This window comes from Psychromonas sp. MB-3u-54 (assembly GCF_002836415.1).
Taxonomy (GTDB): domain Bacteria; phylum Pseudomonadota; class Gammaproteobacteria; order Enterobacterales; family Psychromonadaceae; genus Psychromonas.
The window spans coordinates 1-57,671 of the sequence record NZ_PJBP01000174.1 but is presented as its reverse complement, the minus strand read 5'-3'; the positions used below and the strand labels follow the sequence as shown (position 1 = coordinate 57,671).

Here is a 57,671-nt window from a genome sequence, read left to right as displayed (position 1 = left end):
TTAAAATAGCTAAAAGGCCAAATAGCACTCTGTGGTCCAAAGTAGATCTTTTTCCTAAACTAACAATTTCCAAACTATAGGTAAAATGCAGTAAAATACGGCTCTGTTCCAGTTAATGGTTGCTAGCTTTTTTGTCACATTCGCACTTTGTAAAGATTGAGATTACAGTGATTTTTTATTTTTACAATGCACTGTAATTTAAGACATTACATTGGCGACAAAAAATGAACTAGAAAACATCCTAACACACTGATAATTAATGAATAAGTAATAATTAAACGGTAGATGAAATGAAAGGAAATATTTTAATAATAGGCGCTCCAAGAAGTGGTACAACTTTATTATCTGGTTTGGTTACTGGTAATGAGAAATGTGTGCCAAATATACCTGAATGCACCTACATAACCCAAATAGTAAAGCATTATCATGATATTGTGAATTACTCCGATAAAGAACGATTCAGTATTTATGCAAAGGATCAAGAAACCTTGTTAGGTGTGTATAAAAAGCATGTGGATAATATGCTTGAAGTTGTTTTAAGCCAATTTAGAAATGTTAATTATGACGCCTTAGTCCTAAAAGATCCTGAATTATCTCTATATGTGGATCTTGTTTCAACTTTTTTTCACAAGAGTAAAATAATTTATATTGTAAGAGACCCGAGGGCAATCATTGCTTCAATGCTAAAAGTTTTTGCAAAAAAAAATAGTGGCTTATTTGGTGCAAATGGGTACTGCTCGGATGAAACTTTATTGCAAGTCGCAAGCGATATATATAATTACTTTTATGTCATACATGAGTCTAGAGCTTACAAGGACGGCATGATTCATATCGTGGGATATGAGGATATTGTTGAAGGCGATCTTGATGTGTTTGTTAATCTGGAAAAATATTTAGGTTACAAACTGAGTCGTAAAGCCTTTGAAAGAAATGCATTTGAATTCGATGAAAATGATTCTACTTTTTCAAAAAATTATGGTCAAGATATTGTGAAATGTACTAGTGACTATAGAGATTCACTTTGTCCAAAACATATAAAGGTAATAGAAGAAATGTTCAGTGGGCTTAACTTGATTTATAATTGGTGGGGTTAAGTGTGGTAAATGTTTTTTAAATTAATGATGTTTTATATCGAGTCTATTTTTTAAAGCATAAGTCTAGCACTGTAATTAAGTTGAATATATGTTTGCAGTGTAGCTCTTTTGCTAGAATCTATTTTAGAGAATTGTAAAACATTTAAAGTTGTATGGGATAAATTAAAGTTCCCAATGAAATTCTATACACCAGGTAAGATTTCTTATGAAAAAGTTAGTTAGACAGTTATTAAAATCTATTTATCCGCTATTGCCAGAATTTTTACGAGACACTATAACTTCAAATAAAATTTACTTACTTCAACTCATGACTTATAAGTTGAAAGTTAAAAAAGTTAAATTGGTTGCTGAGCCTGAGTTATTAGGCGCAAATTGTAAGTTTCTCATTCATAAGATAGACAGATATGAAAAAGTAAATTCACCTATCTTGTATGTTGATAAGCAAGAGTGTAAACGATCATCTATTGAGGGGAAGTTGCCAGATACTAAAGTCATTTATTTGGAAAATGTTAGTGTGCTAGGTGCGACAGATGCGATCATTTCTGATGATAAGATGTACCATCAAGAGTTAAGTTTTATGGGGGCTATACACGATCTAAAACAACCGGATATATTCACCATAAGTAATTGTAATAGTTATGATTATCAAGTAAAGGCTTATGGCAAAGATACTATTGCTAAAGGTGTTGTAGTTAGCCTACTGAAAGAGCATTCAATTAATTATTATCACTGGATTACAGAGGTTATGCCTAAGTTAATCGAAATAATGACATGCCTTAATGAAGAAGAACATAATATAACGATCCTCATTGATGAAAATATACCCTCTCAAAGCATTAGTATAATTGATAAGCTCTTAGCTGGAATAAATTCGATCGAATATAATATAGTTAAGGTAAAAAAAGGTGAGTTAGTTTTCTGTCAAAGCTTAATTTATTGTACTCCTTTATGGATATCTCTTGATAATACTAGATACTTACCAAACCCTAAAAAAGAGTTTTTTGTATCGGTCGAGTCCTTAAAAAAAGTTAAGAGCAAAATAACTCAGGCTACAAAAAACAAGACGGACTTAACAAATAGAAAAATTTATTTACAAAGAGAAAATAATCGTCTTAGAAAAATAACAAATATACTCGAAGTTGAACGGTTATTGTATAAATACGGTTTTGATTTTGTTGATCCTGGCTCTCTTGACTTTGAAGAGCAATACAATTTATTTTCACAAGCAGATATTATTATTGGCGCTTCTGGTGCCGCCTTTACTAATTTATTATTTATGAAGAGTAATAGCAAGGCTATATCGCTATACCCCTCTGCACAAAGCACCAATTATTATGTATTTCAACCTTTAGCAGATGTTTCGAATGTGGAATTAATTCATTTTCTTACAATACCAAATGATAATTCAAACTCTGTGCATGGGGATGCACTAGTAAATATCCCAGGCTTAGAAAGCTTGCTGGATAAAAAACTTAAAACTTAAAACTTTGACTCTAAAATACCGAGTAAAATGAGGGTGTCGAGAAATATATGAAAAAATCGAACAAAATAAGCTATCAAAACCTCTAGTGTGAAGAGCGAGTCTTTATTCATTGTTGCTCGTAAGTACAGTAGATTAAGTTTATTTTAAATCCTTTATCAGGGCTATTATGGCAAGTATTTATTAGATTAAGTCAGAGAGGAAAAAATAATGGACATTAAGCTTATTAAATTTCAAAGCCATGGTGATGATCGTGGTTCGTTAGTTGCCTTAGAAGATAATAAAAATATCCCGTTTACCATTAAACGTATTTATTATCTGTTCAATACAAAAGACAAAGTCAGACGCGGCTTTCACGCGCATAAAAAGTTGAAACAATTGGCTGTTGTTTTGAAAGGATCATGCCGATTTATGCTAGATGATGGAAAAGAAAAAATAGAATTATTATTAGATAATCCTGAGCAAGGTTTATATATAGAATCCTTTGTGTGGCGAGAAATGTACGATTTTTCAGAAGATTGTGTTTTGTTAGTACTTGCTGACTCTTTTTATGATGAAGCTGATTATATTCGTGATTATCAAGAGTTTACAAAGTTGGCTAATCATGATTCATAATTTATCAGGTATATATTAAAAAAATATAAAGAATTTATGGAGTTGAAGAATGCCAATCAGTGAATATGCAATTGTTTCAGAAAAAGCAATCATCGGAAATAACGTTTCTATAGGCCAATTTACAACAATATATGACAATGTAACTATTGAAGACGATACAGTTATTGAGGGATATTGTGAGTTAGGAGTTGCAAATGATTTATCCCAAAGTGAGCACTTAGTGATTGGTAAAAACTCACTGATTCGTTCACATAGTATTTTTTACGAAGGCTCAACTTTTGGACGAAATTTAGTTACAGGCCATCGAGTAACCGTTCGTGAAAAGACAATCGCAGGGGATAATTTTCAGATCGGTACTTTATCAGATATCCAAGGGCATTGTACTATAGGTGACTATGTCAGGACACACAGTAATGTGCATATAGGTCAGCATTCAAAAATTGGTAACTTTGTATGGATTTTTCCTTATGTTGTATTAACAAACGATCCGCACCCTCCAAGTGAAGTAATGCAAGGCGTTGTTGTTGAAGATTTTGTGGTCATTGCTACGATGTCGGTTATTTTACCTGGAGCAGTAATATCTGAAGGATGTTTAATTGGGGCTCATTCTTCAATATCAGGGAAGACAACCAAAGATACAATATATTCAGGCTCTCCAGCTAAGAAAGTAGGACCCACTTCGAAACTGAAATTAAAAGATGGTACGAGAAAACCGGCATATCCATGGAGAAAACACTTTCATCGAGGCTACCCAGAGTCGGTAGTTGATAGTTGGTGTAGAGAGGAGTATTAAAATGAGTACCCTACAAATTGAAGAAATAAAGATAGGAATGAGCGAATCATATTCCCAGACAATTACTGATGCAGATGTGAAAAACTTTGCAGGGATATCTGGCGATAAAAATCCTGTTCATATGGATAAAGAGTATGCAGAAAACTCTAGGTATAAAAAAAGAATCGCACATGGCTTATTGAGTTCTAGTTTTTTTTCTGCACTTTTTGGAACTAAGTTACCTGGTGAGGGCTGTGTCTATGCGGCCCAAAATCTTCAATTTAAGCGTCCAGTTTATTTAGACGATACTGTTCAGGCAACCATAACAGTAATCGATATAGATCTTGAAAAAAGACGGGTTTTCTTTGACACAACATGTTTTGTCAAAAATAAGAAAGTTATTACCGGTACTGCCGAATTATATATGCCGAAAGAGAAATAAAATGATCCCATTTCTAGATTTAAAAATAATTAATGCGCAATACAAGACTGAATTAAAAGAAGCTTGCTCACGTGTTATTGATTCTGGTTGGTATGTATTGGGTAATGAAGTTGCTGAATTTGAAAAAGAGTTCGCCACTTATTGTGAAACTGAATATTGCTTAGGTGTGGCAAATGGTTTAGATGCGTTAGTGCTTATTCTCCGTGCTTATATTGAATTAGGTATTATGCAAGCAGGGGATGAAGTGATAGTGCCTTCGAATACGTATATTGCTTCAATTTTAGCTATTTCTGAAAATGGCTTGATGCCAGTTTTAGTTGAGCCGGATATTGACAGTTTTAACTTAGATCCAAAGCTAATCGAACAAGCCATTACCAAAAAGACCAAGGCGATTTTAACCGTTCACCTATATGGTCAAGTTACGGCAATGGATGAAATTAATACCATTGCTAAGATGCATGATTTAAAAGTGATTGAAGACTGTGCACAAGCTCATGGAGCTTTATATAGTAATAAAGAGCACAAAGCTAAAAAAGTAGGGAGTTTAGCTGATGCCGCTGGTTTTAGCTTTTACCCGGGTAAAAACCTAGGCGCATTAGGTGATGGCGGAGCTGTCACAACTAATGATAGTGAATTAGCCAATACGATTTCAGCACTACGTAACTATGGTTCACATGAAAAGTATAAGAATCTTTACAAGGGGATGAATAGTCGCTTAGATGAAATTCAGGCCGCAATGTTACGTGTTAAGTTACGTTATTTAGATGATGAAATTGTAGCAAGACAAACGGTTGCAAAGGCGTATTTACAGGGGATTAATAACCCTCTCATTGAGTTGCCTATCGTTGAAAATGTAACTGCACATGTGTGGCACCTGTTTGTCATTAAAACAAAGCAACGTGAGAAGTTAGCAAATTATCTAACAGAAAATGGCGTACAGTCATTAATCCATTACCCAATACCACCTCACCAGCAAGATGCTTATGACGAATGGAAAAATGTATCTTTTCCCATTTCAGAGAAAATACATGAACAAGTGTTAAGTATTCCGATTAGCCCTGTACTAACGCCTGATGAGGTTGATACAGTTATCAGGCTAGTTAACGGTTATATCTAAATTGCAATGGAACAATAATTCTGGTCACTTAGATCCAAGTAATCTCTTTGTAGAATCGAGGATATATCAGATATTACTTTTGCATGAGGCGATAAAATAAGGTTTATATTATCTTTATTATCATAATAGGTATCAAATTTTAGGTGTTTTTCCATTAGCTAAATTAAAAAATGTTGAACCGCTTCTTTAAAGTAATAATCCAATCACTGTAAAGCGACGAATCATAATTATGAGTTTAATATGCATGAAAGGACGTTATTGGAATAATTATTATGAATAAAATAAAAAAAATTTCAATATTAACTTTAACTTATAATAATTCACATTTATTAGGTAAGGCAATATCGAGTGTAAATAGACAAATAATTAGTTCTAAATATAAAGTGGAATATTTGGTAGTTGATGATGCCTCATCAAATTTAAATATCGAAAATGTTAAATCTAAATTAGAGGACTGCCCATTTAAATACAGGTTAATTGTAAACCCTCAAAATTTAGGTACCGTCAAATCATTTAATCGAGCTATATTGGAATCCGTTGGCGAGATCATTATTCCACTTTCAGCTGATGATGAATTTTATGATGAATATGTTGTGAGTAATATTATTGATGAATTCGAAAAAAGCCAAGCATTAATTCTTACAGGTATTAGGGTTCCGGTCAAAGACGATAAAGAATTAAATGATCTTCCATTAATAAAAGATAGACTTTTTTTTCAAGCTAGAACTTCTTTACTAAATAGAATTGTATTGAAAGGTAATATTATATCTGGATCATCAACCTATTATCACAAGCAGGCATTTGAGAAGCTTGGTCTTTTTGAAGAGCATTATAAATTATTAGAAGATTTCCCATTTTACGTTAAAGCACTTGCAAATAATGTAGATATTCATTTTTTTAATAGAAAAGTAATTAGATATAGTACGGGGGGGATAAGTGATAGTGCAACTATGAGCCCTATTTTAAAAGATGATTTCATAAAGTCATATCGTTATATAATCTCTTTGGATTTTCTTGGTTACTGGCAAAGCCGCTTTATTTTTTATTCAAAGATCCTTAATCGCAATGATAAACGTAAAGTTTCAAATTTGTTACGATACCCGGAACAATATCTTTATTCGTTTTTTTTGAAAGTTAAAAAATATTCAAACCACATAGATAACTAAAAAATCGCTAACTTATTCGTGTCGTGTTTCATTTAGTGAAGTATATCTGAAATTTTTATATTGATGTTAAAGATGTTTGGTTAATAGGTTAATAGGTTAATAGGTTAATAGGAGTTGGCTTTGAAGTACGATGTTATAGTTGCAGCTTTTAATGGTGAAAATTTTATTGAAGAACAAATAGATAGCATTCTTAATCAAACTATCAAGCCTGAAAATATATTTATACGGGATGACAGTTCTACCGATAAAACATTAGAAGTGCTCGCTAAGTACCAACAGCATGAAAGTGTTCACGTTATTAAGAAAGGTTGCAATCTAGGGTACATTAAAAATTTTGAAAAATTAATAAGCTACATTGAGTCGAAATATGTTTTTTTTTCTGATCAAGATGATGTTTGGTCCCCTAATAAAGCTGAAGTGATGTTAGGCGAATTACAAATCAGTGGTGATGGGCTTGTCGCTTTTAGCAATGCTTGTGTAACTGATAATAGCTTAAAGCCAATAGGCATATTATGGGACTTTGTTAAATACTCTCCAGATCAGAATTCATTACTGCGAGTATTGAAAAGTAACTTTGTAACTGGCGCAACAATGCTAGTAAATACAGCATTTTTAAACGAGCTAACTCCTTTTCCTGAGGAAATTCCTCATGATTACTGGATTGCTACAAATGCAGTTATTAGAGGTAGGCTTATCCCTGTAGATCAATTGCTTATATATTACAGGCAACACAATGCTAATGTAATTGGTATTAAAAACAAAGGTTATTATACTCGGCTAATTGACTTTATGAAGCCTTCTTCTTCTAAAAGAAGGATCGTTTTTTTTAATGAAAAATTATCACTGATAAAATTGATCAGTAAAGATTTTGATTTAAATGATCATCTGCTTGTGAGGTATTGTAATTTTATTAAAATAAAATCTTCAATTTATAGGGTTGATAAAGCGCTTCCTTTTCCTAAGCTATCGCAATTTTTTCTGTATTTTAAGATATCCTCTTTGAAAAATATTTTTCTTGATGTATATGATTATGCTTTTATGGGATTCATTAGGTAGAGCTTACTTGTTGCAATTTAGGGCTTATTATTTCAAACTTATGATTTTATTTTGTTAATGCCCTCTATGCTTCATTCTTCTGTAAATTAGGGTGTTTATGAAAAATAATGTAGCAGTATTATTGTCTTATTATAATGGTGGGAACTACATTGAAGAACAACTTACTTCTTTAAATGAACAAGTTGGTGTAAGTTGTGATGTATATATTCGAGATGATGGTTCTTCAAATAACAATGATATTGATAAATTAACTGATTTATGTGATAAATATCATAATGTTAAGATTATTAAAGGTAAGAACGTTGGCGTTGTTGGGAGTTTTTATAGCCTTCTCAAAATTGTCGATCATTATGAGTACTATTTCTTTTGTGATCAGGATGATTATTGGTATGAGAATAAAATTACTAATGCAGTGGCACGGTTAAAAAATCATTCTGATGCTGCTTTGTATTGTAGTTCGTATGATTTAGTTGATGATAAGCTTGATTCGTTGGGCAGTGCTAGTCCTAAACCTACTGCATCTTTTTACAATGCTATCTTTAAAAATTTTTGTACAGGTTGCACATGTGCGATCAATAACAAATTAAGACATGAACTACTCAATGATTATTACAACGAAGACATTCCAATGCATGATTGGTGGTTCTTATTAGTTGCGTATATAAAGGGAAGTGTAATTTATGATGAGCTCCCATCTATTAAGTATAGACAGCATGCATTAAATGTCGTCGGAGGTACGGATAGCGTTGCGTATAAAGCTAAAAGGTTTGTTACACACTTAACTAAGAATAACGACGTTAGATCCCGTATGATGCGTGATTTAGTTAAGAGTAGTCATGGAGTTACATCTGAGTATGTTAATGAAATAAAAAAAATTTTGAATTCACAAAACTCGTTCGCGTTAAGATTGAAAATTATTAAAGCTCACAAGTTTTCTTACACCTCTAAGCTCGATTTGTTATCTATATACTTGATAATTTTGCTGGGCAAATATTAAATTTTATTTATAACGTTTATAAATAAAAAGATTTAGTACAGGCGAATTGTAATAGTGCAATCAAATACATTAATTAAGTGACCAACATGGTTATAGTTTACTCCAATTATATGAAAGTTCTGGTACAGAAAAGCAATGTATTGAGGCTCTTTTTGAATGTGAATGGCGAAATGGATTTATCTGTTCAAATGTGTTTCGAATAATCATTGTTCCCTAAATCAAGGACGATTTACTAGTATAATCGTTGCCACCATCTAACAACAGTAATAGCCAATACAATATTTGAACTACCACTAACATTTTTTGAGCGTTCACCTAATTTAGTGGCTCTGTTCCAGAACATTGCTGCGAGCTTTTTATCTACACCTAACTCTTTGTAAATATTGAAATTACAGTGTTTGTTGTGTTTTTATAGCAGATTTTGATTTAAGAGATAACAATGGTGACAATAACTAACTGACAGAGAACAATTTTAGCATAGTTTATTAAGGTTTAAGGGCATGACACATATTTACATATCGATTGTTTCTCATGGTAATGATGACGATATTATTAACAATTCTAATTTAAAAGAAATAAATGCACTTGAGAATGTCACCGTCATTATTAGAGATAACCTATCAAGCCAGAAACTTAAAGAGTATTGTCTCTCTAATCACTTCGTATATAGTGCTTCTGGTGTGGTGCTAGGTTTTGGGGCTAACAATAACATCAACTTTAAAGTTGCTTCTAATTTGGGAATGAACAACACGGATTGGTTTGTTTTATTTAACCCTGACCTTGATATATCTGCAGCAATGATTCAAAAACTGTCTGATTCTCTCAGTAATTCTTCAAGTCAGCTTTTTGCTATTAATCTTTATTTTGACGATAAGTTTTCTAAAATGGAGCATTCATTAAGAAGATTCCCTACTTTTCTTTCATTTTTTAATATCCTAAAAAGAAAATCGTTTACTGAAGCTTACGATAAAGCCAACTTAGCAGATGGCTCATTAGTTGATTGGGCTGCGGCTTCATTTTTAGTCTTTCAGGCAGAGTTATATGAAAAATTAAATGGTTTTGATGAAAGCTACTTTATGTACTTTGAAGATGTAGATCTTTGCTATAGAGCAAATAAGTTTTATAACCAGTATGTTGTTTATTTAAAAAACGTTAAAGCGATTCATGAAGGTGGATACCAAAATAGAAAGCTATTTTCTAAACATTTTAGATGGTATTTTTCGAGCCTGTTGAGATTCCTATTTAAAAGCACTTTAGAGACTAAAAGATGAAAATAGTATTAACAGGATCTACCGGTTTTCTTGGTAAGGCGTTATTAACTAAACTTGCAAATGAGCCTGTTGAATTAATTCAACTTGGCCGCAACAAAGATAACAAAAATAATCCTGATTATATTTACATCAAGGGTTTTGATTCAGCTTCTCAGTTTAATTTAGCCATTTATAAATGTGACATTGTTATTCACTGTGCCGCCCGTGTGCATATTATGGATGACAATTCAGCCAGCCCATTAAAAGCATTTCGTGAAGTAAATACTCACGGCACACTCAACCTTGCGCAGCAGGCTGCGGATGCCGGGGTTAAACGTTTTATTTTTATCAGCTCTATTAAAGTTAATGGTGAATCTACTGAACCGGGTGCACCTTTTAAGCCTGATACTGACTTTATCCCGACTGATCCCTATGGCCTGAGCAAATATGAGGCGGAAGTGGGTTTACGCAAAATAGCGGAGAATACCGGCATGGAGATCGTTATTATTCGTCCTCCATTAGTTTATGGTCCGGGTGTAAAAGCTAATTTTGCAGCCATGATTAAATGGGTTAATAAAGGCATTCCACTGCCTTTAGGCGGTATTACAGAAAATCGGCGCAGTTTAGTGTCACTCGATAATTTGGTTGATTTAATTATTACCTGTATTGATCATCCAAAAGCTGCAAATCAGACTTTTTTAGTCTCCGATGACGATGATATATCGACCTCTAAACTGCTTGTCCGTATGGCGACTGCATTGGATGTTCCCAATAGAATGTTACCTATTCCGAGTTCCTGGTTGACGTTCGCAGCTAAGTTAATTGGAAAACCTGCAGTAGCACAACGTTTGTGTGGTTCGCTTCAGGTTGATATCTCCAAAACCAAAGAGCTGTTAAACTGGAAGCCACCCTACAGCACTGTTGAATGTTTGAAAAAAACAGCGGATGCTTTTCTTGATCCCTCTGCACAAGTCTCAAATAATATGAATACTTTTCCGATCCGAACCCTAGATTTTTTAATGGCTTTCTTTGGCCTGCTGGTGACATTTCCTATCTTGCTTATTGTTACTATTATTGGTTATTTTGATACGGGTTCACCTGTTTTTATCCAAGAGCGAGTGGGTAAAAAAAAGCGTCCATTTAACTTAATTAAATTCCGCACTATGCCGGTTGATACTAAGTCGGTTGCCAGTCATCTTGCCAGTACAGCTTCAATTACTAAGTTAGGCTCTTTTTTACGTAAATCAAAACTTGATGAATTACCGCAGTTAATTAATGTACTGAAAGGGGAGATGAGTTTTGTCGGGCCGCGTCCTAACTTATTTAATCAAGAAGAGTTAATTACTGAACGTGACAGTCGTGGTGTATACGATGTTCTGCCCGGTATTACTGGCCTTGCGCAGGTGAATACTATTGATATGTCAACGCCTAAAAGATTGGCCGAAACCGATCAAAAAATGATTCAAACTATTAGCCTTAAAAAGTATTTCCAATATATTATTAAAACAGCAACGGGCAGTGGTTTGGGTGATCGGGTGAAATAGTGCTTTGTTGCAGAGTGCTCTGTGGTTAAACTTTATTCTTATTTATTCACCACAGAGAGCATAGAGGCTTCGCACACCGAGAAAAAACAATAACTGCCGAGCCTAAAAGCCCATTTCCGGTATTGTGTGCAGGACTTGTCTCTTTGGAACCGCGCCTTTAGGCGGGGCAATGTTTTGTAAAAACATCCTGCTAATAATTATTAATATGCTGCTTTAGTAAAGCAACAAGCCGAGCCTAAAGGCCCAGTTCCGAAGGTAATGCCGGAATTCTGGCTTTGGGTGGGTAAAGTAACATTGCCGAGCCTGAAGGCCCAGTTCCGAAGGTCATACTTGAATCTTGGCTTTGGGCGTGAAAGTAATACCGCCGAGCCTAAAGGCTTAGTTCCAAAGCAACTCCTAAAAGGACGAGTGCCAAAAAATAGTTATCAACTCTATCAATAAAAGCCATATGAAACATCAAGCATATAATACAATTCACATCCTCTGAGATTCATTTATACTGTGTTTCTTTTGGTTGGGTCCGACATTTTAATGGTCAGGAGTTAATCTGTATTTCTATTTTCTAGGACGTTATGTTCATTATTAACAAAATCTTCTCAATGCCGCGTGTATATAAACGAATTATTAGTCTTTTTGTTGATACGATTTTTATTACTGCGGCTTTTTTTAGTGCTTTTTTTACCCGTTTAGATGATATTGGTTTCCTTGATACAAGTGAATATTGGCAGGTGCTTGTTGTGGTATGGATAAGCACTCTTTTGTTGTTTACTAAGGTCGGGTTATATCGTGCTATTTTACGTTATCTAAGTGTGCATGCCCTGTTAACCATTGTGCTTAGCTGTTTTGTGTCTGCATTGCTGCTTGTTGTTTTTGGTTATTATTTTGAGGTGTTCCTGCCCCGGGCTATTCCTATTATTTATTTCGCTTATATTGTCTTACTCAGTGGTGGTTCAAGGTTATTGGTGCGGGTACTTGTCTCACAGTACTTTACCAAACAGAAAGAGCGGGTCATTATTTATGGTGCGGGGGATTCAGGAAGGCAACTGGTCAATCTACTGCGCCATGGTAATAAATTTCACCCTGTTGCTTTTATTGACGATGACCAAAAGCTTTTCAAAAGCGTTGTTAGTGGTTTGACCGTTTATAACAGTAAAAATTTAAAACGTTTAATATCACGAATACAGACCAATAAAATCTTGTTAGCCATGCCAAGAGCGAAGCGGTCGCAGCGTAAGGCGATCATTAACACTTTGACTGAGTTGCGTGTAGAGGTAAAAAGTGTGCCAGCTTTTGAAGAAATAATAAATGGTTCAGCATCAATCGATCAGCTTCGTGATGTTGCGATTGAAGATCTTTTAGGTCGCGATTGTGTGTTAGCTCAGCCTGAACTCCTTAGTGCAAATATTAAAAATAAAGTAGTGATGGTCACTGGGGCGGGCGGTTCAATCGGATCTGAACTTTGCCGGCAGATTGTGCAGCAGGCTCCGAAGATTTTGATATTATTTGAGTTGTCGGAGTATGCCTTATACAAAATAGATAAAGAATTATCGGAGTTGGTGGCACGCAAATTTTTAGCCGTGCAAATTATTCCTTTGTTAGGCTCAGTGCAGCGCAAAAACCGTCTACAAACAGTATTAGAAAGTTTTACGGTGCAAACACTTTATCATGCGGCCGCCTACAAGCATGTGCCCATGGTAGAGCACAATGTGGTCGAAGGGGTACGTAATAATATTTTTGGCACTTATTATACTGCATTGGCAGCCATTGCAGCAAAAGTGGAGTCATTCGTTCTGATTTCAACGGATAAAGCGGTTCGTCCCACTAATGTGATGGGCACCACAAAACGCATGGCGGAGTTGACTCTGCAATCGTTAGCGGCAGAGGAGCATAATACGCGTTTTTGTATGGTCCGTTTTGGTAATGTTTTGGGCTCTTCGGGCTCTGTTATTCCGCTGTTTAAACGACAAATAGCCGAAGGTGAATATGTCACCGTGACCCACCCTGATATTATTCGTTATTTCATGACGATCCCCGAGGCCGCGCAATTAGTCATTCAGGCCGGTGCCATGGGTAAAGGGGGAGATGTCTTTGTGCTTGATATGGGCGAGCCGGTGAAAATCGTTGATCTTGCAAAAAACCTGATCAACCTGTCCGGTTTAGAGGTGAAAACAGCGCAAAACCCCTTTGGTGATATTGAGATAAAGTTTACCGGCCTGCGGCCTGGTGAAAAACTTTTTGAAGAGCTACTGATTGGTGAAAATGTCGAAAAAACAGCGCATCAGCGTATTATGACCGCGAATGAAAAATTCTTGCCCTATTCTGAGTATGAAAAAATTTTGCAGCGGCTTGATAAAGCTTGTCATAAGTTTGATCATGAAAGCATTCGGGAAATTTTATTATCAACACCTGCTGGTTTTAACCCGACAGATGAAATCGGTGATTTGGTTTGGAAGGCGAAACAGCAACAGGGGTGACAGAGTTGGTTTGATTCTAGTGTGCTATGACTAGGCAGGTAAAATGCCTGAAAGCTTGAAGGCTGAAAGCGCGGGATGCCAAAAGGCAATGCCTGCACATACTCCCGGAACTGTGCCTTTAGGCTCGGCTATTGTTGGTTATTGTTTTTGCCTGCTTGAAGGCTCGCTCCTAAAAAGAGAACGCAAATTTAATCAAATTGTTATACTATTTACATTTATAAATTAATGAAATACGTGTTGCGCGTAAGGAATTGGTCAGACTATGTTTAACAAAATTTTAGTGGTTTGTGTGGGTAATATCTGCCGTTCACCGATTGGCGAACGGTTATTACAAAAACATTTACCACAGCTGAAGGTTAATTCAGCCGGCATTAAAGCCTTAGTCGGCAGACCTGCAGATCCAAATTCCATATCCGTTGCAGCAGAAGAAAATATTGACCTGTCCCTGCATATTGCACAGCAACTGACGGCAGAACTGATTGCCGAACATGATCTGATATTAGTGATGGAAAGGGGCCATATAAATGCGGTCACTAAGCTTGCGCCTGCTGCAAGGGGTAAAACCATGTTATTCGGGCAATGGAATGGTCAGCAGGAAATTTCTGATCCATACCGTCAAAGCAGAGAAGCATTTGAATTTGTAACTGCAATAATGTCGGAATCCGCCCTTAAATGGGCAGAAAAACTTAATAAAGCTTAAATAAAGTTAAAAGTTTAACCACAGAGTACACCGAGGGCACAGAGGAAAGATTAGGATATTACTTTCGGAACTGAGCCTTTAGGCCCGGCTGTTGTTTTGCTAAGCAGCGTATTGATAATTTTCAACCGGATGTTTTTCCAAAACATTTGCCCCGCCTAAAGGCGCGGTTCCGGCATCAGTGTGTTCGGCACAGGTTATTTTTTTCGGAACTGAGCCTTTAGGCTCGGCTGTCGGTGGTTATTGTTTTTTCTCTGTGTGCGAAGCCTCTGTGCTCTCTGTGGTGAATTTTTTATTAAGTTTAACCACCGAGGACACAGAGGAAAGATTAGGATATTACTTTCGGAACTGAGCCTTTAGGCTCGGCACTTGTTACTTTGTTGAAGCAGCGTATTGATAATTTTCAACCGGATGTTTTTCCAAAACATTTGCCCCGCCTAAAGGCGCGGTTCCGGCATCAGTGTGTTCGGAACAGGTTGTTTTTTCGGAGCCGGGCCTTTAGGCTCGGCGGTCAGTGGTGATTTTTTCTCTGTGTGCGAAGCCTCCGTGTCCTCGGTGGTGAAGAATACAAACCCTTTCCAAGAAACAACTTTCTACTGCTCATTTTAGTTGATTTTTTAAAGTCTGATAGTAACCCTTTTTTGCAAGTTTAGAGCCGTTGTTGGATCTCTTATTGTAATATCACTCTGCCTATTGTTAAGTTAAATATGTTATTATTTGACTTTTATTATATTGGCAGATAAAAACTTGACTATTGTTAAGCCGAAGCGATCGCTTTTCCGCGATCCAAAAATGATTTAACATCAAGGCCTCAACGGTGGTGACCGAGTAAAAAAAGCTGTTTTAGGGTGTTAATAACCCAATTGAGAGGCAACCGGGAGGCGCAGATATGTTGATTAAGTTTGCTCAAGAAGTTCTTTTTCTGTAAAAAATAAGGATTATTGCGTTACAAAGGCAATAAAAATCCTTATACTGACGAGCTTTAATTTCAGGTGTGAATTTACACTGCGTTTTACAGTAAAACGAGTTAATTTGATGCCTCAGACAGTGTCTTTTGCACAAAAACGATTATTAATTTAACAATGGGTACAACGCGTTATGAGTACAATGAATACTGAAAATAAAACAAGTTCATTCGACGGTCTTAAATGGGGTGTTACAACCGTATTACTAGTGGCAATTATTGTTGGTAATTATATGGTTGGTGACTCGTTAAATATTTTAGTGCGTGTAGGCATTTTGCTGCTGTTAGCTGCACTTGCTGTCTTTTCTGCCGTTATGACGGAAAAGGGACAAGTATTCATCGCTTTCGCTAAAGATGCTCGTTTAGAAGTACGCAAAGTAGTTTGGCCTACACGTCAAGAAACAGTGCAGACAACATTAATTATCCTCGCCGTATCAGCAATTGTTGGTCTGATTTTATGGGGTCTTGATGGCGTACTCGTCCGCCTAGTCGCATTTATTACCACCGCAATTTAAGGATTTAATATGTCAGAAGAGTTACAAAAAAAGAGATGGTATGTGGTGCAAGCATTTTCAGGCTATGAAGGGCGTGTACAAAAAACATTACTCGAATATATTAAATTAAATGAAATGGAAGAGCACTTCGGCCAAATTTTAGTCCCAACGGAAGAAGTTGTTGAGATGCGCGCCGGACAAAAACGTAAAAGTGAACGTAAATTCTTTCCTGGCTACGTGTTAGTTGAAATGGCGATGAATGATGATAGCTGGCATTTAGTGAAAAGTATTGATCGCGTGATGGGATTTATCGGCGGCAGTAAAGAGCGTCCAGCACCGATTTCTCAAAAAGAAGTGGATAATATTCTTAATCGTCTTCAAGAGTCGCATGATTCTCCACGACCAAGAACACTGTTTGAAGCGGGTCAGATTGTACGTGTTACTGAAGGTCCTTTTGTCGATTTCACCGGAACGGTTGAGAAAGTTGACTATGAAAAGAGCCGTTTGAAAGTATCTGTTTCTATCTTCGGTCGTGCAACACCCGTTGATTTAGAGTTTTCTCAAGTAGAAAAAGACAGTTAATTATCAGAAAAAGCGGTTTAAATAGCCTTAAAGGTTAAAAAAACAGCAAAAGATCTTGTGGAGGGTGGCAGATTATAGTTATAATCTGCCGCCCTTTTTAATCGGGAAGCTATTTTCATTCGGAAGATAGCGCTACACCCAAATATAGGTAGTAATATTATGGCTAAAAAAGTACAAGCATATATCAAGCTGCAAGTTAAAGCTGGTATGGCTAATCCGTCACCACCAGTAGGTCCTGCTCTTGGTCAACACGGTGTTAATATCATGGAATTCTGTAAAGCATTCAATGCAAAAACAGATACCATGGAAAAAGGCGCTCCAACGCCAGTTGTTATTACAGTTTATGCAGATCGTTCTTTTACGTTCGTAACAAAAACACCACCTGCATCTTTCTTACTTAAGAAAGCAGCTGGTATCAAATCTGGTTCTGCAGTTCCTAATAAAGATAAAGTGGGCAAAGTAACACAAGTCCAACTTGAAGAAATTGCAACAATTAAAGAATCTGATTTAACGGGTGCCGATCATGAAGCGATGGTACGTTGTATAGCGGGTTCTGCCCGTTCAATGGGTCTGGAAGTAGAGGGCTAATATCATGGCTAAATTATCAAAACGTATGAAGTCTGTTCGCGACAATGTTGACGCGACTAAAGAATATGAAATCAATGAAGCTGTTGTTCTTTTACAAAAGCTAGCGACTGCTAAATTTACCGAAAGCATTGATGTATCAGTAAACCTGGGTGTTGATCCTCGTCGTAGTGATCAAAATGTCCGTGGCGCAACAGTATTGCCACACGGTACTGGTCGTACTGTTCGTGTTGCTGTATTTACACAGGGCGCAAATGCAGAAGCAGCTAAAGCTGCCGGTGCAGATATTGTGGGCATGGACGATCTTGCTGCACAAGTTAAAGCCGGTGAACTGAATTTTGATGTTGTAATTGCATCTCCAGACGCAATGCGTGTTGTAGGTCAATTAGGTCAAATCTTAGGTCCTCGTGGTCTAATGCCTAACCCTAAAGTTGGCACAGTAACACCAGATGTTGCAACAGCTGTTAAGAACGCGAAAGCGGGTCAAATCCGTTACCGTAATGATAAGAATGGTATTATCCATTCTACAATCGGTAAAGTAACGTTCACACCTGTACAAATCCGAGAAAACCTTGAAGCACTATTGGCAGCTCTTATTAAAGGCAAACCTTCAGGCGCTAAAGGTCAATTCTTGAAAAAAATTAGTCTATCTACAACGATGGGTGCCGGCTTAAAAGTCGATACATCATCTGTTAAAGCAACGGTAGCTTAATTTTTTATACACAGCATATTTTTATTGAAATGTGATGTGTGTATACAAGGCGGTAAATTATCTGTATAATTTGTCGCCTTACTTTGGAGGGCCTTAGGTCCCTTCTGAGACCGTAGGTGTTTAGCCTTAGTTAAACTTAATTTCCTACGTAGATGGTGCCGGACCCCAGACAGAATTATTCTACCTGGATCCGATTACCGAATTAGTGCCTCATCAATAATTTAACCTTGATGAGGGTGTTTAGCTGGGGTAAAACCCGGTGGAATCCAGGAGTAAAACCAAATGGCATTAGGACTCGAAGACAAAAAAGCTATTGTCGCTGAAGTCAACGAAGCTGCTAAAATCGCTTTGTCTGCTGTTGTTGCCAATTCACGTGGCGTAACAGTGGGTAAAATGAATGCACTTCGTGCACAAGCACGTGTAGAAGGTGTTAACTTACGTTTAGTACGTAACACATTAGCACGTCGTGCGCTTGAAGGGACTGATTTTGCATGTCTAGCAGATCTGTTTATAGGTCCTACGATCCTTGCTTTCTCAAACGAACATCCAGGTGCAGCGGCTCGTCTATTAAAAGACTTCGCTAAAGCTAATGATCAGTTTGAAATTAAGGGTCTAGCGTTTGAGGGTGAATTTATTGAAGCCGCTCAACTTGACCGTCTAGCAACACTACCGACATACGATGAAGCAATTGCGAAACTGATGGCTACTATGAAAGAAGCTGCAGCTGGCAAACTTGTACGTACTCTGGCTGCAATTCGCGACCAGAAAGAAGAATCTGCAGCATAATCGCTGTCATACTAATTATATTTAGATAGGAATTGAGTCATGTCTATTACTAAAGACCAAATCATTGAAGCTGTTGCTGAATTATCAGTAATGGAAGTTGTTGAGTTAATCACAGCAATGGAAGAAAAATTCGGCGTATCTGCAGCAGCTGCTGTTGCTGGTGCCGCTGGCCCTGCTGAAGCTGTTGAAGAACAAACTGAATTTGATGTTATAATGACAACATTCGGCGAAAACAAAGTTAAAGCAATCAAAGCCGTTCGTGCTGCTTCAGGTCTTGGCCTGAAAGAAGCTAAAGACGCTGTTGAATCTTGCCCAGTAGCTATTAAAGAAGGTATCTCTAAAGCAGATGCTGAAGCTCTTAAAGCTGTGTTAGAAGAAATCGGCGCAACTGTTGAACTTAAATAAGTCATATTTTATAACTTATTAGCCATGTAAATGGCATTGGCTGGTGATTATTTAATCACCGGCCTTTTTGCGCTATAGGATACCGTAATTTCTCATTATTTTTTACGGTGTCGGACACTTAAGGTGATGTTAAAGAACGCATCATTAACACGAAAATAATGTTCGCCGTTGTCTTATAATAGAGGTCTAAAAATAGACCAGGACAGCTATGATCACTTATCAGCGAGCAAAGGAACCACATGGGTTACTCTTATACTGAGAAAAAACGTATTCGTAAGGATTTTGGTAAACGTCCACAGGTGATGGAAAAACCATACTTGTTGTCGATTCAACTAGATTCATTCAAACGATTCATTGAAGTCGATTTAACTGGAGAAGTTGGTCTTGAGGCTGCTTTTAACAGCATCTTCCCTATCGCCAGTTATTCAGGCACATCAGAATTGCAATATGTCAGCTACCGTTTAGGTGAGCCGGTATTTGATGTGAAAGAATGCCAAATCCGTGGAGTAACATACTCTGCTTCATTGCGCGTTAAATTACGTCTTGTTATTTATGATCGTGATGCACCAGCCGGCACGGTTAAAGATATTCGTGAACAAGAAGTGTACATGGGTGAAATGCCACTCATGACAGAAAATGGTACTTTTGTAATCAATGGTACTGAGCGTGTTATCGTGTCCCAATTACATCGTAGTCCTGGTGTATTCTTTGACCACGATAAAGGTAAAACGCACAGTTCTGGTAAAGTACTTTATAATGCACGCGTAATTCCGTACCGCGGTTCTTGGTTAGACTTTGAATTTGATCCTAAAGATAACCTCTTTGTTCGTATTGACCGTCGTCGTAAACTCCCTGCAACTATTATGTTGCGAGCGCTTGAGTATTCGACACAAGAAATTCTAGCCATATTCTACGACACAACCAAGTTTGACATTAAAGACGGTGTCATCTCAATGTCGCTAATTGCTGACCGCTTACGTGGTGAGATGGCGTTATTTGATATTGCCGCAAACGGCAAAGTTTATGTTGAGCAGGGCAAGCGTATTACCGCTCGCCATATTAAACAGCTTGAAAAAGATAATATCAATACGCTTGATGTGCCTGTTGAGTACATTGCAGAGAAAGATTTGGTTGTTGCTAAAGATTACATCAGTAAAGAAACCGGTGAAATCATTGTTAATGCCAACGACATATTAACGCTTGAAATATTAGCGGAACTGACTCAGTCGGGTATTACATCTTTTGATATTATTTACACTAATGAACTAGATTGCGGTTCATTTATTTCCGATACATTACGTGTTGATAGTTCAAGTAATCGCCTTGAAGCGTTAGTTGAAATCTACCGTATGATGCGTCCGGGCGAGCCACCAACTAAAGACGCAGCAGAAGGTTTATTCCACAACCTGTTCTTTGCTGAAGAACGTTACGAGCTTTCTAAAGTTGGCCGTATGAAGTTCAACCGTCGTGTTGGTATTGACGGCGATGAAGGTGCTGGTATTTTATCCAAGGATGACATCTTAAGTGTAATGAAAACACTTATTGCTATCCGTAATGGTGACGGCATTGTCGATGATATCGATCATCTTGGTAACCGTCGTATTCGTTGTGTTGGCGAAATGGCTGAAAACCAATTCCGTGTTGGTTTAGTACGTGTTGAACGTGCCGTAAGAGAGCGTCTGTCTCTGGGCGATCTTGATGCAACTATGCCACAGGATTTAATCAATGCGAAACCTATTTCTGCTGCTGTTAAAGAGTTCTTCGGTTCATCACAACTGTCACAGTTTATGGATCAAAATAACCCGCTTTCAGAAGTAACTCATAAACGTCGTATTTCAGCATTAGGACCTGGTGGTCTAACGCGTGAACGTGCGGGCTTTGAAGTACGTGACGTACATCCAACGCATTACGGTCGTTTGTGTCCAATCGAAACGCCAGAGGGACCAAACATTGGTCTGATTAACTCCTTGGCAACTTTCTCACGCACCAACAGTTACGGTTTCTTAGAAACACCTTACCGTAAAGTTGAAGATGGTAAACCAACGGATCGCGTTGAATACCTTTCTGCGATTGAAGAAGGTTCATTCGTCATTGCACAGGCAAGCGCCAGTATTGATGAAAATGGTGTGTTGGACGAAGAATTGATCCCTTGTCGTCATCAAGGTGAGTCTACCTTTTTGAGCCCTGCGGATATCGATTACATGGATGTGTCACCACAACAGATAATCTCTGTCGCGGCGTCATTAATTCCATTCCTAGAACACGATGATGCTAACCGTGCCTTAATGGGCTCGAACATGCAACGTCAAGCCGTTCCAACTTTACGTGCGGATAAACCGCTTGTAGGAACAGGTATTGAACGTCGTCTTGCAATCGATTCGGGTGTTACAATTATCGCCAAACGTGGTGGTATTATTGATTATGTTGATGCATCCCGTATTGTTGTTAAAGTTGATGATAGCGAGCTCCTTCCTGGCGAAGCGGGTATCGATATTTACAATTTAACCAAATACACACGTTCAAATCAGAATACTTGTATTAACCAAAAACCAACTTGTAAACCTGGCGAACCAATTGTTCGCGGTGATGTACTGGCCGATGGCCCGTCTACCGATATGGGCGACCTTGCTTTGGGCCAAAACATGAAGATTGCCTTCATGCCTTGGAACGGTTACAACTTCGAGGATTCAATCCTTATTTCTGAGCGTGTTTCACAGGAAGACAGATTCACCACCATCCATATTCAAGAGTTCTCATGTGTCGCACGTGAAACTAAATTGGGTAGTGAAGAAATTTCTGCTGATATCCCGAACGTTGGCGAAGCTGCACTGAGCAAACTTGATGAATCAGGTATTGTGTACGTGGGTGCTGAAGTTAAACCAGGTGATATCCTCGTTGGTAAAGTGACACCTAAAGGTGAAACACAGCTAACACCTGAAGAAAAACTATTACGAGCTATCTTCGGTGAGAAAGCATCGGACGTTAAAGACAGTTCTTTACGTGTAGCTGCCTCAACCTACGCAACGGTTATTGACGTACAAGTCTTTACTCGAGATGGTGTTGAAAAAGATAAACGAGCGCTTGAAATAGAAGAAATGCAGCTTAAAGCGGCGAAGAAAGATTTAACTGAAAAGTTCAAAATCTTAGAAAACGCAATTTATGAAAAAGCCTTAGCTATTCTTGTTGGTGCCGGTCAGGATGAAGCGCGTCTGCTACAGATGCCTCGTGCACAGTGGTTAGAAGTGCAGATTGATGATGAAACTAAACAGTCTTATTTAGATCAAATCATTACTCAATACGATGAAGTCAAAGCTGATTACGATAAAGAGTTTGATGTCAAACGTCGTAAAATCACTCAAGGTGATGATCTTGCTCCTGGTGTTCAGAAGATTGTTAAAGTGTATCTAGCTGTCCGTCGTCGCCTGCAGCCTGGTGATAAAATGGCGGGTCGTCACGGTAACAAAGGTGTTATTTCAAACATCGTTCCTGTTGAAGATATGCCGCATGATGAGTTTGGTGTTCCTGTTGATATCGTACTTAACCCGCTGGGTGTACCGTCACGGATGAACATTGGTCAGGTTTTGGAAACTCACTTAGGTCTTGCTGCCAAAGGTGTGGGCGAAAAACTTGAGCGTATGATCAAATACCAGCGTGATATTGAAATTGCTAAAGTGCGCGAATTTGTACAGAAACTATACTCTTTCGGTGATGCGCCATGTCATGTTGATCTTAATGATTTTGATGATGAAGCGGTAATGCGTTTAGCTAAGAACCTGTACAAAGGTTTACCCGTTGCGACACCTGCATTTGATGGTGCCAACGAAGGCGAAATCCGTGAGTTATTACGCATGGCTGATTTACCTGAATCAGGTCAATTACAACTGACTGACGGCCGTACGGGTATTGAGTTTGAACGTCCTGTGACCGTTGGTTACATGTACATGCTGAAACTGAATCACTTGGTTGATGATAAGATGCATGCGCGTTCTACTGGCTCTTACAGCTTAGTAACTCAGCAACCACTTGGTGGTAAAGCGCAGTTCGGTGGTCAGCGTTTTGGTGAGATGGAAGTATGGGCACTGGAAGCTTATGGTGCTGCTTACACTCTTCAAGAAATGCTTACGGTTAAATCCGATGATGTTAACGGTCGTACTAAGATGTATAAAAACATCGTTGACGGCGACCATAGAATGGAACCAGGCATGCCTGAATCATTCAACGTATTGTTGAAAGAGATCCGTTCATTAAGCATCAACATTGAGCTAGATGAAAGTAACTAAGCATTAAGCTGTAGTAAATATGTGGCGTCTTGAAAATTAAGGCGCCTAGTTTTAACTCCTATGGGAGAGTAGCGTGAAAGACTTATTAAAGTTTTTAAAGCAGCAAAATAAAACCAAAGAATTTGATGGTATTAAAATTGGTTTAGCATCACCTGAAATGGTCCGCTCATGGTCATTTGGTGAAGTGAAAAAACCAGAAACAATTAACTACCGTACCTTTAAACCTGAACGTGAAGGTTTATTCTGTGCGCGTATCTTTGGTCCAATTAAAGATTACGAATGTTTATGTGGCAAGTACAAGCGCCTGAAACATCGTGGTGTTATTTGTGAAAAATGTGGTGTTGAGGTAACTCAGTCTAAAGTTCGTCGTGACCGTATGGGCCATATCGAATTAGCATCCCCTGTCGCTCACATTTGGTTCCTTAAGTCATTACCGTCTCGTATCGGCTTAATGCTTGATATGACCCTGCGTGATATTGAACGTATCCTGTATTTTGAATCTTTCGTGGTTGTAGAGCCAGGCATGACAGATCTTGAGCGTCGTCAAATTCTTCTTGAAGAAGAATATTTAGACATGCTTGAGCAGTGGGGCGATGAGTTTGAAGCTGTAATGGGTGCAGAAGCTATATTCTCACTATTAAAACAGCTGGATCTCGACCATGAGATCTCTGAAATGCGTGAAGAGCTAGGTACTACTAACTCTGAAACTAAGCGTAAGAAATTAACTAAACGTTTGAAACTGGTTGAGTCTTTCCACCAGTCTTCAAACAAACCAGAGTGGATGATCCTGACTGTATTGCCAGTGCTTCCGCCTGATTTACGTCCGTTAGTGCCACTTGATGGCGGTCGTTTTGCGACATCGGATCTAAATGATCTATACCGTCGTGTTATTAACCGTAATAACCGTCTAAAACGCCTACTAGATCTAGCGGCGCCAGATATCATCGTACGTAACGAAAAACGTATGTTACAAGAGTCTGTGGATGCATTATTAGACAATGGCCGTCGTGGCCGTGCTATTACCGGTTCTAACAAGCGTCCTCTGAAATCACTTGCTGATATGATCAAAGGTAAACAGGGTCGTTTCCGTCAGAATCTACTCGGTAAACGTGTAGATTACTCCGGCCGTTCTGTGATCACAGTAGGACCGACACTGCGTTTACACCAGTGTGGTCTTCCTAAGAAAATGGCACTTGAACTGTTCAAGCCGTTTGTTTACGGAAAACTGGAAGCTTTAGGTCTTGCGACTACTATCAAAGCGGCTAAGAAATTAGTTGATCGTGAAGGTGGCGAAGTTTGGGATATTCTGGAAGGCGTGATTCGCGAACATCCAGTACTGCTTAACCGTGCACCAACACTGCACAGATTGGGTATCCAGGCATTTGAACCCGTACTGATTGAAGGTAAAGCGATTCAGCTTCACCCGCTAGTTTGTGCGGCATACAATGCCGATTTCGATGGTGACCAAATGGCGGTACACGTACCGTTAACTATTGAAGCACAGCTTGAAGCACGTACTTTGATGATGTCGACCAATAACATCCTATCGCCAGCAAATGGTGAGCCGATTATTGTTCCTTCTCAAGATGTTGTACTTGGCCTTTATTACATGACTCGCTCTAAGATAAATGCTAAAGGCGAAGGCATGTGGTTCCAAAGCGCGAAAGAAGCGGAAAAAGCTTACCGTGCCGGCGCTGTTGGTTTACAAGCGATTGTTAAAGTACGTATGAAACAAGTTCATATTGCTGACGACAAGAGCCGTACAGAATCAATTAACATTATTGAAACGACCGTTGGCCGTGCGATTTTATCGTTAATCATGCCAGAAGGTTTGCCTTTTGAGCTTGTTGATTTACCCATGGGTAAAAAGCAAATATCGACTGCACTGAATGCCTGTTACCGTCTGTTGGGTATTAAGCATACGGTTATTTTTGCTGACCAATTAATGTATACCGGTTTTGAATATGCAACCTTGTCAGGTGCTTCGGTATGTATCGATGATATGGTTATTCCTTCTACTAAGAAAACCTTAGTTGAAGCTGCAGAAGCTGAAGTTCAAGAGATTCACGAACAGTTCCAGGCAGGTCTTGTAACTGCTGGTGAGCGTTACAACAAAGTTATCGATATCTGGGCAAGTGCGAATGAGCAGGTTGCCAAAGCGATGATGGAAAACCTTTCTAAAGATACTGTTGTTAATAGTAAAGGTGAAGAAGTTCAGCAAGATTCGTTTAACAGCGTTTATATGATGGCCGACTCCGGTGCGCGTGGTAGTGCTGCACAGATTCGTCAGTTAGCTGGTATGCGTGGTCTGATGGCTAAACCCGATGGTTCAATCATCGAAACGCCGATCACCGCGAACTTCCGTGAAGGTCTAAACGTACTTCAGTACTTTATCTCCACGCACGGTGCACGTAAAGGTCTGGCCGATACCGCACTTAAAACAGCAAACTCGGGTTATCTAACGCGTCGTCTTGTTGATATCGCGCAAGATTTAGTTATCACTGAAAAAGATTGTGGTAGTGAAGATGGTCTGTTAGTGACACCGCTTATTCAAGGTGGTGATGTTGTTGAAGCGCTTCGTGAACGTGTGCTTGGTCGTGTTGTTGCTCAAGACATCATTAAACCAGGAACGAAAGGCGAAGTCTTAATCGCCCGTAACGTTCTGCTTGATGAAAAACTATGTGACCTTATCGAAGAAGCCTCGGTTGACCAAGTATGGGTACGTTCAGTTATTACCTGTCAAACAGACTTTGGTGCTTGTGCGCAATGTTACGGTCGTGACCTTGCTCGTGGCCATATGGTCGGTCAAGGTGAAGCAATCGGTGTTATGGCAGCGCAATCAATCGGTGAGCCAGGAACACAGCTTACAATGCGTACCTTCCACATCGGTGGTGCTGCATCTCGTGCTGCTTCTGAAAACAATATTCAAGTTAAGAATACGGGTAAAATCAAACTGCATAACGCTAAGTTTGTAATTAACTCTGAACAGAAAGTCGTTGTGACTTCTCGTTCAACAGAATTAACTATTATTGATAAATTAGGCCGTACTAAAGAAAACCATAGACTGCCTTACGGTGCTGTACTTGAGAAACAAGATGGTGCTGAAATTACTTCTGGTGAAATCATCGCTAACTGGGACCCGCATACACATCCAATTATTACGGAAGTGGAAGGTACGGTTCAGTTCTTAGACTTTATCGAAGGTCTGAGTATTACTAAACAAGCCGATGAATTTACCGGTTTATCAAGTACTGTTATCATCGATCCGGCACAGCGACCTAATGCTGGTAAAGAATTGCGTCCGATGGTGAAACTTGTCGATCCACAGGGTAATGACTTGTTCATTCCTGGGACAGACGTTGCGGCTCAATATGCACTTGCTGCAAACGCAATCGTTAGTCTTGAAGATGGCGCGAAAGTACGAGTGGGTGATGCGGTTGCACGTATTCCTCAAGAAAGCTCAAAAACACGTGATATCACGGGTGGTCTACCACGCGTTGCCGATCTGTTTGAAGCGCGTACGCCAAAAGATGCAGCCATTCTTGCTGAAGTTTCTGGTACGCTTGCATTTGGTAAAGAAACTAAAGGCAAACGCCGCTTAGTTATTACCCAGGCAAACGGTGAAGCTTATGAAGAGATGGTGCCTAAATGGCGTCACCTGAACATCTTCGAAGGTGAGAAGATTGAAAAAGGTGAGGTTATTTCCGATGGTCCTGAATCTCCACATGATATTCTTCGTTTACGTGGTATTAGCCCGGTTGCTAACTACATCACTAATGAAGTACAGGAAGTTTACCGCTTACAGGGCGTAAAAATTAATGATAAACATATCGAAGTTATCGTTAACCAAATGCTGCGTAAAGGTACAATTACTGACAATGGTGATTCTGCATTCCTAAAAGGCGAGCAAGCTGAAGTTGCACGTGTTGTGATTGAAAACCGCCGCTTGGTAGCTGAAGGTAAAGCAATTGCTACTTTTGATTACCAGTTATTAGGTATCACCAAAGCATCTCTAGCAACTGAGTCGTTTATCTCAGCTGCATCTTTCCAAGAAACAACACGTGTTCTTACGGAAGCTGCTGTTGCTGGCAAGTGTGATCAATTACACGGCCTGAAAGAGAATGTTATCGTTGGTCGTCTGATTCCGGCTGGTACTGGTTTCGCTCATCATAGAGCGCGAGCTGCTGCGAAAGCTGCTGAACTGGCACCAAAAGTTGAAGAAGCAGTCGTAGATACAGGTACAGCTGAACAAAACTTAGCTGACTTGCTAAATGCAGTTGATTTTGGTGATTAATCACTAATTTCACGGTCAATAAAAAAGGTGCTTCGGCACCTTTTTTTGTATCTGGGAAAGTCACAAGGCTAGATAGCTGGAAAGCTAGAAGGCATGAAAGATCGTTCAAGCCTTTTTTCCTTCAAGCCATTACGCTTTATTTTCTTGTTTTTCCTCATTATTTAATCCAATATATAGCCACGCTAATTAATCTATTAAGGATGATCGACAGATGACAACTAAAGAAATCATAAACACAACAAAATCGCCGGCAGCAATTGGAGCATACTCACAGGCTATAAAATTTGGCGAGTTGGTCTTTACTTCCGGCCAAATCCCTTTAATACCAGAAACCATGGAAATAGTGGAAGGTGGGGTAAGCGAGCAGACTAAACAGGTAATGGACAACTTAATGGCTGTTTTAGCTGAAGCCAATGCGGATGCCGGCAGTGTTATAAAAACCACTTGTTTTATTAAAGATATGAGTCAATTTGCTGCTTTTAATACGGTTTATAGCCAGTACTTTCCTGAAAATCCTCCGGCCCGTGCTTGTGTTGAAGTAGCACGTTTACCGAAAGATGTTTTAGTGGAAGTTGAAGCGATTGCTATTAGCAAAGCTTAAGAGCTTCTAGCTACGAGCTTTGAGCTACGAGCTACGAGCTTTGAGCTTCTAGCTTCGAGCTACGAGCTTCGAGGCTAATCTCTCGCAGCTCGTGGCTAATCTCTCGCAGCTAATCTCTCGCAGCAGATAGCAGAAACTGATAGCAGACAGCTCGTGGCTTGTCACCTATTGATAGAGTGTTTTTAAATGGAACAACAAAAAGTTAAATTTTCAATTGTTGTATCTGGTGCGCCATACGGTACACAAAGCGGTAGTAGCGCTTATCAATTTTGTGCCGCCGCTCTTTCGGCAGGACATCAAATAGTCGGCGTATTTTTCTATCAGGAAGGGGTGTTAAACGCCAGTCAGTTAGTCAGTCCGGCGAGTGATGAAATTAACCTGCCGACATTGTGGGCAGCACTTGCCGGCGAATTTCAATTCCCTTTGGAAGTGTGTGTTTCTGCGGCACTGCGGCGCGGTATCATCGATCAGCAAGAGGCCGTACAATTAGGGCTTACGCAGTTTAATCTGCAAGCGCCATTTGTTTTAAGTGGTCTGGGGCAACTTGCCGAGCTGAGTGCAAATTGTGACCGTTTAGTGCAGTTCTAGGATTAATACTTCGGACACTTCTGACTGATTCTCTGATATTTAGATAAGTTATATAACTCGACAATATGAAATAAATTATTGATTTTATTAGCTAATATTGAAAACTAATCCAGAGTATTGAGGATCATAACGGGTATAAAATGGCGGAAAAAAAAGTAGGTGTTATTAATAGCAGTGCACCACACGGTCGCGCAAATGGACGGGAATCCTTAGATCTTGCATTGGCAATGTCGGCATTTAATGAATCACTGTCACTTTTTTTTATCGATGATGGTGTATATCAACTCCTTGGCAGACAGGATCCCGGCGAAATATTGCAGAAACATTACCAGCCACTTTTTAAAATGCTGGCACTCTATGATGTGGAAAATATCTATGTTTGCGTTCGATCGCTTCAAGCGCGAGGCCTAACCACTGAGATGTTGGTGGTGGAGGTAGAAGCTATCAATAAAGAACAGTTACAACAACAATTAAACCTCCAAGATCAACTGCTGAGTTTCTAATTATAAAATCAATAGCAAAGACTAAAACGCAGTTTTATGTCTAGCTAGCCTGCATTTTAACCAGCATAAATGAATCTAAAATTAATGGATTTGGTATAAGTATGATATTGCATACGGTAAAAACATCACCCTTTCAAACATTGGCAATTAATAATTGTTTAAATCTGTTGTCTGAACAAGATTCGTTATTGTTAATGGAAGACGCAGTTATCGCAAGTCATGCTGATCATGGACACTTTGCGCAACTAAAATTACTTGCGCAGCAAAATCGTCTGTTTGTTGTACAGGCTGATCTTGATGCGCGCGGCGTGACTCATTCGATAGGTCAAAGCTGTGATTATGCGCAATTTGTCAATCTGGTGATCCAGCATAAAAGCCAATTAGCCTGGTAACAGGGCTTAAAGGCGAGAAGGCGCTTGAGGGCTTGAAGACGGGAAGGTTTGAGCTTCGGGCTTTGAGCCTTCCAGCCTTAAAGCTTTTCAGCCTTAAAGCTTTTCTTCTCTAGTTGTGAGCAAAAACACAATTGCTTAATTATTGACTCCCTTTTGTATTCAGCGTAAACTCTTGCAACCCTTATTTAAGGGTTGATTTTTCATACACACACATTTTAGGAGCTATTTAAAGATGGCAACAATTTCACAATTGGTACGCAATCCGCGTAAGGACAAAGTTCAAAAAACTAGCGTTCCTGCGCTGGAAGCGTGCCCGCAAAAACGTGGCGTATGTACTCGTGTATATACTACTACTCCAAAAAAACCTAACTCGGCAATGCGTAAAGTTGCTCGTGTTCGTCTAACTAACGGTTTCGAAGTCACTTCGTACATCGGCGGTGAAGGCCATAACCTGCAAGAGCACAGTGTAATCTTGATCCGTGGCGGTCGTGTAAAAGATTTACCGGGTGTTCGTTACCATACAGTACGTGGTGCACTGGATACTTCTGGTGTAACTGCACGTCGTAAAGGTCGTTCTAAGTACGGTGCTAAGCGGCCTAAAGCATAAGCTTTTCCGTAAGTAAGGCCAAACAAACACTATTTTATTAATATGTTTTGGGTAATTTCCTGAAGCGCACGGAGAAAACAAGATGCCAAGAAGACGCGTCGTAGGTACTCGTAAAATCCTTCCAGATCCTAAGTTCGGATCAGAAGTTTTAGCAAAATTCGTTAACGTTGTAATGGTTGACGGCAAAAAATCTATCGCAGAAAAAATCGTATATGGTGCACTAGAAGCTGCTGCAAATAAAAGCGGCAAAGTTGCACTGGATCTTTTTGAAGTAGCTCTTGAAAATATACGCCCAAGCGTCGAAGTTAAATCTCGTCGTGTTGGTGGTTCAACATACCAAGTTCCTGTAGAAGTTCGCCCTTCTCGTCGTAATGCGTTAGCAATGCGTTGGTTAGTTGAAGCATCACGTAAGCGTGGTGAAAAATCAATGGCATTACGTCTAGCTGGTGAGCTGGTTGATGCATCTGACAATAAAGGTTCTGCGGTTAAGAAACGTGAAGACGTTCACCGTATGGCTGACGCTAACAAAGCGTTTGCTCACTACCGCTGGTAGGAATCTAGCACAAGCTTTTGCTTGTGCTTTTCGTTTCGATACAAGCTTAGTTATATTTATAAGGACATCATTTTGTCACGTACAACTCCTATCGAGCGCTACCGGAATATCGGCATTGTTGCTCATGTCGATGCGGGTAAAACAACAACGACAGAGCGTGTATTGTTCTACACCGGTGTATCTCACAAAATGGGTGAAGTACACAATGGTGCAGCAACAATGGACTGGATGGAGCAGGAGCAGGAGCGTGGTATCACTATCACCTCTGCCGCGACGACGACATTCTGGTCAGGCATGCAGGGACAGTACGAACAACATCGTATCAACATTATTGATACTCCGGGACATGTTGATTTCACTATTGAAGTTGAACGTTCGTTACGGGTATTAGATGGTGCAGTTGTGGTGTTTTGTGCCTTATCCGGTGTAGAACCTCAATCGGAAACCGTTTGGCGTCAAGCTAACAAATACCACGTTCCGCGTATCGTATTTGTGAATAAGATGGATCGAACGGGTGCTGATTTTGAAGCTGTAGTTGCACAAATCCAAGCTCGTTTAGGCGCAATTTGTGTTCCAATTCATTTGAATATTGGAGCTGAAGAGCAGTTTAAAGGGGTCATCGACCTGATTAAAATGAAGGCGATTAATTGGATCGATACAGATCAGGGAATGACGTTTGAATATTACGACATTCCTGCTGATCTACAGGAGCGTGCAGAACAACTGCACGAAGAACTTGTAGAAGCAGCGGCTGAAGCAAACGATGAACTGATGGAAAAATACCTTGAAGAGGGTGATCTTTCTCTCAATGAAATCAAAGCTGGTTTACGTATCCGTACGTTAAACAATGAAATTGTACTAGCAACCTGCGGCAGCGCTTTTAAAAATAAAGGCGTGCAGTCGGTGTTAGATGCTGTTATTGACTTTCTTCCTTCTCCTTCTGAAGTTGACGCAATTAAAGGCGTGGATGAAAAAGAGAATGAAGTTGAATGTCCAGCGACTGATGAAGCTCCCTTTGCTGCATTGGCGTTTAAAATTGCAACGGACCCCTTTGTGGGAACGTTAACATTTATGCGTGTATATTCAGGGGTGGTTAATTCAGGGGATCATGTTTATAACTCAGTGAAAATGAAGAAAGAGCGTTTTGGCCGCATCGTTCAGATGCATGCCAATGACCGTAAAGAGATCAAAGAGGTGCGCGCCGGTGATATCGCTGCTGCAATCGGCCTTAAAGATGTCACTACGGGTGATACGCTTTGTTCTCCTGAGCATAAAGTGATTCTTGAGCGCATGGAGTTTCCTGAACCGGTAATTCAGATCGCGGTTGAGCCTAGAACTAAGGCCGACCAGGATAAACTGACTATCGCATTAGAGAAGCTGGCTGCTGAAGATCCCTCTTTCCGTGTTGAAACGAATGAGGAATCCGGGCAGATCCTGATTTCCGGTATGGGTGAACTTCACCTGGATATTATCGTGGATCGTATGCGTCGTGAGTTTGGTGTGAACTGTAACGTGGGTAACCCACAGGTAGCGTACCGAGAAACTATCCGTAAAACGGTTTCAGTGGAAGGTAAATTTATTCGTCAGGGCGAAGGACCTAGCCATTATGGGCATGTCCATCTTAAACTTGAACCGCTTGAAGCGGGTTCAGGTTTTGAATTTGTTAACGAAATTGTTGGGAAGACTATTCCGAAGGAATATATTCCGGCCGTTAGCAAAGGCTGTGAAGAACAAATGAACCAAGGTGTGCTTGCTGGATATCCGATGCTGGATGTGCGAGTGACTTTATTTGATGGTTCATTCCATGAAGTTGACTCAAGTGAGATGGCATTTAAGATTGCAGGTATGATAGGCTTCAGAAACGGGGCATTAGAAGCTGATGCAACTATTCTTGAGCCCGTTATGAATGTTGAAGTGACTACGCCGGAAGATTGGATGGGTGATGTTGTGGGTGACCTGAGTCGTCGCCGCGGTATGATTGAAGGTATGGATGATGGCCTTGGTGGCGTTAAAATCGTGCATGCTAAAGTACCGCTTGCTGAGATGTTCGGTTATGCAACCGCATTACGCTCGGCAACTCAGGGGCGCGCATCTTATTCAATGGAGTTTTCAGAATATGCGGATGCACCTAAAAAAATAGCTAACGCAATTATTGAAGCGAAATAAAAAATAAATTAAACTATAACCTTTCCATGTGATGGCATGTGGAGAGGTATTAACTGATAAAGAAGGTACACACTGTGTCTAAAGCAAAATTTGAACGTAAAAAACCACATCTAAACGTTGGTACAATCGGCCACGTCGATCATGGTAAAACAACGCTAACAGCTGCTATCTCTGCTGTTTTAACTAAAGCACACGGCGGTGAAGTTAAAGATTTCGCATCTATCGATAACGCACCTGAAGAGCGCGAACGTGGTATTACAATCAATACCTCTCACATCGAGTACGATACTGATACTCGTCACTACGCGCACGTAGACTGTCCTGGACACGCCGATTATGTTAAAAACATGATCACTGGTGCTGCACAAATGGATGCTGGTATCCTAGTTGTTGCTGCAACAGATGGTCCTATGCCACAAACGCGTGAGCACATCCTGCTTTCTCGTCAAGTTGGTGTTCCTCACTTAATCGTGTTCATGAACAAATGTGACATGGTTGATGATGAAGAGCTACTTGAACTAGTAGAAATGGAAGTTCGTGAACTTCTTTCTGAATATGACTTCCCAGGTGATGACTTACCAGTTATCCAGGGTTCTGCTCTTAAAGCACTTGAAGGCGACCCAGCATGGGAAGCTAAAGTTATGGAACTTGCTGAAGCTCTTGATACTTACATTCCTCTTCCTGAGCGTGATATCGACAAACCATTCATCCTACCAATTGAAGATGTATTCTCAATTGCTGGTCGTGGTACTGTTGTTACTGGTCGTGTTGAGCGCGGTATCATCAAAGTTGGTCAAGAAGTTGAAATTATTGGACTACGTCCAACAGTTAAAACTACCTGTACTGGTGTTGAGATGTTCCGTAAATTGCTTGACGAAGGTCGTGCTGGCGAGAACGTTGGTATCCTTTTACGTGGTACTAAACGTGATGACGTTGAACGTGGTCAAGTTCTTGCTAAACCTGGTTCAATCAAGCCACACACTAAATTCGAAGGCGAAGTGTACATCCTAAGTAAAGATGAGGGTGGTCGTCACACTCCTTTCTTTAAAGGTTACCGTCCACAGTTCTTCTTCCGTACTACAGATATCACAGGTGCTGTTGAGCTTCCTGAAGGTGTTGAAATGGTAATGCCTGGTGATAACCTTAAGTTTGTTGTTGACTTAATTGGTCCAGTTGCTATGGATGAAGGTCTACGTTTTGCTATCCGTGAAGGTGGCCGTACTGTAGGTGCTGGTGTTGTTTCTAAAATCATCGAGTAATTTTTACTCCTTAGATTGAACAATACAAAAAAAGAGAGCTAAGGCTCTCTTTTTTTATGCCCGAAAGAAAAAAGCTGGAAGGCGGGAACGCTAGAGGGCGGGAATGCTACGAGCATTCGAGCTGTCGCTCGAGCCTTCCAGCTTGTTTTGTAGCGCTAAAAAAACGCCAGTTAAGGCGTTTTAAAATGTTGTGCTCTGGCGGTAACGCTTCGAGCTGTCAGCCGATAGCCGACAGCCTTTTGTGAAGGTTAAATCCCACTACCTTGCTCTTCTACATCATCTTCATGCAGTCCGCATTCGCGTTTCAAACCAAAGAATCGTGTATCTTCTTCGCTCATGCCCGCTTCCAGAGGTTGAGAGGTTTGTACATCACCCACTGAAACATAACCTTGCTCCCAAAGAGGGTGGTACTCAAGACCATGATCATTGAGATAGTAATAAACGTCTTTATTACTCCAATCAATAATGGGTAAAAATTTAAAACAGCCATTTTGAATGCTTAACACCGGCAGGTCACCACGGCTGGATGCTTGTGAGCGACGTAAACCCGAAAACCAGGTTTTTGCATTTAACTCTTTAAGCGCACGTTTCATCGGTTCAACTTTATTGATTAAGTTGTACTGAGTTAATCCGTCAACACCCTGCTCCCATAATTTACCGTAGCGTGCTTCCTGCCAGGCACTGCTGTGCTTGGCACGATAAGTTTTCAAGTTAAGATTTAATTTTTCGGTTAACGCATCAATAAAACGATAGGTCTCCGGAAATAGATAACCCGTATCCGTTAAAATAATAGGCGTATCCGCTTTTACTCGAGTAATTAAATGCAGGCAGACAGCGGCTTGAATGCCAAAACTTGATGATAAAACAAATTCACTTTCAAGGTGTTTAATCGCCCATTCAACACGTTCATGAGCGGTTTTCTTGTCAAGCTGGGCATTAATTTCTTTTAATGCCTCAGTCTGTTGTGCTTTATCTAAACTAAGCAGTTGGGTTAGATCTAATCTGTTAGTCATGAAAATCCTTAGAAGCGATAATGACCTCAGCAACAATAGCAGCACGGATAACAAAATCACCGAAACATTCACTGCTTTCGCGTTCATTTGCCCAACGACCAATTAACTCATCCATGGTCGTTATAATAGTCGCTTCATCAATATTTTCTTTGTACATCTTAGGCAAGCGGGTACCGTTGGTATTACCGCCAAGATAAAGGTTATAACGGCCTGGCGCTTTACCTATTAAGCCCACTTCAGCAAGCATAGGACGAGCACAACCATTAGGGCAGCCCGTTACCCGTAAAATGATATGGTCGTCGCCAATACCATGCTTGGTTAACAGTGCCTCCACATCGGTGACTAAAGCCGGCAGATAGCGTTCAGCTTCGGCCATCGCTAGCGGGCAGGTTGGCAGTGCCACACAGGCCATTGAATATTTGCGCTGATTGGTAGTGCCATCATCAATTAAACCGCACTCTCGTGCTAATGCTTCAATCGTCTCTTTTTGTGCTTCCGGTACGCTGGCAATAATAAGGTTCTGGTTGGCCGTCATGCGGAAGGTGCCCTGGTGCACTTTGGCTATTTTAACTAAACCGGATTTAAGCGGTTTACCGGGGTAATCCAGAATACGGCCATTTTCAATAAAGACGGTTAAATGCCATTTATTATCAATCCCTTTTATCCAACCGATGCGATCGCCACGCTCGGTAAATTGATAGGGGCGTGATGCCGCAAATTTAATGCCGGAGCGTGATTCCACTTCACCTTTAAATTTTTCAACACCATGGGTTTCTAAGGTGTATTTAACGCGGGCGTGAGCACGGCTAACACGATTGCCAAGATCGCGTTGTGTAGTGACGACAGCTTCTGCCACTTCAATCACTTTGTCGGCTGCAATAAAGCCAAAATCATCCCCTAAACGCGGGAAGGTGGTTTTATCTCCATGGGTCATTCCTAAACCAGCACCCACTACCACGTTGTAACCTATTATCTTTTGACCTTCAATAATGGCGACAAAGTTAAGATCATTACCGTGAATATCGACATCATTATAGGGCGGCAATGCGACTGCTATTTTAAATTTACGCGGCAACATAATGTTGCCGTAAATTGGCTCTTGTTCGGTTTCGTGAACTTTCTCACCATCTAACCAGATTTCAGCGTAAGCATTACTTTTGGGTAGAAAATGTTCACTGATTTTTTTAGATAGTTCGTAAACCTGAGTATGTAATTCTGACTGTTCCGGGTTTGATGTACAGATAGTATTACGATTAACATCACCCGCTGTGAACATAGAATCAATATTTGCCTTAAACTTAAGTTCCTGGAAAACTGACTTTAGATTACGTTTATAAATGCCGTGGTACTGGAATGTCTGACGTGTGGTAATACGGATACTGCCCGCATCGGTTAATTCTTCTGCGATGCGATCAATCTCTAACCACTGCTCAGGCGTGACTACACCACCGGGTAAACGGGCGCGTAACAAAAATGAGTATAAAGGCTCCAATTTCTGTTTTTTACGCTCAGCGCGATAGTCACGATGATCCTGTTGATATAAACCATGAAACTTAACCAACTGCACGTCATCAGGTATAAAAGCACCGGTAGTATTATCATTCAGTCCTTCCACTAATTTACCGCGAAGAAAGTTACTTTCAATTTTAATACGTTCGTTATCGTGTAATTTCTGGCTCATTAGTAGACATCCCTTTGGTAGCGTTTTGCTTGACGTAATTCAGTTAAATATTGTTCAGCATCTTCAAGGCTTTTCTTACCTTGAGTGCCGATAATTTCGATTAATGTTTGTTGGACATCTTTGGCCATTCGGTTGGCATCACCGCAGACATAAAAATGTGCACCTTCCTGTAACCATTGATAAATTTCACGGGCATTTTCTTTAAGGCGATCCTGAACGTAAATTTTCTCAGCTTGGTCGCGAGAGAAAGCTAAATCCAGATTGGTTAATAAACCTGATTTTAAGAAACCTTGCCATTCTGTTTGATATAAAAAGTCTTCATTAAATGTTTGCTCTCCGAAAAACAACCAGTTTTTACCCGTTGCTTCGGTTGCATCACGTTCCTGCAAAAATGCGCGGAAAGGTGCAATACCGGTGCCTGGTCCAACCATAATAACCGCTGTTTCAGGATTAGCGGGTAAACGGAAGTTGTGATTATCTTCGATAAACACTTTCACTTGTTGACCTTCCTGCAAACGATGCGCGAGGAATCCTGAAGCACCACCTTGGCGTACTTCACCGTCTGTATTCTCAAATGTCAGCGCACCAACCGTAAGGTGCACTTCCTGCTCGACTTCAGTTTGGCTTGAGGCGATTGAATATAAACGCGGACTGAGGTGGCGCAGTAAAGTCACAAATTTTTCAGCGGTGACTGCTTTACAGCCTCTTTTACTGATCACATCAATAATTTGATGCGTATTAGCAAAATCACGTAATTTACTTTTATCTGCAGCGAGGGTTAATAATTTTTTGCTCTTGGTTAACGTGGCATAACCTTCTACAAAAGCCGGATGGGTAGCGGTTAGCTCGAGGGATTCAGTTAACGCTTCTTTTAAGGAAACATTTTTATCATCTATCTTAACTTGCTCTTGCGGATCCAGTTTAAGTCTTTTGATTAACGCATCAACCAATTGTGGATCGTTTTCAAACCAAACCCCCAATGCATCACCCGCTTTATAATGCAGGTCTGAGCCTTCTAAATCAATTTCAATATGGCGGACATCTTTTGTAGAGCGTGCACCGGTTATTTTTTGGCTGGTTAGCAAACTCGCTGCAAAAGGGCTCTTTTTGTCATATTTATTGGCACTTACAGGGGTTTCGATCGAGGCTTTAGAGGGGGCTACAAAACCGCCTTTTTCAATAGTTTGTTCAACTTTATCTAATACCTGCTCAAACCACTCCGGGGTCTGTTGCTCGTAATCAATATCGGCATCTAAGCGATCGATAATAGCGGTTGCCCCAAGCGCAGTTAAACGTTGATCAAAATCTTTTCCTGTTTGACAGAAAAATTCATAACTGGAATCGCCAAGCGCTAATACCGCAAATTTTAAGTTGTCTAATTTTGGCGCTTTTTTAGTGGCTAAAAATTCATGGAAATCAATGGCATCATCGGGCGCTTCACCTTCTCCGTTGGTACTTACCACAACAATAAGATGCGTTTCAGCTTTAATGTTTTTAACTTTATAATCAGCCATAGAAACTAACACATTAGTAATACCTTTAGCGGTTGCCTGATCCGCCAATTGCTCTGCAACACCTTTACTATTGCCCGTTTGTGAGCCAAACAAGATGGTCAGGTGTTGACCCGAGCTAACAGCCGTTTCGACGGTTGCCGGCGCCTGGCTTACCGCAGCCAGATAACCACTAACCCAAGCCATCTGAACGGGTGTTAAATCAGCCATAGCCTGTTGCAGTTTTGATAGCTGCAATTCAGATAAAGGAGATGTTAAGGCCGAGATGTTGTTAAAAGCCATATTGATATTTCCATAATTCCATTAAGTATGCAGATATACTACGGTCTTATTTGGCAATGGCAAAAGATTAAAAACTGATTTTTTATAACAAAATAGAATTTAAGGAGAGGGGGCTTATTCTGAAGGGAGTTCAGGAGTGCTATTTTTTTACTGTTTATTATCAGTGTCTTATTGAAAAAAAGGGGCTGCAAAGCTAAGTTGCAATCCCTCCTTTTAATTTGATTTTTTTCTTTAAGCTTAAAAGTGCAATGCTAATCCGGCGAAAAGGCCTTTATTTTCCATTTTTAAACTGTTGATTTCTGCATCTTGATAACGGTAACCGGCGCGCACTGCGAGATTTAAAATTGAATCCGGGTTGAAAGTATAAGCGAGCCCCAGTTCGGCATCCGTTGCTTTATCACTTGATAGCGAGCCGCTTACCAATTCTGCAAAGGCATGTACGCCAGTGCCGGGGATCTGCAGTTTTGCTGCGGCATAAGCTTGACCCAGATTTTTACTCATATTGTCAATGTCACTTTCCAGACGGGTATAAGCCAAGCCTAAATCAAAATCGAACAAACTATTATCAAACAGCTGATAATACAATATCGCATTGGCTGTTGAACTATCGATTGTTGAGCCTGAATCTGTTTCAGTGCTTAGATCCGAATATTTCAGTTTTGCGTTGGGTAACATAGGGATGAAATGTTCGATCGCAAGGTAACCGGACAAGTTGTTGGTGTCTTTCAGCTCTTCTGAAAAAGACTGGCTAGTGCTCGTGGTACGGTAATCAATACCCGTGTATAGATCGAGATCGAGTATGGCCATGCTTGGCATGCAGACAACGCTTGCAATGACAGCAGTAACAATCTGTTTTTTCATTATATTTCCTTATTTATGTAATGGCATTAAGCATATTATTTGTGGATCTTAATTTTTTTAATCGGCGCATCAAAAATCAGTTGCTGGCCGTTATCAAAAGACAAAGACAGTGTAACTGACTCGCCCTCCTTGAGGGGCTGTTTTAGATTGAGAAACATCACATGATAACCCCCTGGCTGCAATGCAATCGAGCTTTCTGCCTTAATGATGATCTCTTTAACCTGACGCATTTTCATTAAACCATTATCCATTATATGCCGATGTAACTCGACACGATCTGCGATATCACTGCCGGCTGCAATTAGTTTAACTTCTTTTTTATGCGCATTTTTGAGCACCATAAAGGCGGCGCTGTTTTTACTGTTAGGCGGTGTCGCCCTTATATAAAGATCTTCAATGATTAATGGGCTGGCGAATAGTTGCGTGCTGATCAGTAATAATCCTGCGCTGAGCAGTGAAATCAAGCTTTTCATTAAGAGTCCTTATTTTTGGCGAAAAAGAAATAATAGATGGCGCCCGCGAATATTATCCACAAGCCAAATTTAAAGATCAATGATATGGCACCCAATAAAATAAAACTTAATATTATAATCACAGCAATAACGGTTAAGCTCATCACTGATATTCCAAACATAAACAGAATAAAAGCAGAGAGTAATAATGCGCCTAGCTCGAACATAAAAACGCCTTATAGTTAAAAAAAATGCAAAGCCCGATTGCCGGGCTTTGCATTAATAGTTCTTTTGGTATTCGTTAGGTATTAACCGCGTAATGCTTTTTCACCGCGCGCAATACCACAGACTCCTGAACGGACAACTTCTACAATTTCACTTGCATTATTAATCGTATCAATAAACGCATCTAACTTAACACCTGCCCCTGTTAATTGAATAGTGTAAAGATGCTGAGTGATGTCTACTATTTGACCTCGGTAAATATCACAGGTACGTTTTACTTCTTCACGATCTTCATTGTTAGAAGTACGTACTTTGATTAAGAGTAATTCACGTTCAACATGTGCACCTTCTGTTAATTCAGAAACACGTAACACGTCAACTAACTTGTGTAATTGCTTCATCATTTGCTCAAGTGTCGCTTTACAATCAACTTCAGTTGTAATCGTCATTCTTGATAATGTTAAATCGTTAGTTGGTGAAACGGTTAATGACTCGATGTTATATGCGCGTTGTGCAAATAAGCCAACAACACGAGCAAGTGCACCTGGTTCATTTTCTAATAATACTGAAATAATACTACGCATCGGTTCTCTCCGTTTGACTCAGGTACATGTCTTGCATACTGCCGAACTTAACTTGCATCGGGTAAACATGTTCTTCAGGGTCTATAGCTACATCAACAAAGACCACGCGATCTTTTAATTCAAATGCACGTTCTAATGCAGGCTCAAGCTGATCAATCGTATCAACTTTGATACCAATATGGTTATATGCTTCAGATAATTTAACGAAATCCGGCACGCTATCCATATAAGAGTGAGATTGGCGACCGCCATAAAACATTTTTTGCCACTGTTTTACCATACCTAATGAACGGTTGTTTAATAGCAAGATAACAACAGGAATGTTGTATTGCATGCAGGTTGATAACTCTTGAATATTCATTTGAATAGAGCCATCACCCGTTACACACACAACAGGGCGATCTGGGAATGCTATCTTACAACCCATTGCAGCTGGTAAACCAAAGCCCATCGTGCCGGCTCCACCAGAGTTGATCCATTGGCGAGGTTCTTTAAATGGGTAATATTGTGCGGCAACCATTTGATGCTGACCAACGTCAGAAGTAACGATAGCATCCCCTTTGGTTACTTTATATAAACATTGAATCACTTGTTGTGGCTTGATGTGTGTTTCAGATGTTTGGTAAGCAAGGCAGTCTTTAGCACGCCATTCATTAATTTGATCCCACCAAGCATTAATACTTTCACTGTCATTCGTTGCTTTAGTTTCTTCAAGTAGGTCTAACATCTGCTGAAGTACAACTTCAATCGATCCTACAATTGGCAGGTCCGCATGAATGTTTTTAGAAATCGATGTTGGATCGATATCTATCTGCATAATTTTTGCATTCGGGCAGAATTTATCAACATTATTGGTTACTCGATCGTCAAAACGAGCGCCGGCAGAGAAGATCAGATCTGCGTTATGCATTGAGTTATTAGCTTCATAAGTACCGTGCATGCCTAACATACCGATAAATTGTTTGTGTTCACCTGGAAATGCACCAAGACCCATTAAGGTATTAGTTACTGGTAAATTTAATTTCTCAGCTAGCTCAAGTACTTGTTTTGATGCGTTGGCAATAATCGATCCGCCACCGACATAAAACACGGGCTTTTTAGCGCCTAATAAAGCGGCTAATGCACGTTTTATTTGCCCTTTATGACCACTTAGCGTTGGTTTGTATGAACGCAGTTCAACGGATTCAGGATACTCATAGGGGAATTTGTTAAGGGGGCTTTGTACGTCTTTTGGAAGATCGATAACCACTGGTCCGGGACGGCCTGTTGATGCGATATAAAATGCTTTTTTGATCGCAATTGGAATGTCTTCAGCGGTACGGCATGAAAAACTGTGTTTTACCACGGGACGCGAGATGCCGATCATATCTGCTTCCTGGAAAGCATCATCGCCGATCCAATTGGTGGGTACTTGACCAGATAACACAACTAATGGAATAGAGTCCATGTAAGCTGTTACAATACCTGTAATACAGTTTGTTGCACCAGGGCCAGCTGTTACTAGTACACAACCCACTTTACCGGTTGCACGTGAGTATGCATCTGCCATATGTACAGCAGCTTGCTCATGACGTACTAAATAATGTTGAATTTTATCAGATTGAAAAATCGCATCGTAAATATCTAATACTGAACCACCAGGGTAACCGAAAATATGTTCAATACCTTCGTCTTGTAGTGATCGGACAACCATCTCGGCGCCGGATAACATTTCCATAACTTTCTCCTTTATACAATTGGTAAATTGCGTCACTTCCCACCTGTATCGGGTGAGGGTGAACCTTGATTACATGTGACCATGATTCATGACCTGCATTAGTGCTAGTCAACTTTACTTTAATGACAAATAATTGCATCAAATAAAAGATAAAAAAATCAACTTAATTTTGTTTTTTAGAAGAACGGCAAAATATTAGCCAAGAAGAAGGGGCTCAACAGCAATTTTCATGTCAAAGAATTAGGTACCGTCAACGGTCATTCAAGTGAATGCTTTATGCTCCGTTGAGCAAAAGTTAGGACGGCCTTACACCCCTTAAATACCCGTTCAGTAACTTTTAAGGCTGGGTTTCGAAGGATATTTATTTTTGATCTACTCTATTTATTTGTGCTCATATTGGTTAAAATTCGACTCATTTTTATCCATAGACTAATTGAGATTTTTAATGTTCGAAGTAAATCCTATTTTAAATAAAGTAAAAGATTTAACTGAGCGCGCACAAGTACTTCGGGGGTATCTTTGACTACGACGCCAAAGCTGAACGCTTGGAAGAAGTGTGCCGTGAATTAGAATCACCTGAAGTATGGAGTGAACCTGCACGCGCGCAGGCATTAGGTAAAGAGCGCAGTGCCCTAGAATTGGTTGTTGATACCATCGATGCGTTAAGTGCCGGAACAGAAGATATTCTAATGTTGGTTGAGATGGCCACAGAAGAAAATGATCAGGACAGTTTCGATGAAGCTCAAAAAGAAGTAAATGCACTGGAAAAAAAATTAGAAGTGCTGGAGTTCCGTCGTATGTTCTCGGGAAATCACGATGCCTGCTCCTGTTATTTAGATATTCAATCGGGCTCTGGCGGTACAGAAGCTCAGGACTGGGCAAATATACTCCTGCGTATGTACCTGCGTTGGGGAGAAGCTCATGGTTATAAAACCGAGTTGATGGAAGTCTCAGCGGGTGATGTTGCCGGTATCAAAGGAGCCACCATTCGTTTTACGGGCGAATATGCTTTTGGCTGGTTACGCACTGAAACGGGCGTTCACCGCCTGGTCCGAAAATCACCCTTTGATTCATCGGGGCGCCGTCATACTTCATTTGCATCTGCCTTTATCTATCCTGAAATCGAAGATGATATTGATATTCAGATTAACCCGGCGGATTTACGCATTGATGTGTACCGTGCATCGGGCGCGGGCGGGCAACACGTTAATACAACCGAATCGGCGGTACGTATCACTCACGTACCCACCAATATTGTGGTGCAGTGTCAAAATGACCGCTCACAACATAAGAATAAAGATCAGGCAATGAAGCAGCTGAAAGCCAAATTGTATGAACATGAATTACAAAAACAAAATGCCGAAAAACAGATCAGTGAAGACAGTAAGTCAGATATTGGTTGGGGCAGTCAAATACGTTCATATGTTTTAGATGATGCACGTATCAAAGATTTAAGAACCGGTATTGAGAGCCGTAATACCCAAGCGGTATTGGACGGTGGCCTGGATAAATTTATCGAAGCCAGCTTGAAGTCAGGATTGTAGCGACGAGTTGCTAGCTCATAGCTCAAAGCTCGAAGCCCATAGCTCATAGCTCATAGCTCGAAGCTCAAAGCTCAAAGCTCGAAGCTCGAAGCTCATAGCTCATAGCTCGAAGCTCATAGCCCATAGCTCGAAGCCCATAGCTCGAAGCCCATAGCTCATAGCTCGAAGCTCGAAGCTCAAAGCCCTCCCGCTTTTTATGCCGTGGGGTCGAGAATCAGATTAACAAACCAAATTTACAGTGGAAGATAATAGGAAATATCATGTCAGAGCAGAAAAAAACAGAAGCACCACAACAAGAGTTAAATGACATTATGGCACAACGTCTGGCCAAATTAGATGCCATGCGTGAAAAGGGACAAGCATTTCCGAATGACTTCCGCCGTGAAAATATCTCTGATGATTTACATACACGCTATGATGATAAAACCAAAGAAGAACTTGAAGAGTTAGCGGTTGAAGTCAGTATTGCCGGTCGTATGATGATGCGCCGTATTATGGGTAAAGCAAGTTTTGCGACTATTCAGGATATGGGCGGTCGGATTCAACTTTATGTTACCCGTGATAAGCTCCCTGAAAGTTTCTATAATACTGAATTTAAAAAATGGGATTTAGGCGATATCATTGGTGCAAAAGGCGTTTTATTTAAAACCCAAACTAATGAGTTAAGCATTAAAGTCACTGAAATCCGGATTTTAACTAAAGCACTGCGTCCGTTACCCGATAAATTCCATGGTCTTTCTGATACTGAAGCCTGCTACCGTCAGCGTTACCTGGATTTGATTGCTAATGACAGCTCGCGTCAGACATTTCTGTTACGTAATAAAATCGTTAATGCTATCCGTCAGTACTTAAATGATCGTGATTTTATGGAAGTAGAAACGCCAATGCTGCAATCTATTCCCGGCGGCGCAGCGGCAAAACCCTTTGAAACTTACCATAATGCACTCTCTTTACCTATGTATCTGCGTATTGCCCCTGAATTAAACCTAAAACGTTTAGTCGTGGGTGGTTTTGAACGTGTATTTGAAATTAACCGCAGTTTCCGTAACGAGGGCGTTTCAACCCGCCATAACCCTGAATTTACCATGATTGAATTTTATCAGGCCTATGCGGATTATATCGATCTGATGAACCTGACGGAAGAGATGTTACGCAGCATTGCAGAAAATGTACTAGGTTCAAGCATTGTGAACTACGGCGATCAAGTGTTTGATTTTGGTGCTCCTTTTATCCGTATTACCATGAAAGAATCGGTCCTGAAATACAATGAAGGCATCGAAGCTGTCGAACTTGAAAGTATGGCAAGCCTTAAAGCCTTAGCCGAACGTTTTAATGTGAATATCAAAGAGAACTGGGGTGAAGGCAAAGTCTTAACCGAAATCTTTGAAGAAACAACGGAACACAAACTGATTCAACCGACCTTTATAACGGCTTATCCGGCTGAGGTTTCCCCTCTTGCACGTCGTAATGATCAAGATCCGAGTGTGACCGACCGTTTTGAGTTTTTTGTGGGCGGACGTGAACTGGCTAATGGTTTCTCTGAGCTTAATGATTCTCAAGATCAAGCTGAGCGTTTCATGGATCAGGTTGCTCAGAAAGAATCCGGTGATGATGAAGCGATGTTCTACGATGCGGATTATATCACTGCACTGGAGCACGGTTTGCCGCCAACAGCGGGTGAAGGTATTGGTATCGACCGTCTGGTCATGTTATTTACCGACAGCCATACCATCCGTGATGTGTTGTTGTTCCCGCACATGCGTCCGCAAGCAAAATAATTGTGAAGATAGCTTTCAGTCATTAGCTGTCCGCTATTAGTTAAATTCAAAATAAGAGCCTCGTTTTTACGGGGCTTTTTTTGTCTATTTTCCCTTACGCTCCGAGTGGAAATGCCTAACCTATTTGGCTTGTTTGTTGGCCTTCGCTTGTAAGCGCTTGGTTTAACTTTTATTGTTGGTATTTTCGCCCTGACGGCGAGTAAGTTATGCTTCTAAATGCCGAAAAAAAGTAGGCCGTATACAGGGACAGTCAGAGCCTGTCCCGCTCATAAGCCTGAACTGGCGTAAATGACGGCGGCGTCCTGCCCTACGCCTTTCAGGCCGTTGTCGTAAACTCCAACGTTCAAATTTGTTCCTGATAAATTTATCGCTCCATGATTTTTGTTGCTAAAGCGTTTGGGCAGCGCAAGAAAAATGGAAGCGGGATCACCTAGCCGCATTGGATGGGTTATTCGTAAAAAAGTATGGGTTTCTAATTTATATTGTGGGTGTCCAATTTATATTGTTATATTCGTTATACAGAGAAGTTTATCAAATATAGCGTATTAGCTAACGCCAACACTGCGATAATATAACGCCAACTTATTGATGGGACGAACTTAATACGGAAATTTTTATTATCTAAACTTTAGATTTTTCTACCCTAATTAACCTACTTATAGTATGTTTTAATAAAGAGTGAATATTTAATAATAAAAACAAATAATATCTAATGGAGATAATAGATGTCGGACAAGAAAAAATATCGTTTAGTTACTCGTAGTGATTTTGATGGTTTAGTGTGTGCCATTTTACTCAAAAATATTAATTTAGTTGACGACATTCTCTTTGTTCACCCCAAAGATATGCAAGACGGGATTATTGAAATAGGGTCAGATGATATTTCGACCAACTTACCTTATGTTGATGGTGTTCATCTTTCCTTTGATCATCATTATAGTGAAACACTTCGTAATGAAAAACGAGATAATCATATTATCGATCCTGATGCTCCTTCAGCTGCTCGCGTTGTTTACGATTATTACGGCGGAGAAAAAACCTTCCCCGCTAGCTGGAAAAGTATGATGAATGCAGTCGATAAAGCTGACTCTGCTCAATTCAATAAAGAAGAAGTGTTACATGCTAAACGCTGGGAACTGCTCAATTTTATTATGGATTCTCGAACGGGTTTAGGTCGCTTCAGAAATTTTCGTATCTCAAATTATGAACTCATGATGGATCTAATTGAATTTGGGAAAGATCACAGCATTGACCAGTTACTAGAACTTCCTGATATTAAAGAACGAACCGATCTTTACTTTGAGCACGAAGAAAAATTTAAAGAACAGATTAAACGTTGTGCTACGGTGCATGGTAACTTAGTTACTCTTGATTTAAGAGAAGAGGAAATTATCTACTCAGGTAATCGTTTTGTTATTTATGCATTATTTCCACAATGTAATATTTCAATTCATATTATGTGGGGTCTTAAAAAGAAAAATACTGTTTTTGCTACCGGTAAATCTATTTTTGATCGCAGTTCAAAAACCAATGTTGGCGAATTAATGCTTAAATACAATGGTGGCGGACATAATGCAGCGGGGACTTGTCAAGTTCCACATGATCAAAGTGAAGCTAGTCTTGCAGAACTAATTTCAGCTATTAATGCAGATGGTTAACCATTTTATAAACGATAAATGATCATAAAACTCCTTCGATTAAAGCTACTTTACTTTTTCTCGAAGGAGACATTTATCTTCATAATGACAGCCCAACAAACCTCTCCGATGACTTCCTTTAAAAGCGATATCTAGCGTAAACATTAGCAATTAGATGGGTGTCCCGCTATTTTTTATCAGCCTCACCTAAAAGTGGGGCTTTTTTTATTTTTTTTTCATTACGCTCCGCGTGGAAATGCCTAACCTATTTGGCTTGTTTGTTGGCCTTCGCTTGTAAGCGCTTGGTTTAACGTTATTTGTTGGTATTCCGCTTTTGACGGCGGGTTACTTTTCTCTCAACAGCAAGAGAAAAGTAACCAAAAGAGTGCCGTTCCGAGACGTTTTTTTATCTTGCTAAATAAATCCCTTTTTAACGCACCAGTCCGGACAGCACATCCATGTGCAGAGCCGAACTTAGTAGAAACATCCATGTTTCCACTTGCTAAAGGAATTGATTGAGCAAGAAAAACGTACGGAAATTTTCGTAGCCGCATTGGTTAGATTATTTGTAAAAAGGTATGGGTGTCCAATTTATTGTTTAACGCACCAGTTCGGACAGCACATCCGTGCAGAGCCGAACTTAATGAAATCAACAAGGGCACGCAGAGCTTAGCCCGCTCATAAGCCTGAACTGGCGTAAATGACTCCGGACGTCATGCCCTACGCCTTTCAGGTCGTTGTCGTAAATTCCAACGTTCAAAATTTTTTCCGGACAAATTTGTCGCTCCATGATTCTGTTGCTAAAACGTTCGTTCATTGCAAGAAAAATGGAAGGAATCTCGTTGCCGCATTGGTTGGATTATTCGTAAAAAAGTATGGGTTTCCAGTTATTTTTCGTAGCCACATTGGTTTTTTTGTTGGCCTTCGCTTGTAAGCGCTTGGTTTAACTTTCTTTGTTGGTATTCCGCTTTTGATGGCGGGTAGATGATGAGAAACCGAAACGCAGTTTCGCAGTTCGAGGGAGTCATGCTCTCTCAACAGCAAAAGAAAAGTAACCAAAAGAATGCCGTATACAGGGGCCGTCAGAGCCTGTCCCGCTCATAATCCTGAACTGCCGTTCAATTCGCCTAGACGTTTTTTTATTCTTGTCTGCTCAATAACTTCTTAACGCACCGGCTCGGACAGCACATCCATGTGCAGAGCCGAGCCTAATGAAATCAACAAGGGCACGCAGAGCTTAGCCCGCTCATGAGCCTGAACTGGCGTTCAATTCGCTCCATGATTTCCTTTGCTAAAGTCATCGAGCAAACAAGAAAAACGTACGGAAATTTTCGTAGCCGCATTGGTTGGATTATTCGTAAAAAAGTATAGGTGTCCGATTTATCTATTACTGCCTGTGGCATAACTAGCAAAGGATCATGCCGTAGTTCTAAAAAAAGGGAGCAATATTCATAAAGGAAGATGAATGGACCGGTGCGGAACTGCATGCAGTATGGGGTCGGAGGCTAGATACTTCCGGGTACCAGATTATACCTTGGTTGGCAGTAACCACTTGAAGTATTAAGTTATTTTTGACAGTGTTTTTGATAGAACTTTAACACTTTTCTTTTAACATCTTCACTAACAGTAAAACCGTTTAAAATTCTATTGAAAACAAGATCATTACAGTCTTCTTTTACGGAGTAATTACCCTCTAATACTTGTTGCTGGATGCCTGCAACACTATATAGTTCTGCCATTTTATAATAAACAAAACTAGGTTTTACGATAAAAGGATGATCATTCATCTCAAGTACACAAGTATTATCATAAGGTGTATCTGGTTTTATAGATGATATATTAACAAGTAAAACACATTCTTTACCTTTATTAGGATAAAATTCAGGGTCACTACAAACAAAATGTAAATGGTGTTTGGAGTATGAAGGTATTAATATTGTACCTTGTCGAGTCGGAACTTGAGACACTAAGTTACACCAGAATTTGTTTCATTAGTTTTAGTTGTGTTTGTTCAGCACCTTGCTGTAACAAAGCGGTTGCGGTATCGTTAGATACGCCTTTAGCTAGTAGTATATCTAAAGTCTTTATAGGGAAGGAACTTCCATCGGGATCTTGCCATTCTTTGCAATGCTCATGTGTGTAGTTTACTATTTCCCAACGACGCATTGTACCAAACCCTTCAAACACCCGATCTAGTATTTTTGTCTCAGATAAACTTAATTCATCCAGATCATCTTCTAAAATGCCACCTTTGAGAGAAACTTCATAATTAGCTTCAGATGTAATGAAACGCCCCCAAATATCGTTTCCCCCTTGGATTAAATCATAAGTAGAGGACATAACTGGGCCATGAGGCATAGATACAAATTTATCTCCACTCATAGACTCACCCCATTTAACTAAAGCTTCTCGTTCAGCTAAGTAAAGGAGTTTTAATAGTTTCATATAAGACATTCTTCCCCCTCTTCGAATGAGAAGATAAGAAGCCATATGTGTAGCTTTCTCTTCTGAAAACATTTTTCACCTCAATTAATTTACATTAAAATTATAAACGCTTTAGCCTATATTGCAACGGTTAACCCGTTACCTTAGAACCGTTTTGTGTGTTTTTTTTTCAAAAAAAATAGAGTAAAGAGACACAACGTTTTAATCATCACTGTACATTTTAGGAGGTCTAACAGCTTTATAAGCATCACTGTGCACGAAAATCCGTGCTGTCTATAGCATGCTAAATCATCATGACAATATCTATTTAATCTCACCAAATCAAAACTTTAAGTGATTATTTAGTTAATATTGATTTGAGATAGGTATTAACGTGCGACCTATCTCCTTTTAAAAAAGATTTTAACTTATTAATTTATAAAATAAATTTAGCTATCCTCAAATATAACCTTCAGGGTGATACCTATCACCACCCAAACTTTTTAAACCAAACCAATGCGTCTACGAAATTTTCCGTACGTTTTTCTTGCTCAATTAATTTCTTTAGCAAGTGGAAAATGGAGAGAATTGAACGGCATTTCAGGCTCATGAGCGGGTTAAGCTCTGCGTGCCCTTTGTGTTTCACTAGGCTTGGTATGCACAGGCGACATAGGAATGGGACATCCAAATCATTTCTAAATAAACCAAACCAATGCGTCTACGGAAATTTCCGTACGTTTTTCTTGCTCAATCAATTCCTTTAGCAACCGGAAACATGGAGCGAATTGAACGCCAGTTCAGGCTTATGAGCGGGCTAAGCTCTGCGTGCCCTTTGATTTCATTAGGCTTGGCTCTGCATATGGATGTGCTGTCCGGACTGGTGCGTTAAAAAGGGATTTATTTAGTAAGATAAAAAAACGTCTAGGCGAATTGAACGGCAGTTCAGGATTATGAGCGGGACAGGCTCTGACGGCCCCTGTATACGGCACTTTTTGGTTACTCTTTTCTTGCTGTTGAGAAGCATGACCCTCTCGAACTGCGAAACTGCGTTTCGGTTTCTCATCGTCTACACGCCGTCAGGGCGGAAGACCAACAAAGAAAGTTAAACCATGCGCTCACAAGCGAAAGCCTACAAACAAACCAAATCAGCTGTGTGATTTTTAAGGTGTTGTAAAAAGGAAGTCATTGTCAGGGCGACAGCCTGAAAAAAATTAGCTATGGGGTTTTACAACGTTGGGGAATATTAAAAAGAAAAGGGGCCAAATTTTAGGCATAAAAATACCCGCTCGAGAGCAGGTATTTTTATCATCTTAGTTTATCAAACTGAATTACTCAGCAGGAACAACTTCAATGTTAACAATAGTAGTTACTTCAGAGTGAACTACTACAGCGATTTCGAATAAACCAGTGTTGCGTAAAGCGCCTTCAGGAAGACGAACTTCACTTTTAACAACAGGTACACCAGCAGCAGTGATTGCATTAGCAATATCACGCGTACCGATTGAACCGAATAGTTTACCAACATCACCAGCTTTAGAACCGATAACAACCTTTTCTAATGCAGCTAATGAAGCACCGCGTTTTTCTGCAGCAGCAAGGTTAGCAGCTTGTTTAGCTTCTAATTCAACACGACGTGTTTCAAAAGCTTCTAAGTTTGCTTTGTTTGCTGGAACAGCTTTTTGTTGTGGGAAAAGAAAGTTACGTGCGTAACCTGATTTAACAACAACTTTATCGCCAAGTTTACCAAGGTTAGCAACTGTATCTTGTAGGATAATTTCCATAATCTATAGCTCCTGTTTACTTGTGTAAATCTGTGTATGGTAAAAGTGACAAGTAACGTGCACGTTTGATGGCGCGCGCTAGTTGACGTTGGTATTTCGCACATGTGCCAGTAATACGGCTAGGTACAATTTTACCACTTTCAGTGATGTAATTTTTTAACGTAACAACGTCTTTGTAATCAATTTCGCTAACACCTTCAGCGGTGAAACGACAGAACTTACGACGGCGGAAGTAACGAGCCATGGTATTTCCTCAAATTTGTTCTATGTACTGAGCATGCAATACGAGTTTTCCAAGCTTATTGGCGCTTTGATGAAAAGTGATAAAACCACTTACTCTTATTTGCATACCTTTCGATAATTTATCTTTTAACTGACTGGCAAGTATTCCACTTGCTGCAACGGGCATATAACAATAAACGTTGCGTGGTAATTCAGCCTCTTCTTGCATAGAACGATGTTCAAGCACCAAATTACAGTGTTGTAAACCGCTAGGACTTTTTTTAAATGTAGGCTTTTCAGTTACTACACCCGAAAGTCGCAAAAAGTTATCAGTCACTAAGTAGCTTATGCTTCAGCTGTTGCTTCTGCTTCTGGTTCTGCTTTCACTTCTGGACGTGGAGCACGAGGAGCACGTTCAACACGCTCTTCTCTTGCTTTTGCCACTACAGAAACTTCAGTCACAGCAGCTTTAGTACGCATGATCATATTACGTAGCACTGAATCGTTGAAACGGAAAGCATTTTCCAAATCATCGATTACATTCTGGCCAGCTTCAATATTCATAAGAACATAGTGTGCTTTGTGTAGTTTGTTGATTGGGTAAGCCAATTGACGACGGCCCCAGTCTTCTAGACGATGAACTGTACCGCCAGCTTCTGTAATAGAGGCTGTGTAACGTTCAATCATACCATTAACTTGTTCACTCTGATCAGGGTGAACCATAAATACGATTTCATAATGACGCATATAAAAATCGCTCCTTACGGGTTAGTAGCTTCTTGATTTGGCTCAACCGTACCAATAGAAGCAAGGAACAAAAAAGGTGGTTGATTTAAGGCGGCAGATTGTACAATTTAGAGTCAACTTACGCAAGCAGTTATTTTGATAATAAAGGAATATTTGCGAAGCATTGTATCTGCTTGAGCGGAGCCCGAAAGCTCGAAGCTCAAAGGCTCGAAGGCTCGAAGGCTCGAAGGCTCGAAGGCTCGAAGGCTCGAAGGCTCGAAGGCTCGAAGGCTCGAAGGCTCGAAGGCTCGAAAGCTCGAAAGCTCGAAAGCTCGAAAGCTCGAAGGCTCGAAGGCTCGAAGGCTCGAAGGCTCGAAAGCTCGAAGGCTCGAAGCCCGAAGCTCAGTCCCTCCAGCCTTATCGCCTTACAGCCTTACAGCCTTACAGCTTTACAGCCTTCCCGCTTATTTCTCCCCGCGCTGGCGAACCACTTCAAACAAGCAGACACCGGTTGCTACCGAGACATTTAAGCTGGAAACGGCGCCCGCCATGGGCAGTTTAATCAGCTGGTCACAATGTTCACGGGTTAAACGGCGTAATCCTTTACCTTCCGCGCCCATTGCCAGTGCCATGCCGCCTTCTAATTTACAGTCATAGAGGCTTTGGGTAGCTTCACCCGCGGTACCGTAAATCCAGATACCTTTGTCCTGTAATGAACGCATTGCCCGTGCCAGGTTAGTGACATGAATTAAAGGCACAGATTCTGCTGCTCCACAAGCGACCTTGCGCACTACGGGGGTTAAGCTTGCTGAGTTATCTTTAGGGATAATCACAGCATGCACACCGGCCGCATCGGCACTACGCAGACATGCGCCTAGATTATGCGGATCCGTCACACCGTCTAGAATAAGTAAAAAAGGTGCTACGGTTAAACTCTCTAATAAACTGTCTAAGTCATTATCGTTTAAGACCTTAGCCGTTTTAACACGGGCAATAATTCCCTGATGTTGCTCACCTTCCGACTTATCATCCATCGCTTTACGGCTCATTAATTGAACGGAGATACCCCATTCATTTAATTTAGCAATAATATTATTAAGGCGTTCGTCTTCACGTCCTTTTAATGCATAAACTTCAATAAAACGTTCTGGTTGTTTCTCTAATAAGGCATCAACTGCATGGATGCCATAAAGTAATTCACTTTTGCTCATATTTTTCTCTAATTCTATTTGTTGATAATAGCTCAAGACTCGCAGCTCGCAGCTCGCAGCTCGAACGCTCGAACGCTCGAACGCTCGAACGCTAGAAAGCTAGAAAGCTCGAAAGCTCGAAAGCTCGAAAGCTCGAAAGCTAGAAAGCTAGAAAGCTAGAAAGCTAGAAAGCTAGAAAGCTAGAAAGCTAGAAAGCTAGAAAGCTTGCAGCTCTCAGCTCGAAGCTAGAAAGCTCGTAGCTAGAAAGCTCGTAGCTCGTAGCTCCTAGCTCCTAGCTCGAAGCTCGAAGCTCGAAGCTATTTGTTTGCCTGTTTTATTTTGTTACGGCGATCTGCGCGACCTACTTTTTTAGCTGTTGCCGTGGTTTTTTTTGTTTTTGATGAAGCTGTATTTTTTTCGCCCTGTTTTATCGTTCTTTTTCTTTTGGGCTTGTTGGCTTTTGGCTCTTGCTTAGCGGGTTCTTTCTCAACCGGCTGATCGCCTTTTTTAGCGTTATCATTGGCGCGCCCTTTAGACGCCGCTTTTGAGCGTGCTCGTTTATCTATCGGGCGATCGTTTTCACGCGCTGCCGTATTTTGAGCTCGTTTTCGTTGTCCAGCGACCGCTTGATCGGCTAATTCAAAATCGATTTTTTTATCATCTAAATTAACCGATAATACTTTCACTTCTAATGCATCGCCGATCCTAAAGGTGCGTCCTGTACGTTCACCCTTTAGGGTTTGTTTGCCCGCATCAAAGATATAATAATCAGACAGTAAACTGGTCACATGAACCAGACCATCGATCTGAATACCCGTTAAGCGTACAAAGAAACCAAAGTTGGTGACAGCGGCAATAGTGCCGTGCATTACATCACCCACATGATCCTGCATATATTCACATTTTAAAGCGTCACCTACATCACGAGTAGCATCATCGGCGCGGCGTTCAGTCATTGAACAATGCTCGCCTAAGACACCTATCTCTTCATGCAGATAATGATATCCGCCGGTATTGGTCCATTTTGATTTCAACTGACCCTTTGCCTGATGTTCGATTAAATATTTAATGGCACGGTGTAAGATCAGATCCGGATAACGACGAATAGGAGAAGTGAAATGCGCGTACTCTTCTAAAGCTAAACCAAAGTGCCCAAGGTTTTCATCTTGATAGACAGCTTGTTTCATCGAGCGTAATAACATGGTTTGTAAAAGCTCACTGTCTTCACGACCCGCAAATTCTTCAGCTAAGGCTGCATAATCACGTGGGGCCGGTTTCTCTCCGCCGGCAAGGCTTAAACCAAGCTCTGACAAAAATGAACGGAAGTTAACCAATTTTTCCTGACTGGGAGTTTCATGAACGCGGTATAACGCAGCAGCTTCTGCTTTGCCAATTAAACGTGCCGATGCAACGTTTGCCTGGATCATACATTCTTCGATGATCTTATGCGCATCGTTACGTGTTATTGGCTCGATAGATTCGATTTTACGGTTTTGATCAAAAATAAAACGCGTTTCTAAGGTTTCAAACTCCATGCCGCCGCGTATTTTACGCGCACGCTTGAAGGCTTTATAAAGGTGCTCTAACTCTTCGATATGAGGTACTAAAGGTTTGTACTGCTCGCGCAATGTTTGATCACCGTCTAAAATGGCGGCGACTTTAGTATAAGTAAAACGTGCATGGGAATTCATCACGGCTTCATAGAATTTGTAATCCGTGAGCACGCCGGCTTTAGAAATAACCATTTCACTGACCATACATAAACGGTCTACCTGCGGATTTAATGAACATAATCCGTTCGATAATATTTCCGGCAACATAGGCACAACCTGGTCGGGGAAATAGACCGAGTTACCACGATTAATTGCTTCTTTATCTAAAATAGTACCGGGGCGAACGTAATAGCTTACGTCTGCAATAGCAACCCACAGACGCCAGCCACCACCGGCTTCAGCTTTACAGAAAACCGCATCATCAAAATCGCGCGCATCTTCACCATCTATTGTGACCAGCGGTAATTGGCGTAAATCTACACGCCCTTGTATTGCTTCTGCAGGCACAGTTTCAGTAAAGCTTTCTAATTCTTTATCTAAACCTTCGGGCCATTGATGCGGAATATCATGGGTACGCAGTGCAACTTCAACTTCCATGCCGGGTTCCATATCTTGACCCAGTATTTCAGTGATTTTACCTTTTGCAGTCAAACGCGGTTTTGGACGCTGGAGAATTTCCACTACGACTATTTGTCCGTGGCGGGCACCGAGATTGTTATCTTGATTGATCAGAATATCTTGATTGATACGAGAATCATCGGGCACCACGACAGCAATTCCGTCTTCGACAAAATAACGGCCGACAATAGGCTCTTTACGTGCTTCTAATAAACGTACAAAACGCGCTTCGGTGCGGCCTCGTGAATCAACTTTAACCGGTTGGACAAGCACGATATCGCCGTGAAATAGTAAACGCATTTGATGCGCGGGTAAAAAAAGATCGCCACCTTCTTCTTCGGTTTTCAGAAAACCAAAACCATCTTTGTGGCCAATGACTTTACCTTTAATTAGATTCAATTTGTCCGGTAGTGCATAGGTCGCATTACGGCACCAGACTAACTGCCCATCACGTTCCATGGCTTTCAGACGACGACGTAACCCCTCGGCTTCCTCTTCACCGCTTAAAGAAAAAGCGTTAAACAGGGCATCACGGCTAATAGGTTTGGCTTGTTTTTCTAAATATTCTAAAATAAACTCACGACTTGGCACTGGATGCTCGTAAGTTTGCGCTTCGCGATCTAGGAAGGGGTCTTGGGTCATAATTGAAGACTCTATTTGTGGGTAAATTAGTGAAAGTATATCTGAAAATACAGAAATCATCTGATTAATGTTCCCTTGACAGGTTATTTTCAATAAAAAACACTAAAAAGAACTAAAACTTGCAAAAAACACTAGACAGACAGAGCCACAATCAGTAGTATTCGCGCCACGCTAAAGACGCGAGCACCCGTAGCTCAGCTGGATAGAGCGTTGCCCTCCGGAGGCAAAGGTCACAGGTTCGAATCTTGTCGGGTGCACCATTCTTTCGGTAGGTAAGTAAATAGTATAAGAAGTTTTAGTGGCGGATGTAGCTCAGTTGGTAGAGCCCCGGATTGTGATTCCGGTTGTCGCGGGTTCAATCCCCGTCATTCGCCCCATCCTTTTCAGATGTAAAACAGATTCTCGGTGATTAGCGCAGTTTGGTAGCGCACCTCTGAATTTGAGAAAAGAGTTGGACCAGGGGGGTACCCCACAGATGTAAACTGTAAATACAATTTTCGGTGATTAGCGCAGCTTGGTAGCGCACCTGGTTTGGGACCAGGGGGTCAAAGGTTCGAATCCTTTATCACCGACCACATTTAAAGAAACCGCTTTATGCTTAATCGCAGAAGCGGTTTTTTTTCGTCTGTAGTTTACGGCAACGGGTAAAAATAATTAGTTTGCTCGTACACTGAGCTGTCGCTTTACAAGATTGCTCGTACACTGAGCTGTCGCTTTACAAGATTGCTCAGACACTAATAAGCTATTCCGTTTAT

48 protein-coding genes, 3 tRNA genes and 1 pseudogene (1 of these 52 running past the window's edge) are annotated in these 57,671 nt (G+C 40.3%); 37 read left to right on the top strand and 15 right to left on the bottom strand.

All coding sequences use genetic code 11. The features are described from left to right. From CXF72_RS14960 to tuf, 31 genes and pseudogenes are all read left to right on the top strand, one after another. Positions 1 to 80, top strand: the 3' portion of a protein-coding gene (locus CXF72_RS14960; RefSeq protein ID WP_198552620.1) for an ABC transporter ATP-binding protein. It extends 1,225 nt beyond the left edge of the window; only the last 80 of its 1,305 coding nucleotides appear in the window; the start codon falls outside the window, past its left edge; its stop codon occupies positions 78 to 80. Positions 81 to 290: 210 nt separating this feature from the next. Further along, positions 291 to 1,094, top strand: coding sequence for a sulfotransferase family protein (locus CXF72_RS14955; RefSeq protein ID WP_101040100.1), 804 nt, complete (start codon positions 291 to 293; stop codon positions 1,092 to 1,094). Between the two features lie 205 nt (positions 1,095 to 1,299). Further along, positions 1,300 to 2,577: a glycosyltransferase family 61 protein gene (locus CXF72_RS14950; protein ID WP_101040098.1), complete on the top strand. Its 1,278-nt coding sequence runs from the start codon at positions 1,300 to 1,302 to the stop codon at positions 2,575 to 2,577. A gap of 207 nt (positions 2,578 to 2,784) precedes the next feature. Continuing rightward, the gene (locus CXF72_RS14945; protein ID WP_101040096.1) at positions 2,785 to 3,189 is read left to right on the top strand and encodes a sugar 3,4-ketoisomerase; all 405 of its coding nucleotides are present in this window, start codon (positions 2,785 to 2,787) and stop codon (positions 3,187 to 3,189) included. A gap of 49 nt (positions 3,190 to 3,238) precedes the next feature. Then, on the top strand, positions 3,239 to 3,982 hold the full coding sequence (locus tag CXF72_RS14940; protein ID WP_101040094.1) for an acyltransferase: 744 nt from the start codon (positions 3,239 to 3,241) through the stop codon (positions 3,980 to 3,982). Position 3,983: 1 nt separating this feature from the next. Then, entirely contained in the window at positions 3,984 to 4,403 is a 420-nt protein-coding gene (locus tag CXF72_RS14935) for a MaoC family dehydratase (RefSeq protein WP_101040092.1), read from the top strand. Between the two features lies 1 nt (position 4,404). Then, the gene (locus CXF72_RS14930; protein WP_101040089.1) at positions 4,405 to 5,520 is read left to right on the top strand and encodes a DegT/DnrJ/EryC1/StrS family aminotransferase; all 1,116 of its coding nucleotides are present in this window, start codon (positions 4,405 to 4,407) and stop codon (positions 5,518 to 5,520) included. A 272-nt stretch (positions 5,521 to 5,792) separates the two neighbouring features. Continuing rightward, complete coding sequence (locus tag CXF72_RS14925; protein WP_101040088.1) at positions 5,793 to 6,686, top strand: glycosyltransferase; 894 nt, start codon at positions 5,793 to 5,795, stop codon at positions 6,684 to 6,686. 120 nt (positions 6,687 to 6,806) lie between these two features. Continuing rightward, positions 6,807 to 7,742 (top strand): glycosyltransferase family 2 protein, encoded by a 936-nt coding sequence (locus CXF72_RS14920; RefSeq protein ID WP_157823268.1) that lies wholly within the window; start codon positions 6,807 to 6,809, stop codon positions 7,740 to 7,742. Positions 7,743 to 7,839: 97 nt separating this feature from the next. Continuing rightward, complete coding sequence (locus CXF72_RS14915) at positions 7,840 to 8,739, top strand: glycosyltransferase (RefSeq protein WP_101040084.1); 900 nt, start codon at positions 7,840 to 7,842, stop codon at positions 8,737 to 8,739. A 500-nt stretch (positions 8,740 to 9,239) separates the two neighbouring features. Continuing rightward, positions 9,240 to 10,010, top strand: coding sequence for a glycosyltransferase family 2 protein (locus CXF72_RS14910; RefSeq protein WP_101040082.1), 771 nt, complete (start codon positions 9,240 to 9,242; stop codon positions 10,008 to 10,010). Then, a pseudogene (locus tag CXF72_RS19915) lies at positions 10,007 to 10,915 on the top strand (UDP-glucose 4-epimerase family protein); the annotation flags it as partial. The gene CXF72_RS14910 and the pseudogene CXF72_RS19915, both read left to right, overlap by 4 nt. 57 nt (positions 10,916 to 10,972) lie before the next feature. Then, positions 10,973 to 11,533 carry a sugar transferase gene (locus tag CXF72_RS19910; RefSeq protein WP_232784999.1) on the top strand — a complete coding sequence of 187 codons (561 nt, stop codon included), beginning with the start codon at positions 10,973 to 10,975 and terminating at the stop codon, positions 11,531 to 11,533. A gap of 572 nt (positions 11,534 to 12,105) precedes the next feature. Then, the gene (locus CXF72_RS14900; RefSeq protein ID WP_101040078.1) at positions 12,106 to 14,007 is read left to right on the top strand and encodes a polysaccharide biosynthesis protein; all 1,902 of its coding nucleotides are present in this window, start codon (positions 12,106 to 12,108) and stop codon (positions 14,005 to 14,007) included. A 262-nt stretch (positions 14,008 to 14,269) separates the two neighbouring features. Then, on the top strand, positions 14,270 to 14,707 hold the full coding sequence (locus CXF72_RS14890) for an arsenate reductase/protein-tyrosine-phosphatase family protein (protein ID WP_101040074.1): 438 nt from the start codon (positions 14,270 to 14,272) through the stop codon (positions 14,705 to 14,707). A 1,095-nt stretch (positions 14,708 to 15,802) separates the two neighbouring features. Then, a complete protein-coding gene (secE, locus tag CXF72_RS14885; RefSeq protein ID WP_101040072.1) occupies positions 15,803 to 16,183 on the top strand; it encodes a preprotein translocase subunit SecE in 381 nt (126 codons plus the stop codon). A gap of 9 nt (positions 16,184 to 16,192) precedes the next feature. Then, complete coding sequence (nusG, locus tag CXF72_RS14880) at positions 16,193 to 16,744, top strand: transcription termination/antitermination protein NusG (RefSeq protein ID WP_101040071.1); 552 nt, start codon at positions 16,193 to 16,195, stop codon at positions 16,742 to 16,744. A gap of 159 nt (positions 16,745 to 16,903) precedes the next feature. After that, positions 16,904 to 17,332, top strand: a complete 429-nt coding sequence (gene rplK / locus CXF72_RS14875) for a 50S ribosomal protein L11 (RefSeq protein WP_101040069.1) — start codon at positions 16,904 to 16,906, stop codon at positions 17,330 to 17,332. A gap of 4 nt (positions 17,333 to 17,336) precedes the next feature. Then, entirely contained in the window at positions 17,337 to 18,041 is a 705-nt protein-coding gene (gene rplA, locus CXF72_RS14870) for a 50S ribosomal protein L1 (RefSeq protein WP_101040067.1), read from the top strand. 282 nt (positions 18,042 to 18,323) lie between these two features. Continuing rightward, positions 18,324 to 18,827 carry a 50S ribosomal protein L10 gene (gene rplJ, locus CXF72_RS14865; protein ID WP_101040065.1) on the top strand — a complete coding sequence of 168 codons (504 nt, stop codon included), beginning with the start codon at positions 18,324 to 18,326 and terminating at the stop codon, positions 18,825 to 18,827. Positions 18,828 to 18,866: 39 nt separating this feature from the next. Beyond that, positions 18,867 to 19,232 carry a 50S ribosomal protein L7/L12 gene (gene rplL / locus CXF72_RS14860; protein WP_101040063.1) on the top strand — a complete coding sequence of 122 codons (366 nt, stop codon included), beginning with the start codon at positions 18,867 to 18,869 and terminating at the stop codon, positions 19,230 to 19,232. A 239-nt stretch (positions 19,233 to 19,471) separates the two neighbouring features. Then, positions 19,472 to 23,512, top strand: a complete 4,041-nt coding sequence (gene rpoB, locus CXF72_RS14855) for a DNA-directed RNA polymerase subunit beta (RefSeq protein ID WP_101040061.1) — start codon at positions 19,472 to 19,474, stop codon at positions 23,510 to 23,512. 73 nt (positions 23,513 to 23,585) lie between these two features. Beyond that, positions 23,586 to 27,806 carry a DNA-directed RNA polymerase subunit beta' gene (gene rpoC / locus CXF72_RS14850; RefSeq protein ID WP_101040059.1) on the top strand — a complete coding sequence of 1,407 codons (4,221 nt, stop codon included), beginning with the start codon at positions 23,586 to 23,588 and terminating at the stop codon, positions 27,804 to 27,806. Positions 27,807 to 28,017: 211 nt separating this feature from the next. Continuing rightward, positions 28,018 to 28,407: a RidA family protein gene (locus CXF72_RS14845; RefSeq protein WP_101040057.1), complete on the top strand. Its 390-nt coding sequence runs from the start codon at positions 28,018 to 28,020 to the stop codon at positions 28,405 to 28,407. Positions 28,408 to 28,593: 186 nt separating this feature from the next. Next, positions 28,594 to 28,995 carry a sulfurtransferase complex subunit TusD gene (gene tusD / locus CXF72_RS14840; protein ID WP_101040055.1) on the top strand — a complete coding sequence of 134 codons (402 nt, stop codon included), beginning with the start codon at positions 28,594 to 28,596 and terminating at the stop codon, positions 28,993 to 28,995. 140 nt (positions 28,996 to 29,135) lie between these two features. Beyond that, positions 29,136 to 29,498 carry a sulfurtransferase complex subunit TusC gene (tusC, locus tag CXF72_RS14835; RefSeq protein WP_101040054.1) on the top strand — a complete coding sequence of 121 codons (363 nt, stop codon included), beginning with the start codon at positions 29,136 to 29,138 and terminating at the stop codon, positions 29,496 to 29,498. Between the two features lie 101 nt (positions 29,499 to 29,599). Then, entirely contained in the window at positions 29,600 to 29,890 is a 291-nt protein-coding gene (tusB, locus tag CXF72_RS14830) for a sulfurtransferase complex subunit TusB (protein WP_101040052.1), read from the top strand. A gap of 232 nt (positions 29,891 to 30,122) precedes the next feature. Further along, entirely contained in the window at positions 30,123 to 30,497 is a 375-nt protein-coding gene (gene rpsL, locus CXF72_RS14825; RefSeq protein WP_011771676.1) for a 30S ribosomal protein S12, read from the top strand. A gap of 82 nt (positions 30,498 to 30,579) precedes the next feature. Continuing rightward, positions 30,580 to 31,050, top strand: coding sequence for a 30S ribosomal protein S7 (gene rpsG / locus CXF72_RS14820; RefSeq protein WP_101040050.1), 471 nt, complete (start codon positions 30,580 to 30,582; stop codon positions 31,048 to 31,050). A 72-nt stretch (positions 31,051 to 31,122) separates the two neighbouring features. Then, positions 31,123 to 33,216 carry an elongation factor G gene (gene fusA / locus CXF72_RS14815; protein ID WP_101040048.1) on the top strand — a complete coding sequence of 698 codons (2,094 nt, stop codon included), beginning with the start codon at positions 31,123 to 31,125 and terminating at the stop codon, positions 33,214 to 33,216. Positions 33,217 to 33,290: 74 nt separating this feature from the next. Continuing rightward, complete coding sequence (tuf, locus tag CXF72_RS14810) at positions 33,291 to 34,475, top strand: elongation factor Tu (RefSeq protein ID WP_101040046.1); 1,185 nt, start codon at positions 33,291 to 33,293, stop codon at positions 34,473 to 34,475. A gap of 248 nt (positions 34,476 to 34,723) precedes the next feature. On the opposite strand, the gene CXF72_RS14805 is transcribed toward tuf, so the two are convergent. From CXF72_RS14805 to CXF72_RS14770, 7 genes are all read right to left on the bottom strand, one after another. Further along, positions 34,724 to 35,488 carry a phosphoadenylyl-sulfate reductase gene (locus CXF72_RS14805; protein ID WP_101040044.1) on the bottom strand — a complete coding sequence of 255 codons (765 nt, stop codon included), beginning with the start codon at positions 35,486 to 35,488 and terminating at the stop codon, positions 34,724 to 34,726. Then, positions 35,481 to 37,169: an assimilatory sulfite reductase (NADPH) hemoprotein subunit gene (gene cysI, locus CXF72_RS14800; protein ID WP_101040042.1), complete on the bottom strand. Its 1,689-nt coding sequence runs from the start codon at positions 37,167 to 37,169 to the stop codon at positions 35,481 to 35,483. The genes CXF72_RS14805 and cysI overlap by 8 nt, the downstream gene beginning before the upstream one ends. Further along, positions 37,169 to 38,962 carry an assimilatory sulfite reductase (NADPH) flavoprotein subunit gene (locus CXF72_RS14795; RefSeq protein ID WP_101040040.1) on the bottom strand — a complete coding sequence of 598 codons (1,794 nt, stop codon included), beginning with the start codon at positions 38,960 to 38,962 and terminating at the stop codon, positions 37,169 to 37,171. Before CXF72_RS14795 ends, cysI begins: the two co-directional genes overlap by 1 nt. A gap of 237 nt (positions 38,963 to 39,199) precedes the next feature. Then, positions 39,200 to 39,823 carry a TIGR04219 family outer membrane beta-barrel protein gene (locus tag CXF72_RS14790; RefSeq protein ID WP_101040038.1) on the bottom strand — a complete coding sequence of 208 codons (624 nt, stop codon included), beginning with the start codon at positions 39,821 to 39,823 and terminating at the stop codon, positions 39,200 to 39,202. A gap of 35 nt (positions 39,824 to 39,858) precedes the next feature. Beyond that, the gene (locus CXF72_RS14785) at positions 39,859 to 40,296 is read right to left on the bottom strand and encodes a copper chaperone PCu(A)C (RefSeq protein WP_101040036.1); all 438 of its coding nucleotides are present in this window, start codon (positions 40,294 to 40,296) and stop codon (positions 39,859 to 39,861) included. A 287-nt stretch (positions 40,297 to 40,583) separates the two neighbouring features. Further along, positions 40,584 to 41,084 (bottom strand): acetolactate synthase small subunit, encoded by a 501-nt coding sequence (ilvN, locus tag CXF72_RS14775; RefSeq protein WP_101040032.1) that lies wholly within the window; start codon positions 41,082 to 41,084, stop codon positions 40,584 to 40,586. Continuing rightward, a complete protein-coding gene (locus CXF72_RS14770) occupies positions 41,077 to 42,801 on the bottom strand; it encodes an acetolactate synthase 3 large subunit (protein ID WP_101040030.1) in 1,725 nt (574 codons plus the stop codon). The genes ilvN and CXF72_RS14770 overlap by 8 nt, the downstream gene beginning before the upstream one ends. Positions 42,802 to 43,246: 445 nt before the next feature. On the opposite strand from CXF72_RS14770, the gene prfB reads away from it, so the two are divergent. The 3 genes from prfB to CXF72_RS14750 all read left to right on the top strand — a co-directional run bounded on the left by prfB (position 43,247) and on the right by CXF72_RS14750 (position 47,781). Beyond that, a protein-coding gene (prfB, locus tag CXF72_RS14765) for a peptide chain release factor 2 (RefSeq protein WP_101040028.1) occupies positions 43,247 to 44,345 on the top strand; the annotation gives its coding sequence in 2 pieces (ribosomal slippage) (positions 43,247 to 43,321 and positions 43,323 to 44,345; 1,098 coding nt in all). A gap of 260 nt (positions 44,346 to 44,605) precedes the next feature. Further along, the gene (gene lysS / locus CXF72_RS14755) at positions 44,606 to 46,123 is read left to right on the top strand and encodes a lysine--tRNA ligase (RefSeq protein ID WP_101040027.1); all 1,518 of its coding nucleotides are present in this window, start codon (positions 44,606 to 44,608) and stop codon (positions 46,121 to 46,123) included. Between the two features lie 725 nt (positions 46,124 to 46,848). Beyond that, positions 46,849 to 47,781: an exopolyphosphatase gene (locus CXF72_RS14750; RefSeq protein ID WP_101040025.1), complete on the top strand. Its 933-nt coding sequence runs from the start codon at positions 46,849 to 46,851 to the stop codon at positions 47,779 to 47,781. Positions 47,782 to 49,325: 1,544 nt separating this feature from the next. Here the strand turns inward: CXF72_RS14750 and CXF72_RS14745 are convergent. The 8 genes from CXF72_RS14745 to rnr all read right to left on the bottom strand — a co-directional run bounded on the left by CXF72_RS14745 (position 49,326) and on the right by rnr (position 56,916). Next, entirely contained in the window at positions 49,326 to 49,727 is a 402-nt protein-coding gene (locus CXF72_RS14745) for a hypothetical protein (protein ID WP_101040023.1), read from the bottom strand. Between the two features lie 4 nt (positions 49,728 to 49,731). Next, the gene (locus tag CXF72_RS14740) at positions 49,732 to 50,277 is read right to left on the bottom strand and encodes a Panacea domain-containing protein (RefSeq protein ID WP_101040021.1); all 546 of its coding nucleotides are present in this window, start codon (positions 50,275 to 50,277) and stop codon (positions 49,732 to 49,734) included. 1,235 nt (positions 50,278 to 51,512) lie between these two features. Then, positions 51,513 to 51,965 (bottom strand): 50S ribosomal protein L9, encoded by a 453-nt coding sequence (rplI, locus tag CXF72_RS14735; RefSeq protein WP_101040019.1) that lies wholly within the window; start codon positions 51,963 to 51,965, stop codon positions 51,513 to 51,515. 16 nt (positions 51,966 to 51,981) lie between these two features. Further along, positions 51,982 to 52,209, bottom strand: coding sequence for a 30S ribosomal protein S18 (gene rpsR, locus CXF72_RS14730; RefSeq protein WP_011771657.1), 228 nt, complete (start codon positions 52,207 to 52,209; stop codon positions 51,982 to 51,984). Between the two features lie 9 nt (positions 52,210 to 52,218). After that, positions 52,219 to 52,524, bottom strand: a complete 306-nt coding sequence (priB, locus tag CXF72_RS14725) for a primosomal replication protein N (RefSeq protein WP_198552619.1) — start codon at positions 52,522 to 52,524, stop codon at positions 52,219 to 52,221. An 8-nt stretch (positions 52,525 to 52,532) separates the two neighbouring features. Beyond that, positions 52,533 to 52,934 carry a 30S ribosomal protein S6 gene (gene rpsF / locus CXF72_RS14720; RefSeq protein ID WP_101040017.1) on the bottom strand — a complete coding sequence of 134 codons (402 nt, stop codon included), beginning with the start codon at positions 52,932 to 52,934 and terminating at the stop codon, positions 52,533 to 52,535. Positions 52,935 to 53,377: 443 nt separating this feature from the next. Next, complete coding sequence (rlmB, locus tag CXF72_RS14710; RefSeq protein ID WP_101040015.1) at positions 53,378 to 54,124, bottom strand: 23S rRNA (guanosine(2251)-2'-O)-methyltransferase RlmB; 747 nt, start codon at positions 54,122 to 54,124, stop codon at positions 53,378 to 53,380. Positions 54,125 to 54,420: 296 nt separating this feature from the next. Continuing rightward, the gene (gene rnr, locus CXF72_RS14705) at positions 54,421 to 56,916 is read right to left on the bottom strand and encodes a ribonuclease R (protein WP_101040013.1); all 2,496 of its coding nucleotides are present in this window, start codon (positions 56,914 to 56,916) and stop codon (positions 54,421 to 54,423) included. A 183-nt stretch (positions 56,917 to 57,099) separates the two neighbouring features. Here rnr and CXF72_RS14700 point away from each other — a divergent pair. The 3 genes from CXF72_RS14700 to CXF72_RS14690 all read left to right on the top strand — a co-directional run bounded on the left by CXF72_RS14700 (position 57,100) and on the right by CXF72_RS14690 (position 57,491). Beyond that, positions 57,100 to 57,176: transfer RNA gene (locus CXF72_RS14700), tRNA-Arg, on the top strand. 41 nt (positions 57,177 to 57,217) lie between these two features. Beyond that, a tRNA-His gene (locus CXF72_RS14695) sits at positions 57,218 to 57,293 on the top strand. Positions 57,294 to 57,414: 121 nt separating this feature from the next. After that, positions 57,415 to 57,491: transfer RNA gene (locus CXF72_RS14690), tRNA-Pro, on the top strand. The last annotated feature ends 180 nt before the right edge of the window (positions 57,492 to 57,671 follow it).

Excerpts from the sequence above, each read along its gene's own strand:
- CXF72_RS14955 (WP_101040100.1), top strand. The coding sequence starts at position 291 with ATGAAAGGAAATATTTTAATAATAGGCGCTCCAAGAAGTGGTACAACT.
- CXF72_RS14950 (WP_101040098.1), top strand. The coding sequence starts at position 1,300 with ATGAAAAAGTTAGTTAGACAGTTATTAAAATCTATTTATCCGCTATTG.
- CXF72_RS14945 (WP_101040096.1), top strand. The coding sequence starts at position 2,785 with ATGGACATTAAGCTTATTAAATTTCAAAGCCATGGTGATGATCGTGGT.
- CXF72_RS14940 (WP_101040094.1), top strand. The coding sequence starts at position 3,239 with ATGCCAATCAGTGAATATGCAATTGTTTCAGAAAAAGCAATCATCGGA.
- CXF72_RS14935 (WP_101040092.1), top strand. The coding sequence starts at position 3,984 with ATGAGTACCCTACAAATTGAAGAAATAAAGATAGGAATGAGCGAATCA.
- CXF72_RS14930 (WP_101040089.1), top strand. The coding sequence starts at position 4,405 with ATGATCCCATTTCTAGATTTAAAAATAATTAATGCGCAATACAAGACT.
- CXF72_RS14925 (WP_101040088.1), top strand. The coding sequence starts at position 5,793 with ATGAATAAAATAAAAAAAATTTCAATATTAACTTTAACTTATAATAAT.
- CXF72_RS14915 (WP_101040084.1), top strand. The coding sequence starts at position 7,840 with ATGAAAAATAATGTAGCAGTATTATTGTCTTATTATAATGGTGGGAAC.
- CXF72_RS14910 (WP_101040082.1), top strand. The coding sequence starts at position 9,240 with ATGACACATATTTACATATCGATTGTTTCTCATGGTAATGATGACGAT.
- CXF72_RS19910 (WP_232784999.1), top strand. The coding sequence starts at position 10,973 with ATGAATACTTTTCCGATCCGAACCCTAGATTTTTTAATGGCTTTCTTT.
- CXF72_RS14900 (WP_101040078.1), top strand. The coding sequence starts at position 12,106 with ATGTTCATTATTAACAAAATCTTCTCAATGCCGCGTGTATATAAACGA.
- CXF72_RS14890 (WP_101040074.1), top strand. The coding sequence starts at position 14,270 with ATGTTTAACAAAATTTTAGTGGTTTGTGTGGGTAATATCTGCCGTTCA.
- secE (WP_101040072.1), top strand. The coding sequence starts at position 15,803 with ATGAGTACAATGAATACTGAAAATAAAACAAGTTCATTCGACGGTCTT.
- nusG (WP_101040071.1), top strand. The coding sequence starts at position 16,193 with ATGTCAGAAGAGTTACAAAAAAAGAGATGGTATGTGGTGCAAGCATTT.
- rplK (WP_101040069.1), top strand. The coding sequence starts at position 16,904 with ATGGCTAAAAAAGTACAAGCATATATCAAGCTGCAAGTTAAAGCTGGT.
- rplA (WP_101040067.1), top strand. The coding sequence starts at position 17,337 with ATGGCTAAATTATCAAAACGTATGAAGTCTGTTCGCGACAATGTTGAC.
- rplJ (WP_101040065.1), top strand. The coding sequence starts at position 18,324 with ATGGCATTAGGACTCGAAGACAAAAAAGCTATTGTCGCTGAAGTCAAC.
- rplL (WP_101040063.1), top strand. The coding sequence starts at position 18,867 with ATGTCTATTACTAAAGACCAAATCATTGAAGCTGTTGCTGAATTATCA.
- rpoB (WP_101040061.1), top strand. The coding sequence starts at position 19,472 with ATGGGTTACTCTTATACTGAGAAAAAACGTATTCGTAAGGATTTTGGT.
- CXF72_RS14845 (WP_101040057.1), top strand. The coding sequence starts at position 28,018 with ATGACAACTAAAGAAATCATAAACACAACAAAATCGCCGGCAGCAATT.
- tusD (WP_101040055.1), top strand. The coding sequence starts at position 28,594 with ATGGAACAACAAAAAGTTAAATTTTCAATTGTTGTATCTGGTGCGCCA.
- tusC (WP_101040054.1), top strand. The coding sequence starts at position 29,136 with ATGGCGGAAAAAAAAGTAGGTGTTATTAATAGCAGTGCACCACACGGT.
- tusB (WP_101040052.1), top strand. The coding sequence starts at position 29,600 with ATGATATTGCATACGGTAAAAACATCACCCTTTCAAACATTGGCAATT.
- rpsL (WP_011771676.1), top strand. The coding sequence starts at position 30,123 with ATGGCAACAATTTCACAATTGGTACGCAATCCGCGTAAGGACAAAGTT.
- rpsG (WP_101040050.1), top strand. The coding sequence starts at position 30,580 with ATGCCAAGAAGACGCGTCGTAGGTACTCGTAAAATCCTTCCAGATCCT.
- CXF72_RS14805 (WP_101040044.1), bottom strand. The coding sequence starts at position 35,488 with ATGACTAACAGATTAGATCTAACCCAACTGCTTAGTTTAGATAAAGCA.
- cysI (WP_101040042.1), bottom strand. The coding sequence starts at position 37,169 with ATGAGCCAGAAATTACACGATAACGAACGTATTAAAATTGAAAGTAAC.
- CXF72_RS14795 (WP_101040040.1), bottom strand. The coding sequence starts at position 38,962 with ATGGCTTTTAACAACATCTCGGCCTTAACATCTCCTTTATCTGAATTG.
- CXF72_RS14790 (WP_101040038.1), bottom strand. The coding sequence starts at position 39,823 with ATGAAAAAACAGATTGTTACTGCTGTCATTGCAAGCGTTGTCTGCATG.
- CXF72_RS14785 (WP_101040036.1), bottom strand. The coding sequence starts at position 40,296 with ATGAAAAGCTTGATTTCACTGCTCAGCGCAGGATTATTACTGATCAGC.
- ilvN (WP_101040032.1), bottom strand. The coding sequence starts at position 41,084 with ATGCGTAGTATTATTTCAGTATTATTAGAAAATGAACCAGGTGCACTT.
- CXF72_RS14770 (WP_101040030.1), bottom strand. The coding sequence starts at position 42,801 with ATGGAAATGTTATCCGGCGCCGAGATGGTTGTCCGATCACTACAAGAC.
- lysS (WP_101040027.1), top strand. The coding sequence starts at position 44,606 with ATGTCAGAGCAGAAAAAAACAGAAGCACCACAACAAGAGTTAAATGAC.
- CXF72_RS14750 (WP_101040025.1), top strand. The coding sequence starts at position 46,849 with ATGTCGGACAAGAAAAAATATCGTTTAGTTACTCGTAGTGATTTTGAT.
- CXF72_RS14740 (WP_101040021.1), bottom strand. The coding sequence starts at position 50,277 with ATGTTTTCAGAAGAGAAAGCTACACATATGGCTTCTTATCTTCTCATT.
- rplI (WP_101040019.1), bottom strand. The coding sequence starts at position 51,965 with ATGGAAATTATCCTACAAGATACAGTTGCTAACCTTGGTAAACTTGGC.
- rpsR (WP_011771657.1), bottom strand. The coding sequence starts at position 52,209 with ATGGCTCGTTACTTCCGCCGTCGTAAGTTCTGTCGTTTCACCGCTGAA.
- rpsF (WP_101040017.1), bottom strand. The coding sequence starts at position 52,934 with ATGCGTCATTATGAAATCGTATTTATGGTTCACCCTGATCAGAGTGAA.
- rlmB (WP_101040015.1), bottom strand. The coding sequence starts at position 54,124 with ATGAGCAAAAGTGAATTACTTTATGGCATCCATGCAGTTGATGCCTTA.
- rnr (WP_101040013.1), bottom strand. The coding sequence starts at position 56,916 with ATGACCCAAGACCCCTTCCTAGATCGCGAAGCGCAAACTTACGAGCAT.